The sequence below is a fragment of the Pseudomonas sp. UBA2684 genome (assembly GCA_002354655.1).
GTDB lineage: Bacteria > Pseudomonadota > Gammaproteobacteria > Pseudomonadales > Pseudomonadaceae > Aquipseudomonas.
On the sequence record DELY01000009.1, the window covers coordinates 80042 to 137712 of the forward strand.

Below are 57671 nucleotides of genomic sequence, written 5' to 3' on the forward strand. Positions count from 1 at the left end.
GGACGGGACTCGAACCCGCGACCCCCGGCGTGACAGGCCGGTATTCTAACCGACTGAACTACCGCTGCGCGTCGGTCGGACTTACGTCCGAATTCACAAAGAGTGGTGGGTGATGACGGGATCGAACCGCCGACCCTCTGCTTGTAAGGCAGATGCTCTCCCAGCTGAGCTAATCACCCATCGCTTTGCGAGGCGCGCAATTTACGTTGGCACCTAAGCTAAGTCAATACTCTGCTTCAGTTTTTTCTCACACGGCAGGAAAAATAAAGACTCTGTAGCCGTTAACTGTTGATGCGCTGCAGCGCCTCAGGGGCGTGGCTGTAACCGCGAAGAGCGGCAGGTTTGGCAGTGTTGTAGATAAACCCACACAGCGCCGCTGTGCGCTGGCTGGGTAGCAGGGGCCTTGGCCGCGCGGCCTGAACAGCTCGCGGTCAAGATCGCCGCCACACAAGCTTGACTGCTCATGCGCCACGTCATGGCGACAGAGCCCAATAAATCCCCCGCGCCCCACGCGCCGGCATCTTGCGCCACATGGAGCAAACCCTGCGGCCAATCCCGCATCGGCGCTGTAGGGCTACAACTTGCTACAGCGGCACACGCAAAGTCAGCCGGGCCGCCACCCGATTCTCCTCGTCGCGATCCAGCCCTGCCTCGGCGATCTGCACCCCCTGCTGTTCCAGTGCCGCGAACCAGCGCAGCAGTTGGACGAACGGCGCCGGTTGCAGGCTGACTTGCAGCGAACCGTCGCTGTCGCTGTCCAGTCGCTCGACCGCCAAACCCTGTTCGGCGGCGCTGGCCGTCACCAGCCCTTGCAAACGCGCCGGATCGAGACTGACCTGCGGCGCACTCGCCAGGCTGCGCGCCAAAGGCGCCTGGGCTTGCAGGTAGGCATGCAGGGCGCGCTGCTGCTCGAACGCGCTACGTGCGGCGGCTACGCCCTGTTGCGCCGGCTGCCAAAGCAGCAGGTACAGCAGCACCAGCAACAGAAACAGGCCCAACAACCCCAAGGCCAGCTGTTCACGCGCCGCCAAACCACGCCAACGTTGCAGCAATACCGAGCGCTGCCACTGCGCTGCCAAGGGGCTCTTCAATTCATTCAGGCTGCTCATGTTCATCCCCCAATCACCAGTCGCGCGCTGACCCCGGCCGCCTCGCGACTGGCCGAACCCAATTGCACCGCCAACCCGGCCTGCTGCAACCGCTCGCGCAAACGCTCCAGCTCACTAAAGCCGGGCGCACGCACCTGCATGGCCAAATCGCCGCGGGCCTCGCTGAAATCCAGTTGCTCGACCTGCACTGGTGCGCCCTCCGCGACCATCGCCTGACTCACCTCGGCCAGCATGCCGAGCAAACGGCTTTGGCCACCGCCCCCTGCCGCCAGGTGCTGATCCAGTTGCGCACGCAAATTGACCAACTTGCGGTCCTCGGGAAACAGCTCTTGGTACAACGCCGCGCTGGCCTCGGCATAGGCATCGGCCTGGCGCTGCAAATGCCAACCCTGGGCCAGATTGAAGCCCCATTGCAGCACCAACCAGAGCCCGAGCAACCCCAGCAGTGGCCGCCAGCGCTGCCATTGGCCATTGCTCACCTGGGTGGCAAATTCGCCCTGCGCCAGGTTGCTCTGTACGCTCTGCTGCGCCAGCCAGTGGTAGGCGTCGACAAGCTCCAGGCTGTCATCCAGCGGCGCCAACCCAGCCTGCGACGCGGCGCGATAAGCAATATGTGGATGCGCACAAGCGCCGGCCAGCGCCGGCCACGCCTCGGCGCTCAAGGCTAAACGCGCGACCTCGGCGCCGCCGAGCAACCAGCGCGACTCCAGGTACAGCAACTGCGTGCCTTCGCGCGGTAGCAAATCGGCATCGATGGTAATTGCCTGCGGCGGCGTAGCGCATAGCGCCAACCAGCTCGACAGCCAACTGCGGCGCACGGCAAACACCCGATGACGGCCGTCGGGCAACTGTTCGCCCAGCGCCAGGTGCAACTGCTCGACATCCTCGGCCAGCAACTCCTCCACCGCGAACGGCAACGCCTGGCGCAACCAGCGGGCTTTTTGCGTTGGCAGGCGCACTGCGCAGGCGGTTACCGCCTCGACCGGCAAGACCAGGGTCCAGACCCCAGTTGGCTCGGCCAGCGCGGCGGCGAATGGCAAACGCTGGCTGTCGCCCTGACGCACCCGCCACACCGGCAATGCCGCGTCGGCGCCGGCACAGGCCGCAGGCGGCAGAAACACACACAACTGACTCATGGCTCGACTTCCTCGACGGGCGCGGGCGCTTCACCGCTCTGCCCCAGATCACGGGCTAAGACATACACCTTGCCATCGCGGGTGCGTTGCAAGGTACTGCGTAGAACCTGACGGCGATCACCGACGCTGACTTCGCTGATCGCCTGAAAATACTGGCTACCGACACCCAAGGCCTGGCCCTGCACGGGCAAACCGTTCAACTGGCGAGTGAAGCTCTGCACATCGCTGTAACCCTGGCTGCCGCGCGCCGCCACCAGGCCTTGCGCGGCGCTGAGCGACAGCCCCTCGACCAGGCTCGCCAGCACCCAGGCATTGGCGGTGTTGACGTTCAAGGTCGCGTCTTCCGGCAAGGCGGTAACCAAGGGCAGCAGGCGCTGGTAATCGGCTTCGTTCATGTCCAGTAGCAAACGCAATTCCGAGACATCGGTCAGCGCCCGATTGGCCGTGCGGTAGGCCGGCTGTGCCAGTAAGTATTGATTATCTTCGGCGCCATAGCTGCCGCTCGGCTGCTCATCGACATCCAACCAATCGAGCAGGCGCTCGGCATACGGGGTGTCGATTTGCACGTTGAGCAGCAGACGCCGAAATTGCGCCAGCGCCGCATCATTGGCCTGGCCCTGACGCACCAGGCTGTTGAGGTTGAACCGCCCGCTCGGATCGATCAGGCGCACGCGCAATTCACCGCCTTCGTCCAGCGCGAATGGCGCCTGGGGCCGCGCCCACGGTTCGCCCAGGTGATCCACCGAGGCCTGCGGGTTGCCCTGCTGCAAGTCACGCTGCAACACCGCCTTGGCCAAGGTTTCACCGCCCAGCGCATAGTGCCAGGCCTGGCGCACATGCAGCTGGTTGGCACTGCTGCGAATCGACAGCTGCTGGCGGGCGATAATCCCCGCGCAGACCACCGTGACCACTGCCACCACCAGCAGCACGGTGATCAGCGCCATGCCCCGCTGCGCCCTCATGATGTGGGCTCCGTGGCGCCCGCGCCTTCGTCCGGCGGCACATCGCCAGGTGTCTGCCCAGCTTGCTCGGGCAGCACGTCCGGCAGACGTAGCAGGCGCCGCACCGCGCCATAACGGCGATGTTCCAGCAGCAGTTCGACTGCCTGCGGCAAGGCTTTCAGCTGTTCGTCAGCACTGCTCTGCACTGGCGGCCAACTGCTTTGCCACGCGCCGTCGCCATCCAAGTAACGCAGTTGCAGGCGCGTCACCCCCTCCAGCGCTTGCTGCACGTTGGGCTGGCTGTCCTGAGCCTGGTCGAGCACCGTCCAATAGTGCCGCTGCCATTGCTCGCCGCTCAACTGCCAACGTACCCGCTGCACACTGGCCCGCGCCTGCCCCAACGGATTACGCCAGCCAACACGGCTCAATTCCACAACCGCACTGTCAAGCGTCTCGCCCAGCAAGGCCGGGCGCGCCTCGCCAAACGGATCGCGCACAGGGCGCACCGTCACTTGCAGCAGATCACGCTCGAACGCGGCGATGGCACGCACCAGCTCGCGCAACTGCTGCTCATGCGCGCGGGTGCTGCTGTCGGTGCGCAACACACTGTCGAGCATGCGGTAGGTGCCAAGGCCAAGCAGGGCGAAAATCGCGATGGCAATCAGCAGCTCAAGCAGGGTAAACCCGCCCATGCGCCTCATGGCGAGGCCCCAAGAAAACCGCTTAGGCTGACCGCCGCGCGCTCGCGCAGGTCGCCACTCACGCTACGTTCCGGGCGCGGCGCCACCCACAACGTGACTCGGCGCATGCTCGGTTCGCTGGTCGCCTGGATTTCGCTCTGCCATTGCCAGCGCCGCCCGGCGAACTCCAGCTCGCCCTGGTCGCGGCCATCGCCGGGCGGGGTGTCGGCCAACTGCAACTCGGTCAGGCGGTTATCGGCGATCCACATCGCCAGGGTCTTGTCTTCCAGGCGTGCGGCGGTTTGCAGGCTGCGCGCACTGGCGGTCAGCACACTGGCGGCGACCAGGGCGAAAATCGCCAGGGCGACCAGCACTTCGAGCAACGTGAACCCCGCAGAGCGCTTCATCCGGCAGGCCCCTTGGCGGGGCCAACGGCAACCTTGGGCAAGCGAAAGCCATCGCTGGACAATTGCAGGCGCAAGCCGTCTTTCCGGCGCTCGCTCAAGTGCAGGCGAAACGGGCTGAGTTCGCCACTGGAGAGAATCAACAGCTGCGGCACGCTGTGCGCCGCGCCGCGTTTCTCCCCCTCTGGCAGTGGCAATTGCAGCGCGGCACCGTCCAGCTCGATGCTCAACTGCGCCCAGCCGGGCAGGCGGTGGGGTTTGCCTGCCAACGCCTGCCAACGACCGCTGGCCGGCTCATAGCGCAGCACCTGATAGGTATCGTCGGTGAGCTGCAAACCGTATTCGCGGTTATCCAGCACCGCCTCTTCGGCCAGCACGCCAATCAACCCGGCCAGGCGTTCGGCTTCGTTGTGCAACTCGCGCGCCGGGCCGGCGATGCCGGTACTGAGCATGGCAATGCCGATCAGGCTGCCGAGAATCACCAGGACCACCAGCAGTTCGATCAGGGTGAAACCGCGGGCCTGGCGCATGATTGATCAGAGGTCCCAGTTACCGATATCGCTATCCAAATCGCTGCCGCCTTCCTTGCCGTCAGCGCCCAGCGAGTAGAGGTCGAACGCACCCTTGGTGCCCGGCGCCAGGTATTGGTAGACATTGCCCCACGGGTCGACCGGCAGACGCTTGAGGTAACCGTCCTTGTTCCAGTTTTTCGCCTGTGGATTGCCCGACGGTTTCTGCACCAGTGCTTCGAGGCCCTGCTGGGTGCTCGGGTAGGCGTGGTTATCCAGTTTGTACATGTCCAGCGCGGCGGCGACCGCCTTGATATCGCCCTTGGCCACGGTGACCTTGGCCTGATCCGGGCGACTCATCACCTGCGGCACCACCAAGGCGGCGAGAATGCCGAGAATCACCACCACCACCATGATTTCGATAAGTGTGAAGCCCGTTTGACGCTTACCGAACCGTCGCAAAGGTATCTGCGTTGCCGGTCGTGCGCTTTTCAACGATCCGCTATTCACCTAATTACCCCACCAACTGATTGAGAGACAGAATCGGCAGCAGGATGGCCAACACGATGACCAACACCACTGCGCCCATAAACACCAACATAAACGGCTCGAACAGCCCGACCAGCAGCGCCACCTGGGCACCCAGGTCGTTTTCCTGATTGCGCGCAGTGCGTGCGAGCATCTGATCCAGCTCGCCGGAGCGCTCGCCGCTGGCGATCATGTGCAGCATCATCGGCGGAAACTGGCCGCTGGCTTCCAGCGCGCGGGTCAGGCTGCCACCTTCGCGCACCTTTTGCGCCGCCACCACCACTTGCGCGCGAATCACCCGGTTGGCGATCACTTCGGCGCCGATGCCCAGCGCCTCCACCAGCGGCACGCCGCTCTGGGTGAGAATCGCCAGGGTCGAAGCGAAGCGCGCGCAATCGGTGGCGCGGATCAACCGGCCAACCAGCGGCACGCGCAGCAGCAAGCCATGCCAACGCAGCTTCACCGACTCGTCACGCAGCGCCCAACGCAGGGCGAAGAAGCCCAGCACGGCCAGAATCGCCGCCAGCCATCCCCAACCCTTGACCCACTCGCTCAAGGTAATCAGGCCGCGGGTCAGCGCCGGCAGGGTCTGCCCGGAGTCGACAAACACCCGCACCACGTCCGGCACCACGTAACCGAGCAGGAAGCCGACGATGAGCAAGGAGGCGCACATCAGGATCAACGGATAGAGCAGCGCCAGCTGGATCTTCTGCCGCGACTGCTGGCGCTGTTCGGTGTAATCGGCCAGTTGTTCCAGCACCGGCCCCAGATGCCCGGCGTGCTCGCCAGCCGCCACGGTGGCGCGGTACAGCTCGGGAAAGGCCGCGGGAAATTCCTTCAGGCTGCCGGCCAGGTCATGCCCTTCGAGCACGCGCGCCCGCACCGCCAGCAGCATGCTCTGGATGCGCGGCAAACGCGCCTGGGCAGCCGCCGCGCGCAGGGCTTCTTCGATCGGCAACGCGGCCTGCACCAGAGTCGCCAACTGCCGGGTGAGCAGCGCCAGATCGCGCGCCGAAAGTCCGCGGGCAAAGCTGAAATGCCCGCCGCCACTGGCCTGTTCGCGGGTGCGCGTGGCCTTCACATCCAGCGGCGCCAGTTGCCGTTCGCGCAGCAACTGGCGTACCTGACGCGCACTGTCGGCCTCCAGCACGCCTTTCTGCTGGCGACCGTTGGCGTCGAGGGCGAGGTATTCGAAAGCGGCCATGGTTGTCCTAACTCACTCTTCCTGGGTCACGCGCAGCACTTCTTCCAGGCTGGTCGCGCCTTCCAGCACCTTACGCCGGCCATCCTCGCGGATGCTCGGACCGAGCGTGCGGGCATGGCGGATCATTTCCTGCTCGGACGCGGCACTGTGAATCAAGCTGCGCAAGCGATCGTCGAACACCACCAGCTCGTAAATCCCGGTACGCCCGCGATAGCCCTGCTGATGGCACTCGTTGCAGCCGCGCGGGTGGTAGAGGGTCGGCGCCGTGGCAACCGCCACGCCGAGCAAGGCGCATTCGGCGGCATCGGCCTGATAGGCCTCCTTGCAATGCGGGCAAAGCACCCGCACCAGGCGCTGGGCCAGCACGCCGAGCAGCGAGGACGACAGCAGGAACGGCTCGACGCCCATATCCACCAGGCGGGTGATGGCGCCAATCGCGCTGTTGGTGTGCAACGTCGAGAGCACCAGATGCCCGGTCAACGAGGCTTGCACGGCGATTTCGGCGGTTTCCTTGTCGCGGATTTCACCGACCATCACCACGTCCGGGTCCTGGCGCAGAATCGCCCGCAGGCCACGGGCGAAGGTCATGTCGACCTTGGTGTTGACCTGGGTCTGGCCGATGCCTTCGAGGTGGTATTCGATTGGGTCTTCGACCGTGAGGATGTTGCGCGTGCGGTCGTTGAGGCTGACCAGGCTGGCGTACAGGGTGGTGGTCTTGCCGGAGCCAGTGGGACCGGTGACCAGCAGAATGCCGTGGGGCTTGCGCACGGTGTCTTCCATCACCTGGCGATCGCGCGTGCACATGCCCAAATGTTGCAGGTTCAGGCGCCCAGCCTGCTTGTCGAGCAAACGCAGCACCACCCGCTCGCCATTGGCCGAGGGCAGTGTCGAGACGCGGATATCCACCTCGCGGCCGCCAACCCGCAGGGAAATCCGCCCGTCCTGCGGGATACGCTTCTCGGCGATGTCCAGGCGCGCCATGACCTTGATCCGCGACACCAGCAGCGCCGCCAGCTCACGCTTGGGCTCGAGCACCTCACGCAGGATGCCGTCCACGCGAAAACGCACGACCAGGCGTTTCTCGAAGGTTTCCAGGTGAATATCCGAGGCATTTTCCTTGATCGCCTCGCCAAGGATGGCGTTGATCAGGCGAATGATCGGGGCGTCGTCTTCCTGCTCCAGCAGGTCTTCGGTTTCCGGCACCTGCTCGGCCAGAGCGGCCAGATCGAGGCTGCCGCCAAGCCCCTCGGCCAGTTGCATGGCGCCCGACTCGTGCTGGTAAGCCTTGGCCAAGGCCTGCTCGAACGCCTCACCGGTCAATGCCCGCAACGGCAGTTGGCGGCCGGCAAAGCGCTGCGCCTCAGCCAGCGCCACCAGTTCGACCGCCGGCCGGTGCGCCAGGCAAGGCGGAGTGGCGTCGATCAACAAGACCACCCCATGGCGCTTGGCGAAGCTGAACGGCAAGCGGCGCAGTGGAGCTTCAGTAAGCAGAGCGTTCATCCTAAGCGTGCCTTGAAACGGTAACCTGACATGAGTATCACGGCTAATTTTGGCCGCCGTATGTCTGCCTGGTTCCGTCGGTTAATTGTTATGGGGTTCCCGCCGTAGAGCGGGAGCTCTGCGCTATCTTTAGCACATCGCACGGCGCGACACACCACCCTGAAGGGGGGCTGTCAAATGCTCGCTAACTGTCTATGATCGGCGCGCGATCCACGCCACATAACAATAATTTTTCGGAGTGACGCCTTGCCTCTTTCGGCTCCCCAACGCTGGATGCAACTGCATGCCACCACCCTGGTCGGCGTCGCGGTAATTCTGGCCATGAGCGTCAGCTTGGCCTGGCAAGCCGCAGACTGGCTGCGCGTCGTGCGCACACCGCCAGTCGCCAGCGCGCCAAACGCCGACCCAGAGAGCAGCCATGCCTCCAGCCAGCACCTCGATCAGCTGTTTGGCAGCAGCCGCCAGGACAACAACGCCCCGCCGCCAGTCACCACCCTGCGTCTGACCCTGCTGGGCAGCTTCGTGCACGCCGACCCTAAACGCTCCAGCGCCATCATCCGCAGCGAAGGCAGCGAGCCACAGCGCTACGGCATAGACAGCGAGGTCAGCAGCGGCGTGCGCCTGGATGCGGTCTACGCTGACCGAGTAGAGCTGTTGCGCAATGGCCGCCGGGAAAGCCTGGCCTTTCCGCGTATCCCGTCCAGCGATAACAGCCAGATTTACACGCCCACCGAGACCGCGACGGATGCCCTGGACCAACTCAACGAGCTGGAAGCCGACAACCTTGCGCAACTGCGCGAACGCATGGACGCACTGCGTCAACAGATGGAGGCGTCCGGCACCTTGCCGGCCGACGCCGAACCCACCGAACCGCCTACGGAAAGCGACTGACACGATGCTCCCGATCTTCTCGCGCCTCACCTTCGTCCTGATTGCCGCCGGCCTGGCCGCCGCCCCACTGCCGCTGATGGCGGCCATCGACCCGGTAACGCCCAGCGCCAATCAGCAACAAGACAGCTGGACCATCAACCTGAAAGGCGCCGACATCCGCGAATTCATCGACCAGATCGCGCAGATCACCGGTGAAACCTTCATCGTCGACCCGCGCGTGAAAGGCCAGGTCAGCGTGGTGTCGAGCACGCCGCTGGCCCTTAGCGAGGTCTACCAACTGTTTCTTTCGGTGATGGCCACCCACGGTTTCAGTGTCATCACCCAGGGCGATCAGGCGCGCATCGTGCCCAATGCCGAAGCCAAGGCCGATGCAGGCGCCGGCCGCGCCGCGCCGGATCGTCTGGAAACCCGCTTGATCCAGGTGCAGCACAGCGCGGTGTCGGAACTGATCCCGCTGATTCGCCCCTTGGTGCCGCAATACGGCCACCTGGCCGCGGTGACCTCGGCCAATGCCATCATCATCAGCGACCGCAGCGCCAATATCGCGCGCATCGAAGACCTGCTGCGCCAGCTCGACCAGAAAGGCGACCACGACTACAGCGTCTACGACCTGCAACACGCCTGGGTCATGGATGCCGCCGAAGTGCTCAATAGCGCCCTGGAGCGCGGCCAGGCCAAAGGCGCCTCCGGCACCCAGGTGATCGCCGACGGACGCACCAACCGCCTGATCCTGCTCGGCCCGCCCGCCGCCCGCGCCAAACTGGTGGCGCTGGCGCAATCGCTGGACACGCCCACCAGCCGCTCGGCCAACACCCGGGTGATTCGCCTGCGCCACAACGATGCCAAGGCCCTGGCGGAAACCCTCGGGGAAATCTCCGAAGGGCTGAAACCGCAGGAAGGCAGCGAAGCGGCCGGCAAACCGCAGAACATCCTGATCCGTGCCGACGAAAGCCTGAATGCCCTGGTGCTGCTGGCCGAACCGGACCTGGTGGCGACCCTGGAAGACATCGTCCGTCAGCTCGACGTGCCGCGCGCCCAGGTGATGGTGGAGGCCGCCATCGTCGAAGTCTCGGGCGATATCACCGACGCCCTTGGCGTGCAGTGGGCGGTGGATGCGCGAGGCGGCACCGGCGGCCTCGGCGGGGTGAATTTCGGCGGCACCGGGCTGTCCGTCGGCACCGTATTGCAAGCCATTCAGGACCAGCGCAACGACATCGATAACCCGGTGCTGAACAACCTGCCGGACGGCGCCATCATCGGCCTTGGCACCGACAGCTTCGGCGTGCTGATCACCGCACTGTCGGCCAATGCCAAGAGCAACCTGCTGTCGACGCCCAGCCTGCTGACCCTCGACCACCAGAAAGCGGAAATCCTGGTCGGGCAAAACGTGCCGTTCCAGACCGGCTCCTTCACCACCAGCGCATCCGGCGCGGACAACCCCTTCACCACCATCGAACGGCAGGACATCGGCGTCACGCTCAAGGTCACCCCGCATATCAACGAAGGCTCCAGCTTGCGCCTGGAAATCGAACAGGAAATCTCCTCCATCGCGCCAAGCGCCACCTTGACGGCCCAGGCGGTGGACCTGATCACCAACAAGCGCTCGATCAAAAGCACCATCCTCGCCGAAGACGGCCAGGTCATCGTGCTCGGCGGCCTGATTCAGGACGACGTCACCCAGACCGACTCGAAAGTGCCGCTGCTCGGCGACATTCCGCTGCTCGGCCGGCTGTTCCGCTCGACCAAGGACACCCGCATCAAACGCAACCTGATGGTGTTCCTGCGCCCGACCGTAGTGCGCGACGCCGCCGGCATGGCGGCTCTGTCCGGGAAGAAGTACAGCGATATCCGCGTACTCGGCGATGTGCGCGACGGCTACCGCCCAGGCATCCTGCCGAGCGACCCGACCAAGCTGTTCGACCGCAGCAATCCGGCGACCATCGACCTGCGCGAATAGCGCTCCAGCGCAAAGCCAAAGGCCTCGGTGTTCACCGAGGCCTTTTTTATTCAACGACGCCGTGGAAACGCCTACTTGTCCTCATGCCGCTGGTGCTTGAAGAACACCCCGCTGTCGCCGAAGGCCGAGGCAATGAACGCCGACGTCAGCTGCAACTCGCCGATCTTGCGTGCACTGTTGCGCCGCTGGCTGGCGTAGCTGCGACTGATCGAGGGGAAGATCGATGTCTTGATCTCCATCGATGTGGCATACACGTCGTAGACCTTGGTGCCGGCCTGCAAGGTCAGCAGGTCGGTACGAAAATCGTGCGCGGCACTGCTGAAGCGGTTGCGCAGCTCCGGGTGCGGCACGAAATAGACCTGCGTCGGCGCCTTGACCTGACTCACCGCTGCGCCGGCCTGGGTCACCTCGGCCATGTCGTTGAGCAACAGCAGGGTCGGCTTGCTGCTCACGGCCGCAAACAGCAAGGTGGTCCCGAGGGTTTCGTTGGCCTCCGGCAGCACGTACTGCGACAACTCGTTGGCGAAGAAATTGTGGTTAGCGCCCTGCCCGCTCAGGGTGTACAACGCCGAGACGTTTTCCGACGGTTTGCCGTCGATAAAGGCCTTCCAGGCCAGCCCCGGAGCAAAACCGCGATCCGCCGGGTCACCGGTCACCGACAGGCGCAGCAAGCCGTGCTCGGCGCCCTGGAACAGGCCGCTGTATCCGTTGCCGGGGGTCGCCACGAACTTCACTTTGGCCATCGCCGCGTGCGGATGGATTGGTTTCTGGTAGTCCGCCGGCGCCACGTCGGTGCGCGCGCGCACCTTGTTCCACAGGATCGACCCGATCAAGCCGCCCACATCCACGGGTTGCAACGCCGGCAACTGACCTTCGCCGTACTGGCTGCGCAGCGCACCGTTAACCCAGAGGTTTTCCTGCTTGTTGGCCGCCGGCCAGCTTTCGTAGTCGGCCGGAATGTTCAGGCCCCAGGGTTTGAAGGCATTCTCCACACCGACCAGGCTGGCCGCCAACTGCGGATTGTGGCGTTTGAGCACGTCGACCATGGTGGTGTTCTCCACCCAGTCCAGGCCCTCGGCAGTGTACACCTCGGGACGGTAATCCTTGGTGAAGAAGCGGTCGGTCATCAGTCGACGCGAGGCGTTCATGATGAAAATCTGGAAGGCCGTTTCACCGAAGGCAAAACCCTCCGGGCGCACGGTTTCCGCGAGTTGGCCGACCAAGGTGTCGATCAGTTCGATGTCGTTGTTGTACAGGCGCTTGAGCTCGGCCAGGGTGTGCGGGTCCTTGGTCAGGTCCTCGAACTTAGTAATCGGCTTGAGGCCGATCTGCCGACGAAACTCGTTGTAGCGCGGCACCCCGCGCTCGCGGTCACGCAATACGTCGATGGTCGCCAGGTCGATGTTGCCGACCAGCGGCATGGACAGGTTGCGCAGAACGTTCGGGTAATTGTGCAGGGTCAGCGAGCCCGGGTTGGTGATGCCGAAGGAATACCACAGGCGCTCCGGACGCTCGTCGTTGAGCAGGTGTTCGGCGTCGCGGTCGCGGGTGTCCTGCAAGGCGATCGAACGCGAGACGCTGTTCGAGCCGATGTCGTAAACGTCCACCTGATCGCGCATCAGCGGGTGCATGCGGTACACCGCGACGAACTCTTCGGTGAGGGTATAAGGCACACCGTAGTTGTTCGGGCTGGCCGAACCGACCAGACCGGCCAGGGCATGGTCGAGCGCCGAGCTGCCGACACCGTTGCCCAGGCTCGGATCGAAACCGAGGATGCGCTTGACGAAGGAGTCCGAACGCAGCAAGTCCTCCTGCAACATGCGCACTTCGGCCTGGTACTTGTCGCGCGGCCCGCGCGAGCCGAGCAGCCCCCACCAGTTGGCATACATGGCGCGCTCGGTGATCGGGTTGGCAATCACTGCCGGCGTCCACTCCACGGTGTGGATCTTGGCCATCAGCGCCGAGTTGACCAGCCGAGCGCGGTCGTACAGCCACTGGTCGCTCTGCTCCGGGTACTTCTGCTTGAGCTTGCTGGCGATGGCGTTGTGCTCCAGGGTGAACAGCTGGTGCAGCATGCTCAGGCCGAGCCACCAGTTCTCGTTGAAGCCGGTCACCGGCTTGCCGCTGAGCAACTCGGTCGGCAAGCGGTTATCGGCATTGAGCTTCAGCTTGCCGTCGACGAAGGCACGCACCTTGTCGTTGCTCTCCTTGCTGCTGCCATACAGCTGCGAGCCATCCCACCAGTGGGTGTTGTGGTTGCGATAGGTCTGCGGCTTGCCGGCATCGTCGGCGCCCCGAGTCGGATCGGGCTGAGTGCGGCGCACCGACAGACTGCCCGCCCCCAGCGCATCGCCAGCCGGCAGCGGCACCTGGATCGGATCGTCGACCGCGTTGGGGCCATGGTCCACCCAATCGTGGATCATGAACTGAATCCAGGCGGCAGCGATGAAGTTGAGGCTGGCCGCCGGCTTGAACTCCTCGCGCGCCATCAGGCTGTTACTGACCTCGCGCGGGTTGGGCGTGAGCAACGTGTCGGCCTCGGTCTCGCCGCGCGTCAACGCCGTGTCGACGTTACGCCCGAAACGCCGGTACACCGAGCCTTCGGCCGGATTGGCGAGGATGTTACAGGTGCCGTCTTCGGTACGCGCCGTCAGGCTGCGTGCGTCACAGAGAATGTCGGCGTTGTGCCGCGCATAGTCCTCGACATCGAAGAGGTTGTTCTCGAACAAGGCTTGTCGTTCCATGCTCAGCACGAGCAAGCCCGACACAATGCCTAAGGTGCCCAGCTTGGTCAAAGCTGGCCAGGTAACCCATACCGACATGGCGTTTTCTCCCGATTTTTATTGTTGTGCTCACGAGGTGGATGCCGACACTGCACGGCATCGCGGAGCTTATCGGGGGCCTGGCCAGCCCTGCCCCCTTCCCAGGGAGGGGCTAAGGGCGATCCATGCCGGGGTCAGCCGGCAACTAAGCCAGAGGCGCGCGTGGGTGGGCGGCCAGAATCGCTTCGGTGCGACTCGAAACATTGAGCTTCGAATAGATATTCTTCAGGTGCCATTTGGTGGTGGACAGGGCGATGCCGGTCTTGTCGCTGATTTGCGTGTTCGACAGACCGCTCAGCAAGCACTCGAAAACCTCCGCTTCCTTGTCGGTCAGCAGGCTGACCGGGGTGACGCGGCCATACGCCGGGATGTCGGCGTCCTGGAGAAACTCGGCATAGAAGGCTCGGTACTTCTCCGGCAGGTGCAGCAGGCCGGCGTGTGCCAAGCCCAACACCCCGGCACCAAAGCCTGGCGCCTCGTCGAACACCGAGCGGTTGATATTGACGATGCCGTACTCCTCGACCAACCGGCGCAGCGCGGCTAGTTGCTGATCCTTACTCTGCGTCGGCGCATCGAGCACCAGTAGATTGGCCTCGACGATCAACGCGCGGGCACGCATCTCGCTACGCCGCAGCGATGTGGCCAACACCTTGAGAATCCGCCCGGCGCGGCCCTGCGCGCCGCGCGCCTGCAGCCAGTAAACTGCGGCCAACCCCAGGCGCTCCCAACTCTCGTCGTAACGCTGCGCACTTTCCCAATCGCCGGCAGCCAGGCGTTCGCCCAGGCAATAGCGCTGGGCGATAGCGTCCAGCGCGCCGAGTTTGCCGCTCACATAGGCCTGGCGCATGCTCTCTTGAGCCACCTGGCTGACAAACCGCGCGTAGTTGCCCACCTGCAAGATGCACGACAGCTGATCGAGCAGGCGCCCGGCGCGCACCGCTTGCTGGCGCCGATGCAGCAAGCGCGACAAGGTGATGTACACCGTGGCGATGGCTTCGGTCGCCGAAGACGCATTGACCATCGCCATCAGGTCTTCGCAAAGCTGTTGCGCCTCATCGAGCTGGTTTTGCTCGTACAACACCACCACCATGGCCGTGGCACGGTTGATCCAGGCCGGCGAGGCCGTGTCAGTGTGCTGGTAGTCGTGACACACGCCCTTGCGTGCATGGGTGGCGCGCCCGGCATTGCGGTGGCAAAGCGCGATGATCAGGTCGGTGTAACTTTGTAGAAAACTGTGGCCGCTTTGCCGCAGCAACTCCTTGGACTGCATGGCAAAACGGATCGCGGCCTGCAACTGGGCATCCAGCAGATAGTGATAGGCAATCACCGTCAGGGTGCAGGCACGGACTTCCAGCCCCACGCCGGGGCCCAGCAACTCGCGCCAGCCAGGCGCGGGAGTAAAATCCTTGTCGTGTTGAAACAAACCGAGTTGCAGCAGCAGAAACTGCCGGGTAATCGGAGTGACGAGCGCCGCGCCTTGTTCTTGCTCCTGCGCGTGCAGCGCATCCAGGTAGTAATGCGCCTGGTGAAAGCGCCGCGACAGGGTCAACGCGCCGATCAACGGCGCCAGCAAACGCGAGTTGCCGAGCACCACGCCCTCCGGTAACGGCTCCAGCCAGCGCAGGATGTCGCTGAATTGCCCCGTGCGAATCCATAGCGCACAGCCGCGCTCCAGCAGGTCACGAAACAGCACCTCATCGGCACTGCGCTGCGCGTGCAGCAAAGCCGGCTCATACTCGCCCTGGCCCAGGTAATAATCCGCCGCGCGCTGGTGCAATGCGGCGACCATGGCGTGCTTCTCGATCGCCAGACGGCTGCTGAGAAAGTCCTGCAACAAGGCGTGGTAGCGGAACCAGCCAGGCTGATTGTCCACCGGCAGCATGAACAGTTGCCGCGCGGACAGTTCTTCGAGTAGCAGCGCCGAACCACTGCGTTGCAGCACGTGATCGCAAATCGCCCCGTTGAAACGCTCGAACAGCGCACTGCAGAGAAAAAATTCGCGCAGGCTGGGCGATAGCTGTTCGAGCACCACGTGACCGAAGTAGTCGACGATTTCCGGCTGCGTGCCGTTGAAACGCTCTAGCGCACTGGTGCCGAACCGCGCGTAGGCCAGCAACGCCACCTTGACCCCAGCCACCCAGCCTTCGGTCATGGCGATCAGCGTCGAGACATAGGCCTCGCTGAGGTTACCGCCGCCCAGGTGCGCATTGAGCTGTTGGATCTGCCCTGCAGACCAGCGCAGATCATGCTGATCGATGCACAGCAGGCGGCTTTCCAGCTTCAGTCGGCTGAGGGAAAAACCCGGATGATTGCGGCTGGCGAGAATCAGCCGAACATTGTCAGGCAGCGTCTCCAGCAGCGCCGCCAGCACCTCGCGGATGGTTGGCGCACTGATCCACTGAAAGTCATCCAGCACGATGTACAGCGGCGCCTCGAGACGCGCCAGGGCATCGCTCAGGTAGCCGCTGACCGCCACCGGCGACAAACCCAGTTCGGCACCAAACGGGTTGAACCAGGAGGTATCGAAATCGGCAACCTGGCCGCGAATGTGCTCGATCAACCGGCGGAAGAAGCGCACCGGCTCGTTATCGCGCGCCTGCAACGGGTAATGCGCCACTGCCCGGTGGGCATCGCGGGCCAACCAATGCGCCAGCAGGGTCGACTTACCCGAGCCTGCCGGGGCCAGCAGCAGCGTCAGCGGCACGTGCTCGCTGCGCCCCAGCAACTCCAGCAATTCTTCACGCAGCACACCACGCGAAAGCGTGACGAGCGGATCTTGGCTGTCCATGCGCAAGCAACCTGTCAGGCGTTATTTTTATTGTTTTACGCTTAACTGCAGAGCGTTCGGCGCTGGATGTTAGCGCCGGCCTGCGGCAATGCTTTGAAGTCGGTCATGCTTTGCCTGCCTCCCCATCAAAGGTTGGGCTCACGCGTGCCCAGACGGGCAAGGCGACAAGCGGGTCAGGCGAGGTAATGCATCTTCTTGCTCATGCCACCGTCGACCACGAACTCCTGGCCCGTGACGAAACCGGCCTGGGACGACAACAACCAGGCGACCATGGCCGCCACGTCCTCGACCTTGCCGATCCGCCCAACCGGGTGCTGGGCATGCTCCTGGGCAGAAAATGGTGCCGCGCTGCGCGCGCCAAGATCGCGCGCATCGATCCAGCCGGGGCTGACCGCGTTGACCCGTACATCCGGGCCAAGACTGATCGCCAACGCATGGCTCAGCGCCAGCAAACCGCCCTTGCTGGCGGCATACGCCTCGCAATCCGCCTCGGACTGCGAAGCACGGGTCGACGTCAGGTTGACGATGGCGCCACGGTGGGCACGCAGGTAGGGCGCGCAATGCTTGGCCAGCAACATTGGCCCGCTGAGATTGACCGCCAGCGTGCGATTCCACTGCGTCAGGTTGAGGCTTTCCAGGGGCGGGTTATGCGGCTCCGCCAGCGCGGCGTTACACACCAGCGCATCGAGCCGACCGAACTGCCCGAGCACCTCGGCCACGCCCAGCGCGACCTGGCTTTCGTGGGCAACATCCATGGCCACGAACCAGGCGTTGTCGCCCAACGCTTTCGCCACTTTCGACCCGCGCTGCCGATCAATATCGGTCAACACCACCTGCCAGCCCTCGGCGATCAGCCAGGCCGCAATGCCCAGACCAATCCCCCGGGCCGCACCGGTCACCAGCGCCACCTTGCCGTTGGATGGGCTGGCGCGCGGCGGGCTCCAGTCGATCTGGCCCTGCTCGCTCAAAGCGCAGCGAGGCCGCGAGCGAGATCGGCTTTCAGGTCAGCGATATCTTCCAGGCCCACCGCCACCCGCACCAGGTTGTCGCGGATACCGGCGTTGGCCCGCTCCTGCGGCGACAGGCGACCATGCGAGGTAGTCGCCGGGTGGGCGATAGTGGTTTTGGTATCGCCCAAATTGGTGGTGATGGAGATCACCCGCGTGGCATCGATAAAACGCCACGCCGCCTCTTTGCCGCCCCTGACCTCGAAACTCACCACGGCACCGAAAGCACGCTGCTGGCGCTTGGCCAACTCATGCTGCGGATGGCTGGGCAAACCGGCGTAGTACACATGCTCGATGCCCGGCTGCTGCTCCAGCCACTCGGCCAGTTGCTGCGCGCTGGCGCAATGCGCCTGCATGCGCACGCGCAAGGTTTCCAGTCCCTTGAGGAAGATCCAGGCGTTGAACGGGCTGAGGGTCGGCCCGGCGGTACGCAGGAAGCCGACGACCTCCTTCATCAATTCCGCCTTGCCCGCCACCACACCGCCCATGCTGCGGCCCTGACCGTCGATGTACTTGGTCGCCGAGTGCATGATGATGTCCGCCCCCAGGCTGATTGGCTGCTGCAGTGCCGGGGTGCAGAAGCAGTTGTCGACCGCCAGCAGTGCGCCTTTGCCGTGGGCAATCTCCGCCAAGGCGGCGATATCGACCAACTCGGCCAGCGGGTTGGACGGCGATTCGACGAATAACAACTTGGTGTTGGGCTTGAACGCTGCCGCCCAGGCGTCCAGATCCGCCAGCGGCACGTAGTCGACCTGCACGCCAAAACGCTTGAGGTACTTCTCGAACAGGCTGATGGTCGAACCGAACACACTGCGCGAGACCAGCACATGGTCGCCAGCGCTGCACAGGCTCATGACGATGGACAGGATCGCCGACATCCCGGAGGACGTGGCCACGGCCTGTTCAGCCCCTTCCAGGGCGGCAATCCGCTCCTCGAAAGCGCGCACCGTAGGATTGGTGTAACGCGAGTAGACGTTACCCGGCACTTCGCCGGCGAAACGCGCCGCGGCATCGGCTGCGGTGCGAAAAACGTAGCTGGAGGTCGGGTAGATCGCCTCGCTGTGCTCGCCTTCCGGCGAACGGTGCTGACCGGCGCGCACTGCCAGGGTATCGAAGCCCACGCCGTCGAGATCGCTGTCCAGACGCCCGGCTTGCCATTCAATCGTCATTGCCAATCCCCTCAACCGGCCCGCCGCAACGGGCCGGGCTGCAACCTAGTTGTTGTACAGGTCGATAATCGCACTGACCGCCTGAGACTTGACCTTGGACACATCGTTACGCGCCTGCTCGATCTTGTTCAGGTAGACCTCGTCGACGTCGCCGGTCACGTACTTGCCGTCGAACACCGCACAATCGAAGTGCTCGATCTTGATCTTGCCGCCACCGACCGCCTCGATCAGATCGTGAAGATCCTGATATACCAGCCAGTCGGCACCGATCAGCTCGGCGACTTCCTCGGTGCTGCGGTTGTGTGCGATCAGTTCGTGCGCGCTGGGCATGTCGATGCCATACACGTTCGGGTAACGCACTGCCGGCGCGGCCGAGCAGAAATACACGTTCTTCGCCCCGGCTTCGCGGGCCATCTGGATGATCTGCTTGCAGGTCGTGCCGCGCACGATCGAGTCGTCCACCAGCATCACGTTCTTGCCGCGGAATTCCAGTTCGATGGCATTGAGCTTCTGCCGCACCGATTTCTTCCGCGCCGCCTGGCCGGGCATGATGAAAGTGCGGCCGATATAGCGGTTCTTGACGAAGCCTTCGCGGAATTTAACGCCCAGGTGGTTGGCCAACTCCAGCGCCGAGGTGCGGCTGGTGTCGGGAATCGGGATGACCACATCGATGTCGTGATCGGGGCGTTCGCGGAGAATCTTCTCGGCCAGCTTCTCGCCCATGCGCAGGCGCGCCTTGTACACCGACACGCCGTCCATGATCGAATCCGGTCGCGCCAGGTAGACATGCTCGAAGATGCACGGCGAGAAATGCGGGTTAGTCGCGCACTGACGGGTCGACAGCTTGCCATCTTCGGTGATGTACACCGCTTCGCCCGGCGCCAGGTCGCGGATCAGGGTGAAGCCGAGCACGTCCAGCGACACGCTTTCCGAGGCGATCATGTACTCCACGCCTTCGTCGGTATGCCGCTGGCCGAAAACGATCGGCCGAATGCCGTTGGGGTCGCGGAAGCCGACAATGCCGTAGCCGGTGATCATCGCCACCACCGCATAACCGCCACGGCAGCGCTTGTGCACATCGCTGACGGCGGCGAACACATCATCCTCGGTGGGCTGCAACTTGCCGCGCTGGGCCAACTCGTGGGCGAACACGTTGAGCAGCACTTCCGAATCGGAGTTGGTGTTGACGTGGCGCAGGTCGGATTCGTAGATTTCCTTGGCCAACTGCTCGACGTTGGTCAGGTTGCCGTTGTGCGCCAGGGTGATGCCATACGGCGAGTTGACGTAGAACGGTTGCGCCTCGGCCGAACTGGAGCTGCCGGCGGTCGGGTAGCGCACATGGCCGATGCCCATATGGCCGACCAGGCGCTGCATGTGGCGCTGCTGGAAGACATCGCGCACCAGGCCATTGTCCTTGCGCAGAAATAGCCGCCCATCGTGGCTGGTTACAATACCGGCAGCATCCTGGCCGCGGTGCTGGAGGACGGTGAGGCCGTCATACAGCGCCTGATTGACGTTCGATTTACCGACGATACCGACAATGCCACACATGTGACGCAACCCCTACTGAGTGAAACAGGATAATTCCGAACGCTCTTACGGCAGTTTAGGCTGCAACAGCGCGTCTTTGAACGGCAGCTCAGCGGGTGCGCTGATGCCACTGGCAAGCCACTCGCTGGACATCCCCAGAATGAGGTTTTTCGACCAGTCTGCGACCATTAAAAAGTGCGGCAGCAGCGTCGACTGCTGCCACCATGGATCTTGTTGCACCGGCGCCAGGCTGAGCAGGCCGACCAACACCACGACCAACAGGCCGCCACGGGCGGCGCCGAAGACCATGCCGAGAAAACGATCGGTACCGGACAAGCCGGTGACGCGAATCAGCTCGCCGATCAAGTAATTGATCAACGCGCCAACCAATAGAGTCAGGACAAACAGCAACGCACAGGCCGCAATCACGCGCGCCGACGGTGTTTCGATAAATTCGCTGAGGTGCTGCGACAACGCGCCGCCAAACATCCAGGCGACGACGCCGGCAATGATCCAGGTGAGCAGCGACAGGGCTTCTTTGACGAAACCACGGCTCAAGCTGATCAGACTCGATATGGCGATGATGGCGATAATCGCCCAATCAACCCAGGTGAATGCCACGATTCAGGCTACCGACGGAAAAGGCGCTGCATTTTAGCAGAGCCCTTGCCATCGAGTAAGCAGAGGATTTAGCCGCGCTCCGGCTGAAAGCGCACGATGAAGCCGTTGAGCTTCTGCTGACGATTCAACTGATCACGCAGGCGATCCGCTTCGGCGCGCTCGATCAACGGGCCGACAAACACTCGATTCATTCCGTCAACGCTACGGATGTAGGCGTTGTAGCCCTGGCTGCGCAAGGTTTTCTGCAGGGTTTCGGCACCACTGCGGCTGGACAGGCTGGCCAGCTGCACCGACCAACTGACCGGCAAGCTGTTGGCATCCAGGCGACTGGCGGGCGTTTGCGTGGGTGCCGCAACTTGCGCAGGGGGCGCGACAACAGGCTCGGCCGCAGCGACTGGCGCTTGCTCGTTAGCCGCGGCTTGGTCAGGCACAGCAGCCATGGGCTCGCTCGGCACGGGTTCTTGCGGCAAGACCTGCGGCTCGGGCACCGTCACCGGCTGCATGTCAATCTGCGGCATCGCCGGCGCTTGCGGCATGGCCGGCGCATCGACCACCACTCGGCGCAACTCGTCTTCACGCGACAGCAACATGGGCAGGAATATCACCGCCAGCGCCACCAGCACCAGGGCACCGACCATGCGCTGCTTCAATCCTTTATCCAGCAAAGCCATCCTGCACTTCCCCTTTGGCATGGCGGGCCAGCCAGTCCAGGGCCTCGGCCACGCAGTAAAAAGATCCGAACAGCAGAATTTCATCTTCTGCGGATGCCTGCACGCATTGTGCCTGCAAGGCTGTCGGCACATCGATATAGGCCGTCACCTGCGCGCCACGCTTGTGTAAATACGCCTGCAACTCGGCCGCCGGCCGCGTGCGGCTGGTTGGCAACGCAGCCACCGCCCAGTCAGCCACCTCCGCCAACAAAGGCGTGACCACGCCGGCCAGATCCTTGTCGGCCAACAAGCCGAACACGGCAAGGCGCTTGCCTCGCGGCGGCCGCGCAGCCAAGCGCTGAGCCAGGTACTCGGCAGCATGCGGATTATGCCCAACATCCAGCAGCAGCGTGAGTGACTTACCCTGCCAATTCACCGTTCTGCGATCCAGCCGCCCCGTAACCCGGGTCGCCGCGAGCGCGCGAACAATCTGCTCTTCACGCCAGGGCAGATTGAGCAAGGCATAAGCCTGCAAGGCAAGTGCGGCGTTCTCCATAGGCAAATCGAGCAGCGGCAAGCGCTCCAGGCGCAATACCTGGCCTTGCTCATTCAGCCCGTACCAGGACCAACCGTGCGCATCGATGCTCAGGTCATAATCGCGGCCCCGCAGGAAAAACGGTGCATCCAGCAAAGCCACCTGCTCCAGCAAAGGCTGCGGCGGTTCGAGGTCGCCACACAGCGCAGGCTTGCCGGAGCGAAAGATCCCGGCCTTTTCAAAGGCCACCGATTCGCGGGTGTCACCCAGCCAATCGGCATGATCGAGACCAATACTCGTCACCAGCGCCAGGTCGGCATCGATCAGATTGACCGCGTCCAAGCGCCCGCCCAAGCCGACTTCCAGCACGACGGCATCCAGGGCCGCCTGCTGAAACAGCCAAAAAGCCGCCAGAGTCCCCATCTCGAAATACGTCAGGGAGGTCTCGCCACGCGCCGCTTCCACCGCGGCGAACGCTGCGCACAACTCGGCATCGCTGGCTTCGACGCCAGCCACTTGCACCCGTTCGTTGTAACGCAGCAGGTGAGGCGAGCTGTACACGCCGACCTTAAGGCCCTGCTCTTGCAGCAGAGAGGCCAAAAACGCGCAGGTAGAACCCTTGCCGTTGGTGCCAGTAACCGTAATGACCAACGGCGCCGGCTTGCCCAATCCCAAGCCCTGCGCCACCGCCCTGGAGCGCTCCAAGCCCATATCGATGGCGCTAGGGTGCAATTGCTCCAGGTACGCCAGCCAATCGGCGAGGGAACGCTCAGTCATGCCGTTGCCGGTAGCGCAGCAGCCGGTGCAGGTCGACCCATCAACTGAGCCAACAGGCGGGCGAGACGCGGACGCAACTCTTCGCGGTGAATGATCATGTCGATAGCGCCATGCTCAAGAAGAAACTCGCTGCGCTGGAAACCTTCCGGCAGCTTCTCGCGCACGGTCTGCTCGATCACGCGCGGGCCGGCAAAACCGATCAGCGCCTTGGGCTCGGCGACGATCACGTCGCCCAGCATCGCCAGACTGGCGGAAACACCACCATAGACCGGATCGGTCAACACCGAGATGAACGGGATGCCTTCTTCGCGCAAACGCGCCAGAACGGCAGAGGTCTTGGCCATCTGCATCAAGGAAATCAGCGCTTCCTGCATGCGTGCACCACCCGACGCAGAGAAACACACGAACGGGCAACGCTGCTCCAACGCCACGTTCGCGGCACGCACGAAGCGCTCACCGACGATCGCCCCCATCGAGCCACCCATAAAGGAGAACTCAAAGGCGCAGGTCACTATCGGCATTTTTTCCAGGGTGCCGCGCATAGCGATCAATGCGTCCTTTTCGCCGGTCTGTTTCTGCGCCGCGACCAGACGATCCTTGTACTTTTTGCTATCGCGGAATTTCAGGCGATCCACCGGCTCCAGGTCGGCGCCGATTTCCTCACGCCCCTCGGCATCGAGGAAGATATCCAGGCGCGCACGCGCATCGATGCGCATGTGGTGATTGCACTTGGGGCAAACATCCAGGGTCTTTTCCAGCTCGGGCTTGTACAGCACCGCATCGCAAGACGGGCACTTGTGCCACAAGCCTTCCGGCACCGAACTCTTCTTGACCTCGGAACGCATGATCGATGGGATCAGTTTGTCTACCAACCAGTTGCTCATGCTCTTCATTCTCCAACGCTGTAGGTTCGAACAGGCGTGCGACACAAGGCCACTCAGCACATTCAAACGAATTCATGAGGACAGCTTCCGCAGGGGCCGGCACCTATAACCGGAAAAACCCGCCACCTCGACTTCGACTGCCAAAAGCCATCACCGCAGTACGTGCAACAGGTTTATGGACGGCCATGCCCACAGCGCCGTCACATCAGCGCCCGATCAGCTAACCGCCAGCCCTGACCGCCCGCGTGAATGCGCGAATCTTTTCCGCATCTTTTATGCCTTTACTCGCCTCGACCCCACCACTGACATCCACCGCATAAGGCTGCACTTGCTCGATGGCGCAGCGCACGTTATCCGGCGTCAAACCGCCCGCCAGAATGATCGGCATGTTCAAGCCGCGCGGCACCAACGACCAATCGAACGCCTCACCCGTACCACCCGGCACACCCGCGACAAAGGTATCCAGCAACACGCCAGCCGCTGCGCTATACAAGGCGATCTGCGCAGCGAGATCAACACCGGGCTGGACCCGCAGCGCCTTGATGTACGGACGCTGGAAACGCTCGCAGTCATCAGGCGTTTCATCACCGTGAAACTGCAGCAAGTCCAGCGGCACAGCATCAAGAATTGCGCTCAACTCACTACTGCTGGCATCGACAAACAAGCCAACCGTGGTAACGAACGGCGGCAATGCCGCAATGATCGCCTGCGCCTGCTGCAAGCTCACAGCACGCGGACTTTTGCCATAGAACACCAAGCCGATGGCGTCCGCACCGGCATCAGCGGCGACTAGGGCATCTTCTATGCGGGTAATTCCGCAGATCTTGCTGCGAACGACTGACAACGGGGGAATACCTCTCGCAAAGCCCGGATGGTAACAAATGACGTTCTAGGCGTCAGCCGACATCCGGCAGGCCAGAAAGGAAATGCGGCCCAAGGTAGCGCGTGGGCAGATCGAACTCGTCGGGGTAGTCGACCTGCACCAGATACAACCCGTACGGGTGCGCAGTCACGCCACCGGTACGCCGCACGCCGGCCTCCAGCACCTCGCGCGCCCACTCTACCGGTCGCTCGCCCGCACCGATGGTCATCAACACACCCGCGATATTACGCACCATGTGGTGCAAGAAGGCATTGGCGCGAATATCCAGCACGATAAACCGGCCATGCTCAAGCAACTGCAAATGATGCACGGTCTTGATCGGTGACTTGGCCTGGCATTGGCGCGCCCGGAATGCACTGAAGTCATGCGTACCGACAAATGCCCTGGCCGCTTCACGCATGCGCGCGACATCCAGCGGCCGGTGATTCCAGGTGACTTCCTCGGCCATGTGCGCGGGACGTATCTGATCGTTGTAGATCACATAGCGGTAGCGCCGGGCCATGGCGCAGAAACGCGCATCGAAATGTGCCGGCATGAGCTTTGCCCACGCCACACTGATGTCCGCCGGCAGATTCATGTTGGCGCCCATCACCCAGGCATGCATGGAACGCTCGACCGGCGTATCGAAGTGCACAACCTGGGCACTGGCATGCACCAGGGCATCGGTACGACCGGCGCAACTCAGGGTGACCGGCACACCGCCAGCGACTTTGCCCAAGGCCTTTTCCAGCGATTCCTGAATCGTCGGCACACCTGCCCGCTGGCGCTGAAAGCCACGGTAGCGTGAACCCTTGTATTCAACGCCGAGGGCGACTTTATAAAAGCCAACGGCAGCCGAGTCGGCTGCCGCTGTAGGTAGAACATCAGACATGTATCAAACCAGTTTGCCGATCAGCTCTCGCGCTTCCTGCTGCTGACCATCGTTACCTTCGGCGATCACTTCATCGAGGATGTCACGGGCACCCTCGGTATCGCCCATATCGATATACGCTCGCGCCAAATCCAGCTTGGTCGCGGTTTCATCGGTGCCGGAGAGGAAGTCGAAATCATCATCGCTATCCAGACCCGCAGTGTGCGGCGTGCTCAGCGCAACGGACTCGTCGAACTCACCCGGCTGATCCAGACTATCCGCCAATTGATCCAGCTCAGCAGTCACTTCATCGAGCTGAGCGGCAAAACTGTCACGAACCGACTCCGCTGGAGCCTCATCATTCAGCGACAGGTCGAAATCGGCCGGCAAGTCAAACTCGCTCGCGGACGCATCGCTTGGCAGATCGAGCGCCAGATCCGCCAGCTCATTGCTAATCGGGGCAGCGTTCGGCTCATCATCCAGGCTCAGCAGGAACTCATCATCCTCGGCAACTGACTTGCTTTCGCTGTCCAGATCCAGGCTGAAATCCGCCAGGTCATTGCCCAATTCCAGGCTATCGCCGGCAGCATCATCCAAACTCAAATCGAACCCCAGGTCATCGTCTTTATTGGCGAGCGGCGCAGCGGGAGCTCCCAGATCGAGATCACTGTCCAGCGACAGGCTATCCAAATCAGTCAGCGCGGCATCAGCCTGCAGATCACGATTCAGATCGGACTCCAGATCATCCAGGCTCAGGTCGAATGCATCATCATCCAGATCGCCTGCTGCCGCAGCCGGCTGACTTGGCTCATCCAGGGTCAGATCGTCAAGACTGAAACTGTCCAGGTCATCGTCAGACGCCACCGCCGCCATACCTGCCCCGACGAACGCAGCCATGGCTGGATATTTAGCTTTGAGCAAATCAGTTTCAGCGGCAGCACCGCCGATTTCACGCAGCTCGTTTTCTTGGCGGGCAAAGCCTTCGCGATCGCCCAGCTCGGCATACACTTCCATCAGTTTCAAACGCAGATCGCCGCGCTGAGGTTCGTCGTTGATGGCGTTCTGCAGTAGCTCGGCAGCCTGATTGAAACGGCCGTAGGCAATATAAATGTCCGCCTCGCCCAATGCGTCGCCCGTTTGCGCGGTCACACGCTCTTCGCTGGCCGCTGCTGTGCTGGCATGGTCATCAAGCTCCTCGGGGAAACTGTCGAAGCTATCGGACTGCAGCTGCATATCGTTATCAAAGGGGTTGTTGCCACTCTCGGCGGCCAGGCTCTCTTGTAGCTCCGCTTCTTTCAGCGCATTACGCCGCGACAACATCATCAGACCGATCAACAACACCAGCAACGCACCACCGCCGGCGATACCCAAGAGCATCGGATTGGCCAGCAAATCATCCAGGGTGTTGAGCTGCGGTTGTTCGGCAGCGGCCGGAGCAGCCGGTTTTGGCGCGACCTGAGCCGGCGCCGCTGGTTTTTCAGCAACAGCAGGAGCCGGTTCAACGGCTACAGCCGGCTCAGAGGCCGGCTGCTGGGTATTGGCTTCGGGAGCCGGGGCTGGTTTAACCGCTGGTTCCTCGCTGTAGTTGTAATCCGGCGCCTCGGCCTCCGGCGGTGTAGCCGGTGGCGCTGCCACGGGTTCCGGGGCCGGCGCCGCAGCTTTTTCAGGCTCGGCTTTCAGCGGCTCGGCGACTGGAGCAACAGCAGGCGCCTTACCTTGCGCGGCAAGATCGGCCTGTAGCTTGGCCAGTTGGTCATCTTTCAGTTGAATCAAGCGCTGCAACTTGTCGAGCTGACCTTGCAGATCACCCATGCGGCCTTTCAGCTCGTCATTCTCACGACGCGTCGAGTCCAGGCTTTCCTGGGTAACAGCCAGCTTATCTGTCAGCACCTTGCTGTCAGCGGCACCCTTATCGCTACCGCTGGTGGCTTTGCCGGTATCGGCGGAAACCAGTTTCAGGCTGTCCTGGGTTTTCACCTCGGCGGGGGCGGCGCCGACCACACTGCGTTTGGTTGCATCCAACTGACGAGCACTGGCAGCGACACTACGCCCTTCACGCCACGCCGCATTTTGCTCGGCCACTTGGGCAATGGCTTCCGCCCGAGCACGGCTATTGATTTGTTGCTCTTCTGGCAGACGCAGTACCTGGCCGCTCTTCATGCGGTTGATATTGCCGCCAATAAAGGCATCGGGATTCAGGTCCTGAATGGCCAGCATGGTCTGATGAATGCTGCCACTACCGCGCACGCGCTGAGCGATTTCCCAGAGCGTGTCATTCGCCGTAGTTTTGTATTCGTTACCCTGCAAAGCTGCGGGTGCAGCGGCAGGTGGACGCGGCGCGGGTGCGCTGGGTTGTGGGGCCGGACGCGGTGCAGGCGCCTGAGCAGCCGATGGACGCGGCGCTGGCGCGGCAACCGGCAGTTGCGGCGCGGCAGCGGCGGCAGCGGTTTGCGGCGAGTACAGCGGCGGGTCGAGCAGCAGGGTGTACTCACGCAGCAAGCGACCGTTCGGCCACAGCACCTCAACCAGGAAGTTCAGGTAAGGCTCACGCACCGGTTTGTTCGAGGTCACCCGGATGACGCTCTTGCCGTTTGGCTTGAGCACCGGGGTGAACTTCAGGTCGGTTAGAAAGTATTGGCGGTCGACGCCAGCCTTGGTGAACTCTTCAGGGGAAGCCAGGTTCGGCAGCACTTCCGTGGAGGCCAGGTCGCGCACCTCCAGCAATTCGATCTCAGCCACCAACGGCTGATTCAGCGCCGATTGCAGGGTCATTTCACCCAGCCCCAGCGCGTGCGCCATACCGGAGGACAGTGCCGAAGCAGCTGCGATTGCCAGCACCAGTTTGCGAACCCGAACCATAGCGTTATCCCTTGTTTTATCTTTTTTTCTCGGCATGCGAGAGGGTCTTGATAACTGCTGCCTGCATCCACCCGAAGGCGGTTCCCCATTCAGCAATCAACTTAGCCAGTATTGCCAAGCTCGAAAGATTCTTCAAATTTCTAGGTAAGTATCTTTTACAGATAGTGTTTTATCAATAACTCGGCTAATTGCACAGCGTTCAAGGCAGCGCCTTTTCTCACATTATCAGACGTAATCCACAAATTGAGTTCTGTCGGGTCGTCCAGTCCGCCACGGACGCGACCGACATACACCACATCCTGGCCGACGGCATCGCCTACCGCCGTCGGATAATCGCCCGGTTCGATGTATTCGAGGACGGTCGAACCCTGCAGCGCCGCACAAACAGCCGCCACCTCGACCGCATCTTCAGCCTGCAACGACACACTGATGCTGTCGCCAAAGAACACCGGCGCCTGCACACATGTGGCCGAGACCTTTAAGTCTGGCGCCGCCAGCAACGCCTTCAGCTCACTGGCCAAACGTCTCTCCAGCGCACCATGCCCGCTGCTGTCCGGGGCATCCACCTGGGCCAACAGATTAAAGGCTATTTGTTGGTCGAATAACCGCGGCTCCAGCGGACGCGCATTGAGCAGCTCGGCGGTTTGCCGCGCCAACTCGGACACCCCTTCCCGCCCGCGACTGGACACGGCCAAACACGCGGTGACCGCCAGCCGCCGCACCTTTATCTGCTCGCGCACAGCCGCCAACACCACGGCCACGGCAATGCTCGGCGCACTGGGACTGGTCAACCGATAGGGTGCGGACAGCGTTTTGAGCAGCTCAGGGTTCACTTCGGGCACAACCCGTGGCGCTTGCTCGGCGGGCAGGGCCGCGGCCAGATCGATGAGCGTGCATCCTGCGGCATGCACCTGATCGGCATAAGTACGGGTAACCGCTTCATTGGCGGCAAAGAACACCAGATTGACGCTGGCAAAGTCGAACGACTCCAGCGTGCGCACTCGCAGGTTCTTGCCCTTGAAAGACAGCGCCCGTCCAGCCGACTCGCCACTGGCCAGTAGGTGCAGGTTGCCCACCGGAAAATCGCGCTCTTCGAGCAGTTGCACGAGGGTTTCACCGACACTGCCGGTGGCGCCAATCACGGCAATATCAAAGGTACGGGTCATGAGCATGCTTCTGACGAAATAAGCCCAGCACTCTATAGGGGAGGCCCACAAATGCATAGGAGCGAGCCGGCCGGCGATCGGCCAGATGACCCATCGCGAGCAGAACTCGCTCCTATTGATTAGTGCACCCAGCGTTCAGACAAAGCTGACCGCTTGGGTTTTTAACGCTCCAGCAGAATCCGCAACATGCGGCGCAGCGGCTCGGCCGCGCCCCACAGCAGTTGGTCGCCCACGGTGAAGGCGCCGAGATACTGCGAACCCATGTTGAGTTTGCGCAGACGCCCCACTGGCACGCTCAGGGTACCCGTCACTGCTGTCGGGCCCAGCTCGCGAATGCTCGCTTCGCGCTGATTCGGCACCAACTTGACCCAAGGGTTGTGCTGGCTGATCAGCCCTTCGATGTCGGACAGCGGCACGTCTTTGTTCAGCTTGATGGTCAGCGCCTGGCTGTGGCAGCGCATGGCGCCGATGCGTACGCACAGACCATCGACCGGAATCGGGTTCTTGAACCGTCCAAGAATCTTGTTGGTCTCAGCCTGGCCCTTCCATTCTTCACGGCTCTGCCCATTCGGCAGTTCCTTGTCGATGTAAGGAATCAGGCTACCGGCCAACGGCACGCCGAAGTTGTCCACGGGGAACGACTCGCCACGCATGGCTTCAGCGACTTTACGGTCGATATCCAGAATGGCGCTGGCCGGATCGGCCAGTTCGTCCGCCACGCTGGCGTTGATCGCGCCCATTTGCTTGATCAGCTCGCGCATATTCTGCGCGCCGGCGCCGCTCGCCGCCTGATAAGTCATGGCGCTCATCCACTCGACCAGGCCGGCCTCGTAGAGACCGCCCAGAGCCATCAGCATCAGGCTGACGGTGCAGTTGCCGCCGATGTAGTTCTTGGTGCCGGCATCCAGTTGCTGATCGATCACCTTGCGGTTGACCGGGTCGAGCACGATCACCGCATCATCGGCCATTCGCAGCGACGACGCGGCGTCGATCCAGTAACCCTGCCAGCCGGCTTCGCGCAGCTTGGGGAAGACTTCGCTGGTGTAGTCGCCGCCCTGGCAGGTGAGGATCACGTCCAGACCTTTCAGCTCGTCGATGCTGTAGGCGTCCTTCAGCGGCGCGATGTCCTTGCCAATGACCGGGCCTTGGCCACCGACATTGGAGGTAGTGAAAAACACCGGTTCGATCAGATCGAAATCCCGCTCTTCCAGCATGCGCTGCATAAGCACGGAACCGACCATGCCACGCCAACCGATCAGACCTACACGTTTCATAACGACTACACCTTTATAAACAGTGCGCCGGATTCACCCCGGCGGACCTGGAAGATTACAGACTACGCAGCGCGGAGGCCACCGCATCGCCCATGGCGACGGTACCGACCTTAGTGGTGCCTTCGGACCAGATGTCGCCGGTACGCAGCCCCTGATCGAGCACCTTGCTTACCGCCAGCTCGATGGCATCGGCGACCGCGCCCTGGTTGAAGCTGTAGCGCAGCATCATTGACACCGAGAGGATGGTCGCCAGCGGATTGGCAATACCTTTGCCTGCGATATCCGGCGCCGAACCGTGGCACGGCTCGTACATACCCTTGTTGTTGGCATCCAGAGAAGCCGACGGCAGCATGCCGATGGAGCCGGTGAGCATGGAAGCTTCATCCGACAGAATGTCGCCGAACATGTTGTCGGTAACGATCACATCGAACTGCTTGGGTGCACGCACCAGCTGCATGGCGGCGTTGTCGACGTACATGTGGCTGAGCTCGACGTCCGGGTAATCCTTGGCCACTTCTTCGACCACGGCGCGCCACAGTTGACTGGAGGCGAGCACGTTGGCCTTGTCCACCGAGCACAGCTTCTTGCCGCGCACGCGGGCCATGTCGAAGCCGACACGGGCAATGCGGCGCACTTCGCTTTCGCTGTACGGCAGGGTGTCGTAGGCCATGCGCTCGCCGTTCTCCAGCACCTTGCTTTCGCGCGGCTGGCCGAAATAGATGCCGCCGGTCAGCTCGCGAACGATGAGGATGTCCAGGCCAGCGACAATTTCCGGCTTCAGGCTGGAAGCATCGGCCAGTTGCGGATAGAGGATCGCCGGACGCAGGTTGCCGAACAGGCCGAGCTGCGAACGAATCTTCAGCAGACCGCGCTCCGGGCGCACGGCCGGGTCGATGCTGTCCCACTTCGGTCCACCGACCGCACCGAGCAGGATCGCGTCGGCGGCACGCGCCCGCGCCAGGGTTTCGTCGGCCAGCGGTACGCCGTATTTGTCGTAGGCCGCGCCACCCAGTTCGTCGAAGCTCAGCTCGAAGCCCAGGTCGTACTTGTCGTTGGCCAGTTGCAGCACCTTGACCGCCTCGGCCATGATTTCCGGGCCGATGCCGTCGCCGGGGAGAACCAGAATCTGCTTGCTCATTGCATCCTCAATTTTTCGTAGGGTGGATGACGCTGTTTTCATTCACCGAAACTCCGCAAGGTGGATGGATGAAGCGCCATCCACCCTACCTTCATGTATTACTTGATCGCACCGAACAGCCACGGGCTGGTCGGCTGGTAATGGGCTTCGAAGGCCTTGATCGCGTCGGCATCCTGCAGCGTCAGGCCGATGTCGTCCAGGCCGTTGAGCAGGCAATGCTTGCGGAACGCGTCGACGTCGAAGCCGTATTGCTTGCCGTCTGGACGGGTCACGGTCTGCGCAGCCAGATCGACCGTCAGTTGGTAGCCTTCGCACGCTTCGCTTTGCTGGAACAGTTCATCCACATCGCTTTCCGCGAGGATGATCGGCAACAGGCCGTTCTTGAAGCTGTTGTTGTAGAAAATATCGGCGTAGCTCGGCGCGATGATGGCGCGGAAACCGTACTCCTCCAGCGCCCAGGGCGCGTGCTCGCGGCTCGAACCGCAGCCGAAGTTCTCACGCGCCAGCAACACGCTGGCACCCTGGTAACGCGGGAAGTTCAGCACGAAGTCAGGGTTGACCGGGCGCGTGGAGTTGTCCTGGTTCGGCTGGCCGACATCCAGGTAACGCCACTCGTCGAACAGGTTCGGGCCGAAGCCGCTGCGCTTGATCGACTTCAAGAACTGCTTGGGAATGATCTGGTCGGTGTCGACGTTGGCGCGATCCAATGGAGCGACCAGGCCGGTATGTTGGGTAAAGGCTTTCATAAGTCGCTCTCCTTAAGGCCGGATCAATTCACGCACATCGATGAAACGACCGGTCACCGCCGCTGCCGCGGCCATCGCCGGGCTGACCAGGTGAGTACGCCCACCGGCGCCCTGCCGGCCTTCGAAGTTACGGTTGGAGGTGGACGCACAATGCTCACCGCTGCCCAACTTGTCCGGGTTCATCGCCAGGCACATGGAGCAGCCTGGTTCACGCCATTCGAAACCGGCCTCGATGAAAATCTTGTCCAGGCCTTCTTTTTCCGCCTGGGCTTTCACCAACCCCGAGCCTGGGACCACCATGGCTTGCTTGATCGTCGCGGCGACCTTGCGGCCCTTGGCCACCTCGGCGGCGGCGCGCAGGTCTTCGATCCGCGAGTTGGTGCAGGAACCGATGAACACGCGATCCAGTTGGATATCGGTGATCGCCTGGTTCGCCGCCAGGCCCATGTACTTGAGTGCACGCACGATCGAGTCGCGCTTGACCGGATCGGCCTCGACCGCCGGGTCCGGGACGTTCTGATCGACCGCCAGCACCATTTCCGGCGACGTGCCCCAACTGACCTGCGGCTTAATGTCTTCGGCTTTCAGCTCGATCACGCTATCGAAATGCGCGTCGGCATCCGAGACCAGACCTTTCCACTGCTCAACCGCCTTGGCCCAATCCGCTCCCTTCGGGGAAAACGGACGACCCTCGACGTAAGCGATGGTCTTGTCGTCCACCGCCACCAACCCGACCCGGGCACCGGCCTCGATCGACATGTTGCAGATGGTCATGCGCCCTTCCAGCGACAGCTCGCGGATCGCGCTGCCAGCGAACTCCAAGGCATGGCCGTTGCCGCCGGCGGTACCGATCTTGCCGATAATCGCCAGCACGATGTCCTTGGCGGTCACGCCGAACGGCAGCGTGCCTTCGACGCGCACCTGCATATTCTTCATCTTTTTCGCCACCAGGCACTGGGTCGCCAGCACATGCTCGACCTCGGAGGTGCCGATGCCGTGGGCCAACGCACCAAAGGCGCCGTGGGTGGAGGTGTGCGAATCGCCGCAGACCACGGTCATCCCCGGCAAGGTCGCGCCCTGCTCCGGGCCGACCACGTGAACGATGCCCTGGCGGATATCGTTCATCTTGAATTCGAGAATGCCGAAGTCATCGCAGTTTTCGTCCAGGGTTTGCACCTGAATCCGCGAGACTTCATCGGCGATGGACTCCAGACCGCCCTGGCGTTCGGCCTGGGTGGTGGGCACGTTGTGGTCCGGGGTGGCGATGTTGGCGTCGATGCGCCACGGTTTGCGCCCCGCCAGACGCAGCCCTTCGAAGGCCTGTGGCGAGGTCACTTCGTGGAGGATGTGGCGATCGATGTAGATCAACGACGAGCCATCGTCGCGGCGCTTCACCTCATGCATGTCCCAGAGCTTGTCGTAGAGCGTTTTGCCGGCCATCAGCGTGTCCCTCTCATCAGCGTATTTCTATGCCTGGGCGAATAGCCCTTGGGCTTATGGGGTGATCCTATTGGCTTGGATTCAATTACTCAAATTCATATTTTTTATCCAAAGCATTCCACTTAGGAATAGAGCTAAGCTGCACGTTCACGCCGCGACATGCCATTCGTTTCCTTGCCCCCTGGAGCTACCGTGGACCTGGCCACCCTGAATGCCTTTATCGCCATTGCCGAGGTCGGCAGCTTCTCCGAAGCGGCGCAGCGCCTGCATTTGACCCAGCCGGCGGTGAGCAAACGCATCGCCAGCCTGGAACAGCAATTGAGCGTGCGCCTGTTCGACCGCCTCGGCCGCGAAGTCAACCTGACCGAGGCCGGGCGCGCCCTGCTGCCGCGCGCCTATCAAATCCTCAATGTGCTGGACGACACCCGCCGCGCCCTGAGCAACCTCAACGGCGAGGTCAGCGGCCGCCTGACACTGGCCACCAGCCACCACATCGGCTTGCACCGGTTGCCGCCATTATTACGCGCCTTTACCCGCACGCACCCGCAAGTCGCACTGGATATCCAGTTTCTCGACTCGGAAGTGGCCTATGAGGAAATCCTCCATGGCCGCGCCGAACTGGCCGTCATCACCCTGGCTCCAGAGACCCGCGAACCGGTGCGCGCCGTGCCGGTATGGGACGACCCACTGGATTTCGTTACCGCACCGGAACACCTGCTGGCACGCCAGGGCGACGTTAGCCTGGCCGACGTCGCGCGCCATCCGGCGGTATTTCCCGGCGGCAACACCTTCACCCACCACATCGTCCAACGCCTGTTCGAAGCGCAAGGGCTGACGCCGAATATCGCCATGAGCACCAATTACCTGGAAACCATCAAGATGATGGTCTCCATCGGCCTGGCCTGGAGTGTGCTGCCGCGCACCATGCTCGACGAACAAGTGGCGCGCCTGCCACTGCCAGGCATCCAGCTGTCGCGGCAACTGGGTTATATCCTGCACACCGAGCGTACGCTGTCGAACGCCGCACGGGCATTCATGCTGCTGCTCGATGCGCAACGCGACAGTCTTGCACTGGCGCCCGCGCAGAGGCTAACGTGAGTCGCATAACGATAAGAAAGGCTTTTGCATGACTCAGCCACCTCGACACCCCCAGGGCCGCTCGCGCTCATCGCATACAGGCAGGGCCGACCATGGCCAAATCCAGTAGTCGCCTGCCCCCGCTGCCGTATATTCCGGCACTCGACCCCGCAGAATTCGAAAAAACCTGGGACGATGCCCCGCGCCTGCTGGCGGCCCTCAACGGCGCGCAACTGGGCGCCTGGTACTGGGACGTGGAAAGCGGTCGGGTTAGCTGGTCGCGCGGCGCCCAGGCACTGTTCGGCCTGGACCCGAAGCTGCCGCTGCGCACCCGCATCGACTATATCGAGCTGATTCCCGAGGAAGATCGCGGCGAAGTGCTGCGTCTGTTCCACCAAGTCCTCGCTGGTACCCCGAGCACCCGCGCCTTTCGCCATCGCATCCGCTGGCCAGACGCCAGCCTGCACTGGCTGGAAATCAGCGGCAGCCTGCAACTCGACGCCGACGGCAAGTCGCGAGTGATGGGCGTGATCCGCGATATCTCCGCACAACAGGAACGTGAGCAGGCGCTGTCCAATTCCGAACAACGCTTCGCCAACCTGTTCCACCTGAGCCCGGACGTCATTCTGCTGGTGCGCTTCGAGGACGGCGTGATCACCGAAGCCAACCAGCACTTCAGCAGCACCTTCGGCTGGTCGAGCGACGAGCTGATCGGCACTTCGACCCTCGAATTGAACCTCTGGGTGCACAGCCAGCAACGCGACTACCTGCGCCGTACCGCACCGCGTACCCACGAACCGGTGATCCAGGAAGTGCAACTGCGCACCCGCGACGGGCGCATCCTCGACGGCGTGATGTCCAGCCAATACATCGAACTGGACGAACAAGCCTTCCTGCTCGCGTCGTTTCTCGACACCACCGAGCGCAAGCGCGCCGAAGCGGCCCTGCGCAACAGTGAGGAGAAATTCTCCCAGGCATTCCAGCACACCCCCGATGCGGTGGTGATCACCGAAAAAGCCAGCGGCCGCTTTATCGAGGTCAACCCCAGTTTCGAGCGGCAATTCGGCTGGAGCAGCGCCGAAACACTCGGTCGCACATCGTTGGAGATGGGTATTTGGGCCGACCTGAACGACCGCCAACGAATGATCGAAGCGGTGCAAGGGGACAGCCTGAACGAACTCGAAGTGCGCCTGTACAGCCGCGACGGCACAGTCAGCAACAACCTGCTGTTCGGCGGTGAAATCGAGCTGGACGGCCGCACCTGCCTGGTGCTGACCGTACGCAACATCACCAAGCAGCGCGCCCAGGAACGAGCCCTCAAGGACAGCCAGGAACGCCTGAGCCTGGCCCTGGAGTCCGCCGACCTCGGCACCTGGGACTGGCACATCCCCAGCAACATGCTCTTCGGTTCGCCACGTGCGTCGATGCTGCATGGCCTGGCCCGCGAACCCTTCCATGGCGACTTCCGCGAATTCTTCGGCCATGTGCCGCTGGAAGACCGCCACGCCATGCGCAATACCTATAACGAGCTGGTGCAGGGCATTCTCCAGGACTATCAAGTCACCTACCGCAGCGTCTATGCCAACGGTGAAGTGCACTACCTGGAAAGCACCGCCAAGCTCTACCGCGACGAGCAAGGCAAGCCGCAACGCATGGCCGGCATCCTCATCGACATCAGCGAGCGCGTGCTGCGCGAACAGCACCTGAAAGCCTCGGAAGAGAAATTCGTCACCCTGTTCCAGGCCAGCCCCGATCCGGTGGCACTCACCACGCTACCCGACGGCCGCGTACTGGAAATCAACTCAAGCTTCAGCCAGGCATTTGGCTGGCAACTCGACGAGATCGTTGGGCGCAGCGTGCTGGACTTCAACTTCTGGAGCAGTTTGCAAACCCGTGCCGCGCTCTACGCAAAGCTTGAGCATGAACATGGCCTGGACAACGAAGTAGCCGATTTTCTCGACAAACAGGGCCGCACCATCACCTGCGTGGTCTCCAGCCGGCCTATCGAGATAGACAAGCAGCACTGCATCCTCACCACCTTCCGCGACATCACCGACCGCCAACAAGCCGAGGCCGCACTCAAGGCCAGCCAAGAAAAGTTCTACAAGGCATTTCAGTCCAGCCCGGACGCCATCACCATCACCGTGCGCGACAGCGGCCGACACATCGAGGTCAATGAGGGCTTTACCCGCCTGACGGGTTACAGCGCCGAGGAAGTCATCGGCTGCACCTCGGCCGAGCTGAACATCTGGGCCGATGCCAGCCAGCGACAATTGCTGCTCGACACCCTGCACAGCCAAGGCCGCGTACATCGCCTGGAGCTGCTGGCGAAAAACCGTCACGGCAAGTTGTTGAATGTCGAGGTGTCGGTCGAGCAGATCGAGCTGGACGAGCAAGCCTGCCTGCTGCTGACCGCCCGCGACATCGGCGAACTGAAGGATGCTCAAGCCCAGGTTCAGCACCTGGCCTACCATGACTCGCTGACCAATCTGCCCAACCGCGCCCTGCTGATGGACCGCCTGACCCAGCAGATCGCCCTGCTCAAGCGCCACGAGCTGCGCGGCGCCCTGCTGTTCCTCGACCTCGACCACTTCAAACACATCAACGACTCGCTCGGCCACCCGGTCGGCGATGCCGTGCTCAAGCTGGTGACTGCGCGCCTGGAAGCCAGCGTGCGCCTGGAAGACACCGTGGCCCGCCTCGGCGGCGACGAGTTCGTCGTGCTGCTTTCCGGCCTTGAAGGCAAGCGCTCGGAAGTCACTCGCCAGGCACGCACCGCCGCGGAAAAGCTGCGCAAACTGCTGGCCGAGCCCATGTTGCTCGATGGCCATCGGCTGCAAGTCACCCCGAGCATCGGTATCGCCCTGATTCCCGACCACGGCGCCACTCCGGCCGACCTGCTGAAACGCGCCGACATCGCCCTGTACCGCGCGAAAGACTCGGGGCGCAACACCATCCAGTTATTTCGCAGCAGCATGCAGGAAGCCGCCAGCGAACGCCTACGCCTGGAAAACGACTTGCGCCTGGCCCTGGCCCGCGGCGAATTCGAACTGTATTTCCAACCCCAGGTGGATGCCCGCAACGGCCAGATCATCGGCGCCGAAGCCTTGCTGCGCTGGCTGCACCCAACCCTCGGTGCACAATCGCCAGCGCTGTTCATCCATGTGCTGGAAGAAAGCGGGTTGATTCTCGAAGTCGGCGGCTGGGTACTCGCCGAGGCCTGCCATGTGTGCGCACAGTTGCTCGACGAAGCGCTGATCAACGAACAGGATTTCAGCCTGTGCGTCAACATCAGCCCCCGGCAGTTTCGTCAAAATGACTTTGTCGAGCGCGTGGAAAGCAGCCTGCGCAACAGCAAAATGCCCACCGCCATGCTCAAGCTGGAAATTACCGAAGGCATCGTGATTCAGAACATCGAAGACACCATCGCCAAGATGAACCGCCTCAAACGCCTCGGCGTCAGCTTTGCGATGGACGACTTCGGTACCGGCTACTCCTCGCTGACCTACCTCAAGCGCCTGCCGGTGGACGTGCTGAAGATCGACCAATCCTTCGTCCGCGATGCCACCCACGACGCCAACGATGCGGAAATCATCCGCGCCATCGTCGCCATGGCCCGCAGCCTGGGCCTGGCGATGATCGCCGAGGGTGTCGAACAGCAAGACCAACTGGACTTCCTCGAACAGCAAGGCTGCCACCTGTACCAGGGTTACCTGTTCAGCAAACCCCTGCCGCTGGCCGAATTCCGCGCCCTGCTGGCACACACTCCGCAACGGCCACTGACCGTCTGAAACGCCAAGGGCGGCCCCCGCCTATGCAGGGGCCGCCCTGCAGGGGCCATTCGCCATGTTTTAGGGGTGCAACACACCAATCGGGACGCGCTGGGCCTCTTCCGGCACGATGCGCATGACCGACTCGAACACGTTATTGAAGCGGTCGACGTCGATTAACTGACGCAAAAACGCAGTGCTCATGATCCCGCTGCTGCGACAGGCTGCGCCACGCGCGTGCTTACGCGCGCTGCGTTGCACGGCCGGTAAAGCGCGGGACCCGACTGCGGCATTCAGCGTGATTGAAAGTACGGATACTCAAGGCGATTTCAAACGCCTGAAAATTTTCTTACCGGGAGAGCCGCGATGCATAACAAGGTCATGCTGATCACCGGCGCCAGCCGTGGCATCGGCGCCGCCACCGCCCGCCTGGCCGCCAGCCAGGGCTATGCCGTGTGCCTGAACTACCGCCAGCAACGCAGCGCGGCCGAAGCGCTGGCCGCGGAAATCGTCGCCGCCGGCGGCCAGGCCATCGCCGTGCAGGCCGACGTCGCCGACGAGGCCCAGGTGCTGCGCTTGTTCGCCAGCGTTGAGCAACACTTCGCGCGCCTCGATGTGCTGGTCAACAACGCCGGCATGCTGGAGCCACAGATGTGCCTGGAGCAGATGGACATCGCCCGCTGGCAACGGGTGTTCGCAACCAATGTGTTCGGCAGCTTCATGTGTGCCCGCGAGGCGGTGAAACGCATGTCGACCGCGCACGGCGGGCGCGGCGGCGCCATCGTCAACGTCTCCTCAATCGCCGCCCGCCTCGGTGCGCCGGGCGAATACATCGATTATGCGGCGGCCAAAGGCGCCATCGACAGCCTGACCATAGGTCTGGCCAAGGAAGTGGCCGCCGTCGGCATCCGCGTCAACGCCGTGCGCCCCGGAGTGATCGACACCGAGATTCACGCCAGCGGCGGCGAGCCGGCGCGCGTGGCACGGGTCAGTCAGAACGTGCCCATGGGCCGTGGCGGCCGCGCCGAGGAGGTGGCCGCCGCGATTCTCTGGCTGGCCAGCGAACAGGCCTCTTACACCAGCGGCGCGTTGCTCGACGTCGGCGGCGGGCGCTGACACAGCCGCTGGCACCCATAGGGTGAACATGGCGCAGCCTTGTCCAGCAAAGGCCCTTACCGCTCAGGCAATCGATAAGCGCTGGGGCACGGGAAATTCGATTCCCAGCAGCGCATCAATGCGCTCGCAGTCGTTCTCGCGACGCAGCAGGTTGAACAATGCCGTCGCCTCGGGGTAGCTGCGCGTCAGCATCGCCAGCCACTGCTTCAGTCGCCCCGGCGCGTAGCGAGGCGACATCTTGCGCCGCGCCTGCAACCAGAAATCGGCCAGCAGCGGTTGCAGTGCCAGCCAGTCCATCGGCGCCAATACCTGCCCGGCGCGCGCCGCTGCGATCTGCCGCGCCAGGTCCGGCCGCGCCACCAGGCCACGGCCGAGCATGATGTTCTCGACGCCACTGACCTCCCGACAGCGCTGCCAGTCGTCGAGTGTCCACACCTCGCCATTGGCGAACACCGGCACCCTGACGGCTTCTTGCACCCGCGCCACCCATTCCCAGTGCGCCGGCGGCTTATAGCCCTCCACCTTGGTCCGTGCGTGCACGACGATCTGCGCCACACCGCCTTCGGCCAATGCCTCGGCGCACTCCAGGGCGTAATCCTTGTGATCGAAGCCCAGGCGCATTTTCGCCGTCACGGCAATCGCCGCAGGCACCGTGCGACGCACCTCGCGGACGATGGCGTGGAGCAGCTCAGGCTCTTTGAGCAGCACCGCGCCGCCCCGCGACTTGTTCACCGTCTTGGCCGGGCAGCCGAAGTTGAGGTCGATCACCGGCGCCCCCAGGGTGCAGGCAAACGCCGCGTTATCCGCCAGGCACTGCGGATCGGAGCCGAGAAACTGCACGCGCACAGGCGTTCCGGCGGCGGTCTGGGCGGCGCTGAACAACTCGGGGGCGAGTTTCTCGTAGGTCGATGCGGGCAATACCCGCTCGGTGACCCGAATGAATTCGGTCACGCACCAGTCGATGCCACCCACCCGGGTCAACACATCGCGCAGGATTTCGTCGACCAACCCCTCCATGGGCGCTAGGGCGATTTGCATAGACAGGCTCTCGGAAAAACGGCGCGTAGTGTACGCGGCGCAGCACGTTGGATGAAGCGTCCGCCATCGCCTGTCAGCCGCAACAGGGAACGCACACCGGCTGATGGCAGTCAACACTGGCACAGACCACTACGCCATGGCGGCCCGCAATGCCCATCCTGCGATTACTCGGCAGCCTGTTCGTGAGCCTCGGCCTGGGCGGCGCCATGAGCCACGCCGCGTCGGCGCTGCCTGCTACGCCAAGTCTGCAAACCGAGCCCGCAGGCATGGCCCGGTTGATTATCAGCCGAGACCGTACGGCCCCGAATGCCTGTGATGTGGAGTTGAGCCTGGGCGCGCAACTGGTTGCACAACTGCCGGTCGGCGAATCGGTGACTCTGCAAGTGCCGGCTGGCGAACTGACCCTCGGTGTAGCCCTGTCACGTGCCGGCTACTGCGCTGAAATCGACCTAGCCAGCAGCCAGTCGATACTGATTAGCGCGGGCGAAACCCGTCGCTATCAGGTGATGCTCAGCGACGAGGCGCTGTTCCTCGCCCCTCGGCTGGAATGAGCAGCGCTTATAACTCCAGAGGATATGGCGGCTGCAGCGCACGCCCGTAGCCCTCGACAAACTCGACCGGCATGCGCTTGGGCTTGCCAGTGGACAGTTCGATGCAGACAAACGTGGTTTTAGCCCGCAGCAGGGTCATACCATCCTCCGGACGCACCAACTGAAAACGCCGATCCATCTTCAAGCGCTGGTCGGACTCGACAATCCAGGTGGCCATTTGCAGCGCCTGGTCTTCATAGGCGCTGGCCAGGTAATCGATCTCGTGGCGCAGCACGGCCATGGCGCGGTCAAGCCGTCGGTATTCGACCAGATCGAGCCCCAGGTACTGCGAATGGCGCCAGGCGCAGCGCTCCAACCAACTGACATAGACCGCGTTATTGGCGTGACCGAGGCCGTCGATATCGTCAGCGCTGACGTTGATGTCGATGACAAACGGATTGGCAATATCCCAATTCATGCATGCTGCTCCAGGCGGCCGGTCAATGGGCGAAGTACGCCGCCAACCGGCGTAGGCGATCCCGCAGGCGCAACGTTACTCGGCGCACCGCTCGAAGGGCCATTCTAGGCGCTAATAGCCTGTCACTCCATGAGCCAGGACTGTCGAAATCGCCACGCGAACACATTTGCTTATAGTCACGAACCACTACGCTATCGGTATGTCATGAGGGCGCGTAATAATGCCCCCCCTGCAACGTCATCACCTGAACACTCCCGAGAGCCTAGCGCTTGATTGCCGTATTCCGCGCGCTGTTATTGGTATTGCTGCCTGCACTGAGCCAAGCGCAGGTTTTGTCGTTGCCGGCGACCGACGATACGCTGCTGCCCGGCCCCTTTATGCAGGTCTGGCAGGACCCCGCCGGCCGGGCTGACATCGACACGGTGCGCGCCCTGCCAGCGACGGCCTGGCAGTCGGTCGGGCGCCGCGACGCGAGCTTCGGCTACAGCGGCAGCGCCTATTGGTTGCGCCTGACGCTGCACAACCCGCAACCGCGCACCATGAACTGGGTCATGCTGATCGGCAATCCGCTGCTCGATCACCTGGAGGCTTACGGCCTGGACGGTGACCGCGTTTACCGCGCCGGCGACCAGCACCCCTTCGACGCGCGCTGGATCGAGCACCGCCAGTTGCTGCTACCCGTGCAACTCGCCGCCGGGGAAAACCGTGAACTGATCCTGCGCATGCAGACCAACGGCTCGGCCAACCTCAGTGCCAGCCTGATGACGGCCGAGGCCTTCGCCCACACCGAACAGCGCATGCTCCTGCTGCAAGGCCTGTTCTTCGGCGCATTGGCGGTGATGATCGTTTACAACCTGTCGATCTTCCTCATCACCCGCGACCGCAACTACCTCTGGTACAGCTTGTTCGTCGCCAGTTTCAGCCTCTATCAGTTCATTCAGCTGGGCTTTGCCCTGCAGTGGCTGTGGCCGCAATCGCTAGGCTGGCACCAGCTGAGTTTCCCCCTCAGCTCGGCCGTGGCCACCTTGTTCGGCATTCTGTTCACCTACGGCGTGCTTGACCTCAGGAACGGGCCCGCCTTCTACACCTGGATCGTCCGCCTGCTCCTCGGCTGCACCCTGCTGGTGATTGGCCTGGCATTGCTCGGCCCTTATAAAGTGGCACTGCTCGGCAGCTTTGCCCTGGTCATCGCCTGTGCGGCCTTCGCCTGCCTGTTCACCCTGCTGCGTTGGCGGGCGGGCTATCAACCCGCGCGGCTATTTGCCATCGGCTGGTTCGTGCTGATCGGCGCCAGCCTGTTCAGCATCCTCAGTGGCACCGGCCTTATTGCCTATTCGCTGATGACACTGCACGCCCAGCAGATTGGTGGCCTGATCGAGCTGGTGGTCTTCTCCATCGCCCTGGCCGCACGCATCCGCCAGGCCCAGGCCGCCCAGCAACAAGCCCAGGCGCGTCTGTTTGTCCAGGAACACCAGTTGCGCCTGGAGCAGGCCAAGAGCCTGGACTTGCAAAAGCAGGTCAACGAAGGCCTGGAGATCCGCGTCAAACAACGCACCGCCGCCCTGGAGCAAGCCCTCAAGGAACTTTCCAGCGCCAATCGGCAACTCTCGGAGCTGAACCGCCGCGACAGCCTTACCGGGCTGTTCAACCGCCAGACCCTGAGCGAAGAACTTGATCGCGCCACGGCACGCGCAGAGCGCAGTCGGCATCCGCTGGCCATCCTGATGATGGACCTGGACTACTTCAAACAGGTCAACGACCAGTATGGCCATCTGGCCGGCGATGTTTGCCTGTATCACGCGGCCCAGCGCATGCAGCAACGCCTGCGCAGCGGCGATCTGCTGGCACGCTTCGGCGGTGAAGAATTTGTCGCCGTGCTGAGCGATACCGATCTGGCAGGCGCCCGCGACCTAGCGCAACAGCTGTGCGCCGACCTGGCACAAACCCCCTGCGGCTACGAAGGACAGAGCATCCAGCTGAGCCTGAGCATCGGCATCAGCAGTGGCATTCCCGGCGCCGGCCTGGACAGCGCACAGCTGCTGCGCCAGGCCGACCAGGCCCTTTACCGGGCCAAGGGTGCCGGCCGTAATCGCGTGGAAAGCTACGAGGCCAGCGCACTCGATGGGGTATGACGCACCTCCCCAAGCAACTGCAGCACCGCTTGCAGCAAACGCGGATCGGCCAGAACCCGCTGATGACCGCCCTGCTCCAAACGCAGCAATTGGCTATCGAACCACGCCTCGTGAATGGCCTCGGCTTCGCTGAACGGCACCAGCGGATCATCCACCGCGTGTACGATCAAACCGGGAAAATCCAGCTGATAACGCGTCACGTCGAGTTGCCCCGCGGGCATACCGGCTTTCTCTTCGACCAACCGCACAAAATGCGCCCGCGCTTGGGCCGGCAGCCCCATATAACGGGCGAATCGCCGCAGCATGGTGAGAATCCGGCTCGGCGCGGCGATGCTTATCAGCGCCTCGGTGCGCAAACCCAGCTGCGTCGCCAGCAACGCACTGGCGCCGCCCATTGAGTGACCGATCACCGCTTTGAGCGGCGGCAATTCGCTGGCCGCCTCAAGCAGCGCGCGGGCGAACAGCACCACATTCGCCTCTCGCCCCGGCGAGCGGCCATGCGCCGGCGCATCCAACGCCACTACGCCATACCCCGCCTGCACCAAGGCCTTGATCAATTCGGCGAACTGCGTCGGCCGCCCTTCCCAGCCATGCATCAGCAGCACCGCCGGGCCACTGCCCCAGCGCAGCGCCGAGAGCCCAAAGCGCAAGGTGACGCGCTCGGCCTGCGCCAACAACGGCAGCTCCCAATCACGCGGCGGCAGCTCACGCGGGGTCATGAACTCGCGGCGCAGCTTGCTCGCCACATGTTGAGGCGCTACCCAGCCCACAGTTGCATTGAAGCCACGCACCCAATTCATGCTGTTCATCGTCACTCTCCTCACACGATTGCCGACTTGGCGGCACGCAAGACGCGGTCGGACAACTCACCAGGACCCAGCGCCCGCGCCAGCGCCAGCCCTCCTACCATCAAGGCAATATCGGCGAGCACGCTGGTGGTCTCTTCGGGGCTCGCCGCCAGCTGCGCCATCATCAATTCCAAGTGTTCGGCCAAAGCCGTGCGAAACCCCTCGGGCAACCGCGCCAACTCGCTCAGCGAACTGGGCAATGGGCAGGCCTGCTCAGTCGCATCGCGGTGCTTACGCGACAGGTAAAACGCCGCCAGCAATGCGCGGCGCTCGTCGGCCGGCAACGCGTTATCCATCTGCTGGATCAACTCGCGGCGCTGGCCGAGCAACTGCTTGAATGCCTCCAGCATCAGCGCATCCTTGCTCTCGAAGTGCGCATAGAAACCGCCCACTGTCAGCCCGGCAGCGCCCATCACCTCACCGACGCTCGGCTCGGCGGGACCGCGCTTGACCAAGGCCGAGCTGGCGGCGGAGAGAATGCGTTCGCGGGTCTGGGTTTTCTTGGCGTTCATGCTCGGCTCCAAATATTACAACCGTAATATTATGCTCGTAATAAATTTACGCAAGCGCCGGCCACGACCATTGGTCGGCTGCATTCGGGCAAAAGGAAATTTTCAGGTTGAAAAAACAAAAGGGCCATTCAATTAAGAATGACCCTTCAAAATCCCGCAGAACGGGCAAAAATGGCGTCCCCTAGGGGACTCGAACCCCTGTTACCGCCGTGAAAGGGCGGTGTCCTAGGCCACTAGACGAAGGGGACGAAACCTTCGAAAAACAAGGCCAGCTTTACGCTGGCCCGTGGCAGTTACTACTGCAAAGTTGGTGGAGATAAACGGGATCGAACCGTTGACCTCTTGCATGCCATGCAAGCGCTCTCCCAGCTGAGCTATACCCCCAGATTTATCGCCTCTCGGCTCACAGCCCAAACCGGCACTGCTTTTTGAAACTGGCGTCCCCTAGGGGACTCGAACCCCTGTTACCGCCGTGAAAGGGCGGTGTCCTAGGCCACTAGACGAAGGGGACGTAACCCTTCTACAACGCAATCAGCTACAAGAGCTGATTGTGGCAAGCCTTACGGCTTTGAAGATGGTGGAGCTAGACGGGATCGAACCGTCGACCTCTTGCATGCCATGCAAGCGCTCTCCCAGCTGAGCTATAGCCCCATCTCAAGGACGGGGCGCATGTTAAAAGCGCGCCCCACACCTGTCAACAAGATTTTTACCGAGACCTGCATTCTTTATGCTGACAGAACAACCACTTACCCCATCCAAGCGCGCCAAAACGACAGCCGGACGGGACAATCCGCTACTTAAGCAATGGCCGCCAGCAGCTTCTCCCACTCCTTGTTTTCCTTCTTCGACACACCACCGAGCAGCTCGATGGCCTGACGCAGACGGAAGCGAGTGAGGTCCGGGCCAAGAATTTCCATGGCATCCAGTACCGATACCGAGCTGGCATGCCCGGTGATGGCGGCGAACATCAGCGGCATGGCATCGCGCAGCTTCAGCTCCAGGTGTTCGACCACAGCCTGGATGCAGCCAGTGATCTGGTCTTTTTCCCACTGACACAAGGCTTCGAGCTTCCACAGGATCAGCTGCATAAGCTGGCGCACCTGCTCGGCCGAGAGCTTCTTGTGCTCGAACAGCGCGGCATTCGGGGCCACTCCGCCGGCGAAGAAGAAGCTGGCCAATGGCGCGATCTGGCTGAAGGTCTCGACCCGACCCTGCACGTGCGGGGCGATCTGCATCAGGTAGTCGCTGTTAAACGCCCACTTCTGCGCGCCAGCGGCGAATTCCTCGACGCTCAGCTCACGCATCCACTGGCCGTTGAGCCAGGACAGCTTCTCCAGGTCGAAGATCGGACCGCCGAGGGAAACCCGGTTGATGTCGAAGTGCTCAACCATCTCGTCGAGGCTGAACTTCTCGCGCTCGTCCGGCATCGACCAGCCCATGCGGCCGAGGTAGTTGAGCATCGCCTGCGGCAGGAAACCCATGCGCTCGTAGAAGGTGATCGAGGTCGGGTTCTTGCGCTTGGACAGCTTGGATTTGTCCGGGTTACGCAGCAGCGGCATATAGCACAGCTGCGGCTTGTCCCAGCCGAAGTATTCGTAGAGCAGGATCAGTTTGGGTGCCGACGGCAGCCACTCTTCACCGCGCAGTACATGGGTGATGCCCATCAGGTGGTCGTCGACGACGTTGGCCAGGAAGTAGGTCGGCAGGCCATCGGTCTTCATCAGCACCTGCATGTCCATACGATCCCATGGGATTTCCACTTCGCCACGCAGCATATCCGGCACCACGCAGACGCCTTCAGTCGGCACCTTCATGCGCACCACATTCGGCTCGCCAGCAGCCAGACGCTGCTGCACCTCGGCAGTTGGCAGGTGCATGCAGTGACCGTCGTAACGCGGCGTCTGCTTGGCTTCCATCTGCTCGGCACGCAGCTTGTCCAGGCGTTCGGCGCTGCAGAAGCAGTGGAAGGCATGGCCTTTGTCCACCAGCTCGGCGCTGTACTTCTGGTAGATATGACCGCGCTCGCTCTGCCGATACGGGCCGTGCGGGCCACCGACATCCGGGCCTTCGCTCCACTCGATACCCAACCAGCGCAGGGCGTCGTAGATCTGCTGTTCCGACTCGCGGGTCGAGCGGACCTGGTCGGTGTCCTCGATACGCAGGATGAACTCGCCACCGTGCTGACGGGCAAAACACAGGTTGAACAGGGCGATATAGGCGGTGCCTACGTGCGGATCGCCAGTCGGCGATGGCGCGATACGGGTACGGACGGTGGTCATGGAAAGTCTCGACGAAATGAAGCGAAAACCAATTAACAGGCATGCCGCGCACTCGTCGCGGCATGCCCCTTCGCTCATCCGGCGCGGCGCGCCACCTTCTCTCGGAGGAGAAGCAGACAAGGAAGGCGTCGCTGCGCGACGGTCACACTAAGGTGGCGATGTTAACAGCCCCACCGCTGCCGGCTCCAGCAGCCGGCCATCCTGAAACGGCAGACTGTGCATGAGGAAGTCGAGGAAGGTTTTTACCTTCATGGCCTGGAAACGCCGTGAAGGATAGACCGCATACAGTTCGCCAACCGGTAAACGCGCCTCGGGCAGCAGCTCGACCAGGCGCCCATCGCGTACCGCGCGCTCGCTGATCATGATCGGCAGACCGGCAATCCCGGCGCCGGCCAACGCCGCCTCGCGGGCAAAGGTGATGTTATTGCACGACAGCACGCGCTGGCAGCCGATATTCTCGCCGAGCAGCGGCCAGTAACGTGGCGAATCGTGGGGCAACAGGATCGCCCGGTGCGTCGCCAGCTCGGCGACCGACTGCGGCGTGCCATGCAAGGCAAGGTAATCGGGACTGGCGCACAACCAGCGACCGCTCTCGAACAGCTTGCGCGCGATCAGCGTGGAATCCTGCGGCTGGCCAACCAGGATGACGATGTCGACGCCCTCCTCGACCGGGTCGACATTACGCGAGGTCAACTCGACTTCGGCGTTGATCTGCGGGTACTGGCGCATGAAATCACCCAGCACCCGGCCGAGGAACAACTGACCAAACTCAATCGGCGCCGTGATACGCAGCAGGCCGGAGGGCTCCTGCTGCAACTGCATCACCGCCTGCTCGGCCTCGGCGAAGTCGAGCATGATCTGCCGGCAGCGCTCGTAATAGGCCTGGCCAACCTCGGTCAGACGCAACTTGCGCGTGGTGCGGTTGAGCAGGCGCACGCCGAGGCGCTCTTCGAGCAAGGCAATGCGCCGGCTGACCGTCGACTTCTGCATACCCAGGCCCTGGGCCGCCAAGGTAAAGCTGTGGCACTCGACCACACGGGTAAAAATCAGCGCGTCATCCAGCCCCATGATTGTTCCCCATAAGCAACAAAGTTTCTGAATTCTAGCGGCTACAGACTAGAAAGGAACACTGTTAAATTTGCTTACACTTTTGCCAGAGCTTCGAGCGCCTGCCATGCCCGCCCAATTGCAACGTCGCCTGTTTGTCTTCCTGGCCATCCTCGGCCTGATCATCGCGGCCGTCTTCGGTCACTGGCTACTGATCGGCCGTTATCTGGAAAGCACCGACAACGCCTATGTGCAGGGCGAGATCACCCGTGTGTCGAGCCAACTGGGTGCACGGATCGACCAGGTATTGGTGCAGGACAACCAACACGTCGAGCAAGGCGAGTTGCTGCTGGTGCTGGAGAGCGCCGACTTCGAACTGGCCAAGCAACGCGCCCAGGCCACCCTGGCCACCCGCGAGGCCGAGTTGAGCCAGGCGCGCAGCACTCTGGACCAACAGGACAGCCTGATTGCTGCCAGCCGCGCCGATGTCTCGGCCAGCGAAGCCACCCTGGGCCGCACGCAGATCGACCTGTCCCGCGCACAGACCCTGCGCAAGCCCGGTTTCGTCTCCGAAGAACGCGTCACCACCCTGGCCGCCGACAGCCGCATCGCCCGCTCGCACGTGAGCAAAGCGCTGGCCGACCTGCAAGCCCAGCGCCAGCAGATCAGCACCCTGCAAGCCGAGATCAAGCGCCTCGAGGCGCAGATCAGCAGCGCCCGCACCGACCTGGCCCAGGCCGAGCTGAATATCGCCCGCACCGAAATTCGCGCGCCGATCAGCGGCTTTATCGGCCAACGCGCCGCACGCCACGGCCAGTACGTGCAGACAGGTGCCTACCTGCTGTCGCTGGTACCGGACCAGAACATCTGGATTCAGGCCAACTTCAAGGAAACCCAGATCGGCCATATGCGCCCCGGGCAAAGCGCCGAGCTGACCTTCGACAGCTTCCCCGACACGCCGATCGAAGCGCAGGTCGAAAGCCTGTTCGCCGCCTCCGGCGCACAGTTCAGCCTGCTGCCGCCGGACAACGCCACCGGCAACTTCACCAAGGTGGTACAGCGCATTCCGGTCAAACTGACCTTCGCCGCGGACAACCCGCTGAAGGGCCTGATCCGTCCGGGCATGTCGGTTGAGGTCAAGGTCGACATCGCCAGCGCAGCACAACATGGCGGCTGATGCGCTGATTCGCCCCACCGGCGAGCCGAGCCGGCGCGACTGGATCGCGGTGATGAGCGTGATGCTCGGGGCCTTTATGGCCGTACTGGACATCCAGATCACCAACTCGTCGCTCAAAGACATCCAGGGCGCGCTGTCGGCCACCCTGGAGGAAGGCTCGTGGATTTCCACCTCCTACCTGGTGGCGGAAATCATCATGATCCCGCTCACCGCCTGGCTGGTGCAGCTGCTCTCGGCACGCCGCCTAGCGGTGTGGGTGTCGCTGGGCTTCCTCGCGTCATCGCTGCTCTGCTCCATGGCCTGGAGCCTAGAGAGCATGATCGTGTTCCGCGCCATGCAGGGCTTTACCGGCGGCGCGCTGATCCCGCTGGCCTTCACCCTGACCCTGATCAAGCTGCCGGAACACCACCGCGCCAAGGGCATGGCGCTGTTCGCCCTGACCGCTACGTTCGCCCCGTCGATCGGCCCGACCCTGGGCGGCTGGCTGACCGAAAACTTCGGCTGGGAATACATTTTCTATATCAACGTGCCGCCTGGCCTGCTAATGATCGCCGGGCTGATGTACGGCCTGGAGAAGAAATCCGCCCACTGGGAATTGCTGAAAAGCACCGATTACGCCGGCATCGTCACCCTCGGCATGGGCCTGGGCTGCTTGCAGGTGTTTCTCGAGGAAGGCCACCGCAAGGACTGGCTGGAATCCAGCCTGATTACCGGGCTGGGCAGCGTGGCGGCAATCAGCCTGGTGCTGTTCGTCATCCTGCAATTGTCGCGACCCAACCCGCTGATCAACCTCAATGTGCTGCGTGAGCGCAACTTCGGCCTGTCGAGTATTTCCAGCATCGGCCTGGGCATGGGCCTGTATGGCTCGATCTACGTGCTGCCGCTGTACCTGGCGCAGATCCAGGGCTACAACGCCCTGCAGATCGGCGAGGTGATCATGTGGATGGGCGTGCCGCAGCTGTTTCTGATTCCGCTGGTGCCGCTGTTGATGAAAGTGGTGTCGCCGAAATGGCTGTGCGCCCTGGGCTTTGGCCTGTTCGGCGGAGCCAGTTTCCTCTCCGGGGTACTCAACCCGGACTTCGCCGGCGAGCAGTTCAACCATATCCAGCTGTTGCGCGCGCTCGGCCAGCCGCTGGTGATGGTGACCATCTCGCTGATCGCCACCGCCTACACCCTGCCGCAGGATGCCGGCTCGGCGTCGAGCCTGTTCAACATCCTGCGCAACCTCGGCGGAGCCATCGGCATCGCCCTGCTCGCCACCCTGCTCGACAGCCGCGCCAAAGTGTATTTCGATTACCTGCGCGAATCCCTGGTGCCGAGCAACCCGCAGGTCGCCGAACGCCTCGCGCTGCTGGCGGAAAAGCTCGGCAGCGAGCAGGCGGCGCTGGCCAAGCTCAGCGAGATCGCCCATCAGCAGGCGGCGATCATGGCCTACAATGACGCCTTTCACTGCATCGGCATCGCCCTCGGCATCAGCATGCTGGCCGTGCTGCTGACCCGCAAACTACCCGTCGGCGCAACTGGCGGTGCCGCGCACTAATCCACCCTGCGCGCCGTTAAACGGCGCGTTGCTGCTTCAGGTCACCCATGCTCGCTTCTGCTTCGCGCACCCGCACATTGCTGCTGATCGGTGCTTTCGCCACGATTTATATCGGCTGGGGCACCACCTACCTGGCCAACCACTTCCTCCTGCTGGAGGTGCCGCCCTTCATCATCGGCAGCCTGCGCTTCTCGATTGCCGGGGCGCTAGCCCTGGCCTGGGTGATTCTCAGCCGGCAATTGCAGATCCAGCGCAGCGACTGGGGTGGCGTGCTGATCGGCAGTCTGGCGCTGATTGCGGTCGGTCAGGGCGCGCTGATCTACGCCAACCAGTATTTGCCGACCGGCATGCTGGCGATGCTCTACACCACCTTGCCGCTGTGGAGCGTGGCGCTGGAATGGCTGCTCGGCGAGCGCCCGCCACTGTGGGTGATGGCCGGCCTGGCGCTGGCCTGCGCGGGCATCGTGCTGCTGATGAACAACGGCCTGGATCACCGCGCCTCGGCGGAACAATGGTTCGCCGGCCTGCTGGTGGTGTTTGCCACGCTGCTCTGGGCCGGCGGAGCCTGGCTGATGCGCCAGCGTCCGCCGTTTCGCTCCAGCTGGCTGGGGCTGAGCCTGCAAATGCTGATCGGCGCGCTGCTGCTGGCACTGTTCGGCTGGTGGCACGGCGACTGGCAGGCGCTCGACCTGCGTGCGATAAGCCAGCAGGGCTGGCTGTGGCTGGCGTATCTGGTGCTGCCGGTAAGCCTGGGCGTGTACCCGGCCTACTTCTGGCTGCTGCGCGAGGTGCGACCGAGCCTGGTGTCGACCTTCGCCTTCGTCAACCCGGTGGTGGCCCTGCTGCTCGGTTACCTGCTGCTGGGCGAACGCCTCAGCCTGCTGGCGATGCTGGCCTGTGGCATCACCCTGGGCGGGGTGGTGCTGATTATCTTTGGCCGCCGCTGACAGCAAAACCGCGCAGAAGCGGGCCATGCCCGCGAAACACATTCGAGAGACTAACGCGCGCGGTCTTGGGAACAGTGGCGGACAAGGCGATGCCATGTCCGCCCTACGATTGACCAATATCTGTGGGAGGGGCTTTAGCCGCGATAGCGCGACCAGCCTTTCGCGGCTAAAGCCCCTCCCACATTCAGCCAATCACACCTGTAGTAAACGTTCGCGCAACTTGTGGATCTCGTCGCGTAGCTGCGCGGCGGCTTCGAATTCCAGGTCGCGGGCCAGTTGGTACATCTTCTCTTCCAACTGACGAATACGCTTGGTGATCTCGCTCGGTGAGCGCAATTCGTTCTCGTAACGCGCGCTTTCTTCGGCGGCCTGGGCCATGCCCTTGCGCTTTTTGCTGCGCGAACCCGGCACGGTCGCGCCTTCGAGGATGTCCTGAACGTCCTTGAACACGCCCTTGGGCGTGATGCCGTTGGCTTCGTTAAAGGCGATCTGTTTGTTACGCCGCCGCTCGGTCTCGCCGATGGCCCGTTCCATCGAGCCGGTCATGCGATCGGCATACAGAATCGCCCGGCCGTTTAGATTTCGCGCGGCACGGCCGATGGTCTGGATCAGCGAGCGCTCGCTGCGCAGAAAGCCTTCCTTGTCCGCATCGAGAATCGCCACCAGCGACACTTCCGGCATGTCCAGGCCTTCGCGCAGCAGGTTGATGCCCACCAGCACGTCGAACGCGCCGATGCGCAGGTCGCGGATGATCTCGACCCGCTCCACGGTATCGATATCCGAGTGCAGGTAGCGCACCTTGACGCCGTGATCGGCCAGGTAATCGGTCAGATCCTCGGCCATGCGCTTGGTCAGGGTGGTGACCAGCACGCGTTCCTCGATGGCCACGCGCTTGTGGATTTCCGACAACAGGTCGTCGACCTGGGTCAGCGCCGGGCGCACCTCGATCTGCGGATCGACCAGGCCGGTCGGCCGCACCAGCTGCTCGATCACCCGCCCGGCATGCTCGGCCTCGTAGTTGCCCGGCGTGGCCGAGACGAAGATGGTCTGCGGACTGGCCGCCTCCCATTCCTCGAAGCGCATCGGCCGGTTATCCAGCGCCGAGGGCAGGCGAAAGCCGTATTCCACCAGGGTTTCCTTGCGCGAGCGGTCGCCCTTGTACATCGCGCCGACCTGCGGCACCGAGACGTGGGATTCGTCGATCACCAGCAGCGCCTGGTCCGGCAGGTAGTCGTACAGCGTCGGTGGTGGCTCGCCAGAGTCGCGCCCGGACAGGTAGCGCGAGTAGTTTTCGATGCCGTTGCAGTAACCCAGCTCGATGATCATCTCCAGGTCGAAACGGGTGCGCTGCTCCAGGCGCTGGGCTTCCACCAACTTGTTATTGCTGCGCAGGTAGTCCAGGCGCTCGACCAGTTCGACCTTGATCTTCTCCACGGCCTCCAGCAGCACCTCACGCGGGGTAACGTAGTGGCTCTTGGGGTAGAAGGTAAAACGCGGCAATTTGCGGATCACTTCACCGGTCAGCGGATCAAAGGCCGAAATGCTTTCCACCTCGTCGTCGAACAGCTCGATACGGATGGCTTCCAGGTCGGATTCGGCGGGGAAGATATCGATCACATCGCCACGCACGCGGAAGGTGGCGCGGGCGAAATCCATGTCGTTGCGCGTGTATTGCAGGTCGGCCAGGCGGCGCAGCAAGGCGCGCTGGTCCATTTTGTCGCCACGGTCGACGTGCAGCACCATCTTCAGGTACGACTCGGGGCTGCCCAGGCCGTAGATACACGACACGGTGGTGACGATGATCGCGTCCGGCCGTTCCAGCAGCGCCTTGGTCGCCGACAGGCGCATCTGCTCGATATGGTCGTTGATCGAGGCGTCCTTCTCGATAAAGGTGTCCGAGGACGGCACATAGGCTTCCGGCTGGTAGTAGTCGTAATAAGAGACGAAATACTCCACCGCGTTGTTTGGGAAGAAGCTCTTGAACTCGCCATACAGTTGCGCGGCCAGAGTCTTGTTGGGGGCCAGCACCAAGGTCGGGCGCTGCACCTGGGCGATCACATTGGCAATAGAAAAAGTCTTGCCGGAGCCGGTCACGCCGAGCAAGGTCTGGTGCGACAACCCGGCCTCCAGCCCCTCGACCATCTGCCGAATCGCCTCCGGCTGATCGCCGGCTGGCTGGAAACGCGTGACCAGTTGAAACTCGGACATGACGAACCTCGACAAGCGGTTGTGACGCGGCCCGAAAGCCTACGTCAAAACCGGTGAAAAGCGTGCGCGCGCTGTCGCGGCACGCGATATGGGTCGTTATACTACCGGCCCACTTACGCAACCCCTAGCAGACTGTCGAAAAACTGCCTTCACTGCGTTTTTCAGCGGCCTGCCGGCTACCGTCGTAGCGGGTTTGCTTGACACCCACCTCTCCTCTTCCGAGCTGCCGCATCCATGAGTCTGTTCTCTGCCGTCGAAATGGCTCCGCGCGACCCCATTCTGGGCCTCAACGAAGCATTTAACGCCGATACCCGCACCACCAAGGTCAACCTCGGCGTTGGCGTGTACACCAACGAAGAGGGGCGAATTCCGCTGTTGCGCGCAGTGGCAAAAGCAGAGGATATGCTCGCCTCCGCGCACGCGCCACGCGGCTATCTGCCGATCGAAGGCATCGCCGCCTACGACCAGGCCGTGCAAACGCTGCTGTTCGGCGCCGACTCGGCGTTGATTCGTGAAGGCCGCGTGATCACCACTCAGGCGCTCGGCGGTACTGGCGCACTGAAGGTCGGTGCCGACTTCCTCAAGCGCCTGCTGCCTGACGCTACCGTCGCGATCAGCGATCCGAGCTGGGAAAACCATCGCGCGCTGTTCGAGTCCGCCGGCTTCCCGGTGCGCAACTACCGCTACTACGACGCCTTCAGCAATGGCGTGAACCGTGGCGGCCTGCTGGAAGACCTGAAAAATCTGCCCGTCCGCTCGATCGTGGTACTGCACGCCTGCTGCCATAACCCGACCGGTGTCGACCTGAACATGGACGACTGGAAAGCCATTCTCGAGATTCTGCGGGAACGTGAACACGTGCCATTCCTCGACATCGCCTACCAGGGCTTTGGCGACGGCATCGAAGAAGACGCCGCCGCGGTGCGCCTGTTCGCCCAGTCCGAGCTGACCTTCTTCGTCTCCAGCTCGTTCTCCAAGTCGTTCTCCCTATACGGCGAGCGGGTCGGCGCACTGTCCATCGTCACCGGCTCGAAAGACGAGACCGGGCGCGTGCTGTCGCAGGTCAAGCGCGTCATCCGCACCAACTACTCCAACCCGCCGACGCATGGCGCCAGCGTGGTTGCCGCGGTGCTCAACAGCCCTGAACTGCGCGCCATGTGGGAAGCCGAATTGGGTGAAATGCGCGAGCGCATCCGTGGCATGCGCCTGGCCATGGTCGAGCAATTAGCTGCGCTGGGGGCCAAGCGCGACTTCAGCTTCGTTGCTCAGCAACGCGGCATGTTCTCCTACTCCGGCCTGACCACCGAGCAAGTGGAACAGCTGAAAAGCGAGTTCGGTATCTATGCCGTCGGCACCGGGCGCATCTGCGTCGCGGCGCTCAACCAAGGTAATTTACCGGCGGTTACGCAAGCGATCGCCAAGGTTCTCTGAGACGCCCGGGGAAGCTCGGCCAAGGCTTGACTTTCCCTTGTTAATCAGTAGGATACGCGTCGCCGTTCCGCGATAGCTCAGTCGGTAGAGCAAATGACTGTTAATCATTGGGTCCCTGGTTCGAGTCCAGGTCGCGGAGCCAAATTCAAAAGCCTCGGTTAATACCGGGGCTTTTTTGTGGCTGCCGGACTCTCACCAGGGACTACGTCCCAGGTTATTCGCTAACGCTCACCCCTTCGGGGCCGCGCTGAAGCGCGTTCAGCTAACGCTGTCGAGTCCAGGTCGCGGAGCCAAATTCAAAAGCCTCGGTTAATACCGGGGCTTTTTTGTGGCTGCCAGGCATTCCCTCCCCCATACCCAGCAGACGCAAAAAAGCCGGTCATCGACCGGCCTTTTCGTCGCGCTTTTGCGTCAGTTAATGCTCAGCTTGTCGCGATTTTTCTCCAGAATCGATTCGCCAATGCCTTTGACCTCAAGCAATTCGTCGACCGAGGCGAAGTCACCGTTGGTATCGCGATAAGCCACGATGGCCTTGGCCTTTACTTCGCCAATCCCACTCAGCTCACGCTGCAGGGTCGCTGCATCGGCGCTATTGAGATTGACCTTGGCGACTTCCGCCATTTGCACAGACTCGGTTTTGAGCGGAGCGGTTTTGCCCGCCTCAGCGGCGGAGAGCGTGAGAGATGCGCTAGCCAGGACGGCAAACAGGACGGCGGAGAGGTAATTTTTCTGCATAGTGGACATTCCCTTGTGATTGAAACTGCGTAAGCGACGCGAAGGCGGTACATCCATGCGCCGCGCCTTTGAAACTAGCTGCTGTCATCGCTTTGTCAAACGCAGCAGCGCGTGCCAGCGCCGGGCACAATCATCCAACAAAACTATCGAATCGATCCATAAGCAATATTTTATCAATCAAAGATCACCGCCTACTCTCAGCCTTCAGACGTAGCGATTTTCATTTGAGGTGCAGCATGTTCAAGACCCTGACCTTCACCGCCATGCACTTTTGCATTGCCTTCGCGGTGACCTATGCACTGACCGGTAGCGTGGCCGCCAGTGGCTTGGTGGCGGCCATCGAGCCGCTGTGCAACTCCGTCGGGTTCTACTTTCACGAGAAAATCTGGCAGCGCTTCGAGAGCGGCAAAACATCTAAGGCAGAGCGCCCGACACATGCCTGGCTGCACCACCAAGCCTGAGGGTGTCGACCTGCGCATTAATCGACGCCGTCTATCCCTTACCCCCGACCAATCCGCTAAGATGCGCGGCTTCGTCACCACGCGCATCCCATCATGTCCGCTATCGCTCGCTTTCCCGTTGCCGCTTATCTTTTCAGCTGTCTGCTGGGGCTGCTGGCACTCACCGGCCTCTGGTATGGCATCGGCCAACCGGTGCAACTGGCCGACGCGGCGACGCCAACGCACAAACTGCAGTGCGCCTCCTACACCCCGTTCGATAAGGATCAATCGCCCTTCGATCAGCCCATCAACCTGCGCCCAGAGCGCATGGCGGCTGATGTGGCGTTGCTCGCCGAGCGTTTCGAGTG

At 62.7% G+C, this 57671-nt stretch carries 48 protein-coding genes and 7 tRNA genes (2 of these 55 running past the window's edge); 14 read left to right on the forward strand and 41 right to left on the reverse strand.

The genetic code is table 11. From position 1 onward, the window contains the following. The 11 genes from B3M58_RS04565 to gspE form a co-directional block, all read right to left on the reverse strand. Nucleotides 1-68 (reverse strand) — tRNA-Asp (locus B3M58_RS04565) (it extends 100 nt beyond the left edge of the window). A gap of 35 nt (nt 69-103) precedes the next feature. Continuing rightward, nucleotides 104-179 (reverse strand) — tRNA-Val (locus tag B3M58_RS04570). A 405-nt stretch (nt 180-584) separates the two neighbouring features. Beyond that, nucleotides 585-1109: a type II secretion system protein M gene (locus B3M58_RS04575; RefSeq protein ID WP_296217387.1), complete on the reverse strand. Its 525-nt coding sequence runs from the start codon at nt 1107-1109 to the stop codon at nt 585-587. 2 nt (nt 1110-1111) lie between these two features. After that, nucleotides 1112-2245 carry a type II secretion system protein GspL gene (gene gspL, locus B3M58_RS04580; protein ID WP_296217388.1) on the reverse strand — a complete coding sequence of 378 codons (1134 nt, stop codon included), beginning with the start codon at nt 2243-2245 and terminating at the stop codon, nt 1112-1114. Continuing rightward, nucleotides 2242-3207 (reverse strand): type II secretion system minor pseudopilin GspK, encoded by a 966-nt coding sequence (gene gspK, locus B3M58_RS04585; RefSeq protein ID WP_296217389.1) that lies wholly within the window; start codon nt 3205-3207, stop codon nt 2242-2244. The genes gspL and gspK overlap by 4 nt, the downstream gene beginning before the upstream one ends. Then, nucleotides 3204-3887: a type II secretion system minor pseudopilin GspJ gene (gene gspJ, locus B3M58_RS04590; protein WP_296217390.1), complete on the reverse strand. Its 684-nt coding sequence runs from the start codon at nt 3885-3887 to the stop codon at nt 3204-3206. The genes gspK and gspJ overlap by 4 nt, the downstream gene beginning before the upstream one ends. Beyond that, nucleotides 3884-4273 carry a type II secretion system minor pseudopilin GspI gene (gspI, locus tag B3M58_RS04595; RefSeq protein WP_296217391.1) on the reverse strand — a complete coding sequence of 130 codons (390 nt, stop codon included), beginning with the start codon at nt 4271-4273 and terminating at the stop codon, nt 3884-3886. The genes gspJ and gspI overlap by 4 nt, the downstream gene beginning before the upstream one ends. Next, nucleotides 4270-4800, reverse strand: a complete 531-nt coding sequence (gspH, locus tag B3M58_RS04600; RefSeq protein ID WP_296217392.1) for a type II secretion system minor pseudopilin GspH — start codon at nt 4798-4800, stop codon at nt 4270-4272. The genes gspI and gspH overlap by 4 nt, the downstream gene beginning before the upstream one ends. 6 nt (nt 4801-4806) lie before the next feature. Next, nucleotides 4807-5241: a type II secretion system major pseudopilin GspG gene (gene gspG / locus B3M58_RS04605; protein ID WP_414704050.1), complete on the reverse strand. Its 435-nt coding sequence runs from the start codon at nt 5239-5241 to the stop codon at nt 4807-4809. A 52-nt stretch (nt 5242-5293) separates the two neighbouring features. Continuing rightward, nucleotides 5294-6511, reverse strand: a complete 1218-nt coding sequence (xcpS, locus tag B3M58_RS04610; protein ID WP_296217393.1) for a GspF family T2SS innner membrane protein variant XcpS — start codon at nt 6509-6511, stop codon at nt 5294-5296. 12 nt (nt 6512-6523) lie between these two features. Further along, nucleotides 6524-8011 carry a type II secretion system ATPase GspE gene (gene gspE / locus B3M58_RS04615; RefSeq protein WP_296217394.1) on the reverse strand — a complete coding sequence of 496 codons (1488 nt, stop codon included), beginning with the start codon at nt 8009-8011 and terminating at the stop codon, nt 6524-6526. A gap of 273 nt (nt 8012-8284) precedes the next feature. Here gspE and B3M58_RS04620 point away from each other — a divergent pair, with 273 nt between their 5' ends. After that, nucleotides 8285-8902 carry a type II secretion system protein N gene (locus B3M58_RS04620; protein ID WP_296217395.1) on the forward strand — a complete coding sequence of 206 codons (618 nt, stop codon included), beginning with the start codon at nt 8285-8287 and terminating at the stop codon, nt 8900-8902. A 4-nt stretch (nt 8903-8906) separates the two neighbouring features. Next, entirely contained in the window at nt 8907-10859 is a 1953-nt protein-coding gene (gspD, locus tag B3M58_RS04625) for a type II secretion system secretin GspD (protein ID WP_296217396.1), read from the forward strand. A 71-nt stretch (nt 10860-10930) separates the two neighbouring features. Here gspD and B3M58_RS04630 read toward each other — a convergent pair whose 3' ends face one another. The 17 genes from B3M58_RS04630 to leuC all read right to left on the reverse strand — a co-directional run bounded on the left by B3M58_RS04630 (nt 10931) and on the right by leuC (nt 33998). Then, nucleotides 10931-13603, reverse strand: coding sequence for a peroxidase family protein (locus B3M58_RS04630; protein ID WP_296217397.1), 2673 nt, complete (start codon nt 13601-13603; stop codon nt 10931-10933). Between the two features lie 223 nt (nt 13604-13826). Beyond that, nucleotides 13827-16469 carry a LuxR C-terminal-related transcriptional regulator gene (locus B3M58_RS04635; protein ID WP_296217398.1) on the reverse strand — a complete coding sequence of 881 codons (2643 nt, stop codon included), beginning with the start codon at nt 16467-16469 and terminating at the stop codon, nt 13827-13829. Nucleotides 16470-16642: 173 nt separating this feature from the next. Beyond that, nucleotides 16643-17419, reverse strand: a complete 777-nt coding sequence (locus B3M58_RS04640) for an SDR family oxidoreductase (protein ID WP_296217458.1) — start codon at nt 17417-17419, stop codon at nt 16643-16645. Between the two features lie 14 nt (nt 17420-17433). Next, entirely contained in the window at nt 17434-18645 is a 1212-nt protein-coding gene (locus B3M58_RS04645) for an O-succinylhomoserine sulfhydrylase (protein WP_296217399.1), read from the reverse strand. Between the two features lie 45 nt (nt 18646-18690). After that, complete coding sequence (gene purF / locus B3M58_RS04650) at nt 18691-20196, reverse strand: amidophosphoribosyltransferase (RefSeq protein WP_296217400.1); 1506 nt, start codon at nt 20194-20196, stop codon at nt 18691-18693. Between the two features lie 45 nt (nt 20197-20241). Beyond that, nucleotides 20242-20796, reverse strand: a complete 555-nt coding sequence (locus B3M58_RS04655; protein ID WP_296217401.1) for a CvpA family protein — start codon at nt 20794-20796, stop codon at nt 20242-20244. Nucleotides 20797-20864: 68 nt separating this feature from the next. Next, entirely contained in the window at nt 20865-21467 is a 603-nt protein-coding gene (locus tag B3M58_RS04660; protein WP_296217402.1) for an SPOR domain-containing protein, read from the reverse strand. Beyond that, on the reverse strand, nt 21451-22758 hold the full coding sequence (gene folC / locus B3M58_RS04665) for a bifunctional tetrahydrofolate synthase/dihydrofolate synthase (protein ID WP_296217403.1): 1308 nt from the start codon (nt 22756-22758) through the stop codon (nt 21451-21453). Before folC ends, B3M58_RS04660 begins: the two co-directional genes overlap by 17 nt. Next, on the reverse strand, nt 22755-23642 hold the full coding sequence (gene accD, locus B3M58_RS04670) for an acetyl-CoA carboxylase, carboxyltransferase subunit beta (protein ID WP_296217404.1): 888 nt from the start codon (nt 23640-23642) through the stop codon (nt 22755-22757). Before accD ends, folC begins: the two co-directional genes overlap by 4 nt. Before the next feature lie 220 nt (nt 23643-23862). After that, nucleotides 23863-24486 (reverse strand): phosphoribosylanthranilate isomerase, encoded by a 624-nt coding sequence (locus tag B3M58_RS04675; RefSeq protein WP_296217405.1) that lies wholly within the window; start codon nt 24484-24486, stop codon nt 23863-23865. 52 nt (nt 24487-24538) lie between these two features. Next, complete coding sequence (gene truA / locus B3M58_RS04680) at nt 24539-25396, reverse strand: tRNA pseudouridine(38-40) synthase TruA (protein ID WP_296217406.1); 858 nt, start codon at nt 25394-25396, stop codon at nt 24539-24541. Nucleotides 25397-25399: 3 nt separating this feature from the next. Then, on the reverse strand, nt 25400-28234 hold the full coding sequence (locus B3M58_RS04685) for a FimV/HubP family polar landmark protein (RefSeq protein ID WP_296217407.1): 2835 nt from the start codon (nt 28232-28234) through the stop codon (nt 25400-25402). A 155-nt stretch (nt 28235-28389) separates the two neighbouring features. Next, entirely contained in the window at nt 28390-29400 is a 1011-nt protein-coding gene (locus tag B3M58_RS04690) for an aspartate-semialdehyde dehydrogenase (protein ID WP_296217408.1), read from the reverse strand. 161 nt (nt 29401-29561) lie between these two features. Continuing rightward, entirely contained in the window at nt 29562-30674 is a 1113-nt protein-coding gene (asd, locus tag B3M58_RS04695) for an aspartate-semialdehyde dehydrogenase (protein WP_296217409.1), read from the reverse strand. Nucleotides 30675-30729: 55 nt separating this feature from the next. Beyond that, complete coding sequence (gene leuB, locus B3M58_RS04700; RefSeq protein WP_296217410.1) at nt 30730-31812, reverse strand: 3-isopropylmalate dehydrogenase; 1083 nt, start codon at nt 31810-31812, stop codon at nt 30730-30732. Nucleotides 31813-31910: 98 nt separating this feature from the next. Further along, nucleotides 31911-32558: a 3-isopropylmalate dehydratase small subunit gene (gene leuD, locus B3M58_RS04705; protein WP_296217411.1), complete on the reverse strand. Its 648-nt coding sequence runs from the start codon at nt 32556-32558 to the stop codon at nt 31911-31913. A gap of 12 nt (nt 32559-32570) precedes the next feature. Next, a complete protein-coding gene (gene leuC / locus B3M58_RS04710) occupies nt 32571-33998 on the reverse strand; it encodes a 3-isopropylmalate dehydratase large subunit (protein WP_296217412.1) in 1428 nt (475 codons plus the stop codon). Between the two features lie 192 nt (nt 33999-34190). On the opposite strand from leuC, the gene B3M58_RS04715 reads away from it, so the two are divergent. Then, a complete protein-coding gene (locus tag B3M58_RS04715) occupies nt 34191-35096 on the forward strand; it encodes a LysR family transcriptional regulator (RefSeq protein WP_296217413.1) in 906 nt (301 codons plus the stop codon). Between the two features lie 92 nt (nt 35097-35188). Continuing rightward, nucleotides 35189-38866 carry a PAS domain S-box protein gene (locus B3M58_RS04720; RefSeq protein ID WP_296217414.1) on the forward strand — a complete coding sequence of 1226 codons (3678 nt, stop codon included), beginning with the start codon at nt 35189-35191 and terminating at the stop codon, nt 38864-38866. 60 nt (nt 38867-38926) lie between these two features. On the opposite strand, the gene B3M58_RS04725 is transcribed toward B3M58_RS04720, so the two are convergent. Continuing rightward, entirely contained in the window at nt 38927-39049 is a 123-nt protein-coding gene (locus B3M58_RS04725; protein WP_296217415.1) for a hypothetical protein, read from the reverse strand. Nucleotides 39050-39211: 162 nt separating this feature from the next. Here B3M58_RS04725 and B3M58_RS04730 point away from each other — a divergent pair, with 162 nt between their 5' ends. After that, the gene (locus tag B3M58_RS04730; RefSeq protein WP_296217416.1) at nt 39212-39961 is read left to right on the forward strand and encodes an SDR family oxidoreductase; all 750 of its coding nucleotides are present in this window, start codon (nt 39212-39214) and stop codon (nt 39959-39961) included. Nucleotides 39962-40024: 63 nt separating this feature from the next. Here the strand turns inward: B3M58_RS04730 and B3M58_RS04735 are convergent, their stop codons facing one another. Continuing rightward, nucleotides 40025-40999: a tRNA dihydrouridine synthase gene (locus tag B3M58_RS04735; RefSeq protein WP_296217417.1), complete on the reverse strand. Its 975-nt coding sequence runs from the start codon at nt 40997-40999 to the stop codon at nt 40025-40027. A gap of 149 nt (nt 41000-41148) precedes the next feature. Here B3M58_RS04735 and B3M58_RS04740 point away from each other — a divergent pair, with 149 nt between their 5' ends. Next, a complete protein-coding gene (locus B3M58_RS04740; RefSeq protein WP_296217418.1) occupies nt 41149-41550 on the forward strand; it encodes a hypothetical protein in 402 nt (133 codons plus the stop codon). A 7-nt stretch (nt 41551-41557) separates the two neighbouring features. On the opposite strand, the gene B3M58_RS04745 is transcribed toward B3M58_RS04740, so the two are convergent. Then, complete coding sequence (locus B3M58_RS04745) at nt 41558-42007, reverse strand: acyl-CoA thioesterase (RefSeq protein WP_296217419.1); 450 nt, start codon at nt 42005-42007, stop codon at nt 41558-41560. Between the two features lie 269 nt (nt 42008-42276). Between B3M58_RS04745 and B3M58_RS04750 the strand changes: the two genes are divergently transcribed. Further along, nucleotides 42277-44139, forward strand: a complete 1863-nt coding sequence (locus B3M58_RS04750) for a sensor domain-containing diguanylate cyclase (protein WP_296217420.1) — start codon at nt 42277-42279, stop codon at nt 44137-44139. Here B3M58_RS04750 and B3M58_RS04755 read toward each other — a convergent pair. From B3M58_RS04755 to B3M58_RS04790, 8 genes are all read right to left on the reverse strand, one after another. Next, on the reverse strand, nt 44109-44948 hold the full coding sequence (locus B3M58_RS04755; protein WP_296217421.1) for an alpha/beta fold hydrolase: 840 nt from the start codon (nt 44946-44948) through the stop codon (nt 44109-44111). The genes B3M58_RS04750 and B3M58_RS04755 overlap by 31 nt on opposite strands. A gap of 11 nt (nt 44949-44959) precedes the next feature. Further along, the gene (locus B3M58_RS04760) at nt 44960-45499 is read right to left on the reverse strand and encodes a TetR/AcrR family transcriptional regulator (protein WP_296217422.1); all 540 of its coding nucleotides are present in this window, start codon (nt 45497-45499) and stop codon (nt 44960-44962) included. A gap of 172 nt (nt 45500-45671) precedes the next feature. Further along, nucleotides 45672-45747, reverse strand: a tRNA-Glu gene (locus B3M58_RS04765). A gap of 60 nt (nt 45748-45807) precedes the next feature. Continuing rightward, nucleotides 45808-45883: transfer RNA gene (locus B3M58_RS04770), tRNA-Ala, on the reverse strand. 51 nt (nt 45884-45934) lie between these two features. Beyond that, nucleotides 45935-46010 (reverse strand) — tRNA-Glu (locus B3M58_RS04775). 64 nt (nt 46011-46074) lie between these two features. Further along, nucleotides 46075-46150, reverse strand: a tRNA-Ala gene (locus B3M58_RS04780). A 146-nt stretch (nt 46151-46296) separates the two neighbouring features. Continuing rightward, on the reverse strand, nt 46297-47778 hold the full coding sequence (gltX, locus tag B3M58_RS04785) for a glutamate--tRNA ligase (protein ID WP_296217423.1): 1482 nt from the start codon (nt 47776-47778) through the stop codon (nt 46297-46299). Between the two features lie 147 nt (nt 47779-47925). Continuing rightward, the gene (locus B3M58_RS04790; RefSeq protein WP_296217424.1) at nt 47926-48846 is read right to left on the reverse strand and encodes a LysR family transcriptional regulator; all 921 of its coding nucleotides are present in this window, start codon (nt 48844-48846) and stop codon (nt 47926-47928) included. Between the two features lie 106 nt (nt 48847-48952). On the opposite strand from B3M58_RS04790, the gene B3M58_RS04795 reads away from it, so the two are divergent. Genes B3M58_RS04795 through B3M58_RS04805 form a run of 3 tightly spaced genes read left to right on the forward strand, consistent with a single transcriptional unit; the run spans nt 48953 to nt 52489 of the window. Continuing rightward, nucleotides 48953-50002 carry an HlyD family secretion protein gene (locus B3M58_RS04795; RefSeq protein WP_296217425.1) on the forward strand — a complete coding sequence of 350 codons (1050 nt, stop codon included), beginning with the start codon at nt 48953-48955 and terminating at the stop codon, nt 50000-50002. A 49-nt stretch (nt 50003-50051) separates the two neighbouring features. Next, nucleotides 50052-51542 (forward strand): MDR family MFS transporter, encoded by a 1491-nt coding sequence (locus tag B3M58_RS04800; protein ID WP_296217459.1) that lies wholly within the window; start codon nt 50052-50054, stop codon nt 51540-51542. A gap of 47 nt (nt 51543-51589) precedes the next feature. After that, nucleotides 51590-52489: an EamA family transporter gene (locus tag B3M58_RS04805; protein WP_296217426.1), complete on the forward strand. Its 900-nt coding sequence runs from the start codon at nt 51590-51592 to the stop codon at nt 52487-52489. A gap of 192 nt (nt 52490-52681) precedes the next feature. Here the strand turns inward: B3M58_RS04805 and uvrB are convergent, their stop codons facing one another. Beyond that, nucleotides 52682-54697, reverse strand: coding sequence for an excinuclease ABC subunit UvrB (uvrB, locus tag B3M58_RS04810; RefSeq protein WP_296217427.1), 2016 nt, complete (start codon nt 54695-54697; stop codon nt 52682-52684). Nucleotides 54698-54931: 234 nt separating this feature from the next. On the opposite strand from uvrB, the gene B3M58_RS04815 reads away from it, so the two are divergent. Further along, complete coding sequence (locus B3M58_RS04815) at nt 54932-56128, forward strand: amino acid aminotransferase (protein ID WP_296217428.1); 1197 nt, start codon at nt 54932-54934, stop codon at nt 56126-56128. Nucleotides 56129-56194: 66 nt separating this feature from the next. Beyond that, nucleotides 56195-56270, forward strand: a tRNA-Asn gene (locus tag B3M58_RS04820). A 269-nt stretch (nt 56271-56539) separates the two neighbouring features. On the opposite strand, the gene B3M58_RS04825 is transcribed toward B3M58_RS04820, so the two are convergent. Next, entirely contained in the window at nt 56540-56863 is a 324-nt protein-coding gene (locus B3M58_RS04825) for a ComEA family DNA-binding protein (RefSeq protein ID WP_296217429.1), read from the reverse strand. 236 nt (nt 56864-57099) lie between these two features. Between B3M58_RS04825 and B3M58_RS04830 the strand changes: the two genes are divergently transcribed. Together B3M58_RS04830 and B3M58_RS04835 are read left to right on the forward strand one after the other, a co-directional pair. Then, complete coding sequence (locus B3M58_RS04830) at nt 57100-57324, forward strand: DUF2061 domain-containing protein (RefSeq protein WP_296217430.1); 225 nt, start codon at nt 57100-57102, stop codon at nt 57322-57324. 93 nt (nt 57325-57417) lie between these two features. Further along, nucleotides 57418-57671, forward strand: partial view of a beta (1-6) glucans synthase gene (locus B3M58_RS04835; protein ID WP_296217431.1) — the beginning only. 1309 nt of this gene lie beyond the right edge of the window; 254 of the gene's 1563 nt are visible here — the first part of the coding sequence; it begins with the start codon at nt 57418-57420; the stop codon falls past the right edge of the window.

What these genes read in the sequence shown, in the direction of transcription:
- gspH (WP_296217392.1), bottom strand. Translation starts at nt 4,800, where the DNA reads ATGCGCCAGGCCCGCGGTTTCACCCTGATCGAACTGCTGGTGGTCCTG.
- purF (WP_296217400.1), bottom strand. Translation starts at nt 20,196, where the DNA reads ATGTGTGGCATTGTCGGTATCGTCGGTAAATCGAACGTCAATCAGGCG.
- asd (WP_296217409.1), bottom strand. Translation starts at nt 30,674, where the DNA reads ATGAAACGTGTAGGTCTGATCGGTTGGCGTGGCATGGTCGGTTCCGTG.
- xcpS (WP_296217393.1), bottom strand. Translation starts at nt 6,511, where the DNA reads ATGGCCGCTTTCGAATACCTCGCCCTCGACGCCAACGGTCGCCAGCAG.
- folC (WP_296217403.1), bottom strand. Translation starts at nt 22,758, where the DNA reads ATGACTGAGCGTTCCCTCGCCGATTGGCTGGCGTACCTGGAGCAATTG.
- leuD (WP_296217411.1), bottom strand. Translation starts at nt 32,558, where the DNA reads ATGAAAGCCTTTACCCAACATACCGGCCTGGTCGCTCCATTGGATCGC.
- B3M58_RS04690 (WP_296217408.1), bottom strand. Translation starts at nt 29,400, where the DNA reads ATGACCCGTACCTTTGATATTGCCGTGATTGGCGCCACCGGCAGTGTC.
- B3M58_RS04730 (WP_296217416.1), top strand. Translation starts at nt 39,212, where the DNA reads ATGCATAACAAGGTCATGCTGATCACCGGCGCCAGCCGTGGCATCGGC.
- B3M58_RS04635 (WP_296217398.1), bottom strand. Translation starts at nt 16,469, where the DNA reads ATGGACAGCCAAGATCCGCTCGTCACGCTTTCGCGTGGTGTGCTGCGT.
- B3M58_RS04830 (WP_296217430.1), top strand. Translation starts at nt 57,100, where the DNA reads ATGTTCAAGACCCTGACCTTCACCGCCATGCACTTTTGCATTGCCTTC.
- uvrB (WP_296217427.1), bottom strand. Translation starts at nt 54,697, where the DNA reads ATGTCCGAGTTTCAACTGGTCACGCGTTTCCAGCCAGCCGGCGATCAG.
- B3M58_RS04790 (WP_296217424.1), bottom strand. Translation starts at nt 48,846, where the DNA reads ATGGGGCTGGATGACGCGCTGATTTTTACCCGTGTGGTCGAGTGCCAC.
- B3M58_RS04805 (WP_296217426.1), top strand. Translation starts at nt 51,590, where the DNA reads ATGCTCGCTTCTGCTTCGCGCACCCGCACATTGCTGCTGATCGGTGCT.
- B3M58_RS04685 (WP_296217407.1), bottom strand. Translation starts at nt 28,234, where the DNA reads ATGGTTCGGGTTCGCAAACTGGTGCTGGCAATCGCAGCTGCTTCGGCA.
- B3M58_RS04795 (WP_296217425.1), top strand. Translation starts at nt 48,953, where the DNA reads ATGCCCGCCCAATTGCAACGTCGCCTGTTTGTCTTCCTGGCCATCCTC.
- B3M58_RS04630 (WP_296217397.1), bottom strand. Translation starts at nt 13,603, where the DNA reads ATGGAACGACAAGCCTTGTTCGAGAACAACCTCTTCGATGTCGAGGAC.
- accD (WP_296217404.1), bottom strand. Translation starts at nt 23,642, where the DNA reads ATGAGCAACTGGTTGGTAGACAAACTGATCCCATCGATCATGCGTTCC.
- B3M58_RS04620 (WP_296217395.1), top strand. Translation starts at nt 8,285, where the DNA reads ATGCAACTGCATGCCACCACCCTGGTCGGCGTCGCGGTAATTCTGGCC.
- leuB (WP_296217410.1), bottom strand. Translation starts at nt 31,812, where the DNA reads ATGAGCAAGCAGATTCTGGTTCTCCCCGGCGACGGCATCGGCCCGGAA.
- B3M58_RS04825 (WP_296217429.1), bottom strand. Translation starts at nt 56,863, where the DNA reads ATGCAGAAAAATTACCTCTCCGCCGTCCTGTTTGCCGTCCTGGCTAGC.
- B3M58_RS04760 (WP_296217422.1), bottom strand. Translation starts at nt 45,499, where the DNA reads ATGAACGCCAAGAAAACCCAGACCCGCGAACGCATTCTCTCCGCCGCC.
- B3M58_RS04720 (WP_296217414.1), top strand. Translation starts at nt 35,189, where the DNA reads ATGGCCAAATCCAGTAGTCGCCTGCCCCCGCTGCCGTATATTCCGGCA.
- B3M58_RS04725 (WP_296217415.1), bottom strand. Translation starts at nt 39,049, where the DNA reads ATGAGCACTGCGTTTTTGCGTCAGTTAATCGACGTCGACCGCTTCAAT.
- gspE (WP_296217394.1), bottom strand. Translation starts at nt 8,011, where the DNA reads ATGAACGCTCTGCTTACTGAAGCTCCACTGCGCCGCTTGCCGTTCAGC.
- B3M58_RS04745 (WP_296217419.1), bottom strand. Translation starts at nt 42,007, where the DNA reads ATGAATTGGGATATTGCCAATCCGTTTGTCATCGACATCAACGTCAGC.
- B3M58_RS04660 (WP_296217402.1), bottom strand. Translation starts at nt 21,467, where the DNA reads ATGGCTTTGCTGGATAAAGGATTGAAGCAGCGCATGGTCGGTGCCCTG.
- B3M58_RS04575 (WP_296217387.1), bottom strand. Translation starts at nt 1,109, where the DNA reads ATGAGCAGCCTGAATGAATTGAAGAGCCCCTTGGCAGCGCAGTGGCAG.
- leuC (WP_296217412.1), bottom strand. Translation starts at nt 33,998, where the DNA reads ATGGCCGGCAAAACGCTCTACGACAAGCTCTGGGACATGCATGAGGTG.
- gspD (WP_296217396.1), top strand. Translation starts at nt 8,907, where the DNA reads ATGCTCCCGATCTTCTCGCGCCTCACCTTCGTCCTGATTGCCGCCGGC.
- gspJ (WP_296217390.1), bottom strand. Translation starts at nt 3,887, where the DNA reads ATGAGGCGCATGGGCGGGTTTACCCTGCTTGAGCTGCTGATTGCCATC.
- gspI (WP_296217391.1), bottom strand. Translation starts at nt 4,273, where the DNA reads ATGAAGCGCTCTGCGGGGTTCACGTTGCTCGAAGTGCTGGTCGCCCTG.
- B3M58_RS04815 (WP_296217428.1), top strand. Translation starts at nt 54,932, where the DNA reads ATGAGTCTGTTCTCTGCCGTCGAAATGGCTCCGCGCGACCCCATTCTG.
- B3M58_RS04755 (WP_296217421.1), bottom strand. Translation starts at nt 44,948, where the DNA reads ATGAACAGCATGAATTGGGTGCGTGGCTTCAATGCAACTGTGGGCTGG.
- gspL (WP_296217388.1), bottom strand. Translation starts at nt 2,245, where the DNA reads ATGAGTCAGTTGTGTGTGTTTCTGCCGCCTGCGGCCTGTGCCGGCGCC.
- B3M58_RS04740 (WP_296217418.1), top strand. Translation starts at nt 41,149, where the DNA reads ATGCCCATCCTGCGATTACTCGGCAGCCTGTTCGTGAGCCTCGGCCTG.
- gltX (WP_296217423.1), bottom strand. Translation starts at nt 47,778, where the DNA reads ATGACCACCGTCCGTACCCGTATCGCGCCATCGCCGACTGGCGATCCG.
- truA (WP_296217406.1), bottom strand. Translation starts at nt 25,396, where the DNA reads ATGTCTGATGTTCTACCTACAGCGGCAGCCGACTCGGCTGCCGTTGGC.
- B3M58_RS04645 (WP_296217399.1), bottom strand. Translation starts at nt 18,645, where the DNA reads ATGACGATTGAATGGCAAGCCGGGCGTCTGGACAGCGATCTCGACGGC.
- B3M58_RS04735 (WP_296217417.1), bottom strand. Translation starts at nt 40,999, where the DNA reads ATGCAAATCGCCCTAGCGCCCATGGAGGGGTTGGTCGACGAAATCCTG.
- gspK (WP_296217389.1), bottom strand. Translation starts at nt 3,207, where the DNA reads ATGAGGGCGCAGCGGGGCATGGCGCTGATCACCGTGCTGCTGGTGGTG.